Annotated in this window: 57 protein-coding genes and 1 riboswitch (1 of these 58 cut by a window edge); of the genes, 27 read left to right on the forward strand and 30 right to left on the reverse strand. The window is 72.4% G+C overall.

The genetic code is table 11. The features are described 5' to 3' along the window. Positions 1 to 284 precede the first annotated feature (284 nt). Positions 285 to 899 (reverse strand): GNAT family N-acetyltransferase, encoded by a 615-nt coding sequence (locus ACFVDM_RS36630; protein ID WP_383651010.1) that lies wholly within the window; start codon positions 897 to 899, stop codon positions 285 to 287. A gap of 149 nt (positions 900 to 1048) precedes the next feature. Between ACFVDM_RS36630 and ACFVDM_RS36635 the strand changes: the two genes are divergently transcribed. After that, the gene (locus tag ACFVDM_RS36635; RefSeq protein ID WP_383651011.1) at positions 1049 to 2194 is read left to right on the forward strand and encodes a hypothetical protein; all 1146 of its coding nucleotides are present in this window, start codon (positions 1049 to 1051) and stop codon (positions 2192 to 2194) included. Between the two features lie 36 nt (positions 2195 to 2230). Here the strand turns inward: ACFVDM_RS36635 and ACFVDM_RS36640 are convergent, their stop codons facing one another. The 4 genes from ACFVDM_RS36640 to ACFVDM_RS36655 form a co-directional block, all read right to left on the reverse strand. Continuing rightward, complete coding sequence (locus tag ACFVDM_RS36640) at positions 2231 to 3181, reverse strand: biotin-dependent carboxyltransferase family protein (protein WP_383651012.1); 951 nt, start codon at positions 3179 to 3181, stop codon at positions 2231 to 2233. After that, the gene (locus ACFVDM_RS36645; protein WP_383651060.1) at positions 3181 to 3876 is read right to left on the reverse strand and encodes an allophanate hydrolase subunit 1; all 696 of its coding nucleotides are present in this window, start codon (positions 3874 to 3876) and stop codon (positions 3181 to 3183) included. Before ACFVDM_RS36645 ends, ACFVDM_RS36640 begins: the two co-directional genes overlap by 1 nt. Positions 3877 to 3890: 14 nt before the next feature. Next, entirely contained in the window at positions 3891 to 4643 is a 753-nt protein-coding gene (locus ACFVDM_RS36650; RefSeq protein WP_383651061.1) for a LamB/YcsF family protein, read from the reverse strand. A 109-nt stretch (positions 4644 to 4752) separates the two neighbouring features. Continuing rightward, complete coding sequence (locus tag ACFVDM_RS36655; RefSeq protein WP_383651013.1) at positions 4753 to 5418, reverse strand: maleylpyruvate isomerase family mycothiol-dependent enzyme; 666 nt, start codon at positions 5416 to 5418, stop codon at positions 4753 to 4755. Between the two features lie 109 nt (positions 5419 to 5527). Between ACFVDM_RS36655 and ACFVDM_RS36660 the strand changes: the two genes are divergently transcribed. The 5 genes from ACFVDM_RS36660 to ACFVDM_RS36680 all read left to right on the forward strand — a co-directional run bounded on the left by ACFVDM_RS36660 (position 5528) and on the right by ACFVDM_RS36680 (position 9809). After that, positions 5528 to 5974: a hypothetical protein gene (locus ACFVDM_RS36660; RefSeq protein WP_383651014.1), complete on the forward strand. Its 447-nt coding sequence runs from the start codon at positions 5528 to 5530 to the stop codon at positions 5972 to 5974. After that, positions 5971 to 6747 carry a hypothetical protein gene (locus ACFVDM_RS36665; protein WP_383651015.1) on the forward strand — a complete coding sequence of 259 codons (777 nt, stop codon included), beginning with the start codon at positions 5971 to 5973 and terminating at the stop codon, positions 6745 to 6747. Before ACFVDM_RS36660 ends, ACFVDM_RS36665 begins: the two co-directional genes overlap by 4 nt. Before the next feature lie 33 nt (positions 6748 to 6780). Beyond that, on the forward strand, positions 6781 to 7686 hold the full coding sequence (locus ACFVDM_RS36670; protein ID WP_383651016.1) for a transporter substrate-binding domain-containing protein: 906 nt from the start codon (positions 6781 to 6783) through the stop codon (positions 7684 to 7686). 97 nt (positions 7687 to 7783) lie between these two features. Then, entirely contained in the window at positions 7784 to 8431 is a 648-nt protein-coding gene (locus tag ACFVDM_RS36675; protein WP_383651017.1) for a hypothetical protein, read from the forward strand. 142 nt (positions 8432 to 8573) lie between these two features. Next, positions 8574 to 9809 carry a Cmx/CmrA family chloramphenicol efflux MFS transporter gene (locus ACFVDM_RS36680; RefSeq protein WP_383651062.1) on the forward strand — a complete coding sequence of 412 codons (1236 nt, stop codon included), beginning with the start codon at positions 8574 to 8576 and terminating at the stop codon, positions 9807 to 9809. A gap of 13 nt (positions 9810 to 9822) precedes the next feature. Here ACFVDM_RS36680 and ACFVDM_RS36685 read toward each other — a convergent pair whose 3' ends face one another. Together ACFVDM_RS36685 and ACFVDM_RS36690 are read right to left on the reverse strand one after the other, a co-directional pair. Then, positions 9823 to 10155 (reverse strand): DUF4031 domain-containing protein, encoded by a 333-nt coding sequence (locus tag ACFVDM_RS36685; protein ID WP_383651018.1) that lies wholly within the window; start codon positions 10153 to 10155, stop codon positions 9823 to 9825. Further along, positions 10152 to 10520: a hypothetical protein gene (locus ACFVDM_RS36690; RefSeq protein WP_383651019.1), complete on the reverse strand. Its 369-nt coding sequence runs from the start codon at positions 10518 to 10520 to the stop codon at positions 10152 to 10154. Before ACFVDM_RS36690 ends, ACFVDM_RS36685 begins: the two co-directional genes overlap by 4 nt. Positions 10521 to 10602: 82 nt before the next feature. Here ACFVDM_RS36690 and ACFVDM_RS36695 point away from each other — a divergent pair, with 82 nt between their 5' ends. From ACFVDM_RS36695 to ACFVDM_RS36705, 3 genes are all read left to right on the forward strand, one after another. Further along, positions 10603 to 11520 (forward strand): MurR/RpiR family transcriptional regulator, encoded by a 918-nt coding sequence (locus tag ACFVDM_RS36695; protein ID WP_383651020.1) that lies wholly within the window; start codon positions 10603 to 10605, stop codon positions 11518 to 11520. A 105-nt stretch (positions 11521 to 11625) separates the two neighbouring features. Further along, positions 11626 to 12654, forward strand: coding sequence for an N-acetylmuramic acid 6-phosphate etherase (murQ, locus tag ACFVDM_RS36700; RefSeq protein WP_383651021.1), 1029 nt, complete (start codon positions 11626 to 11628; stop codon positions 12652 to 12654). A gap of 47 nt (positions 12655 to 12701) precedes the next feature. After that, on the forward strand, positions 12702 to 14240 hold the full coding sequence (locus ACFVDM_RS36705) for a PTS transporter subunit EIIC (protein WP_383651022.1): 1539 nt from the start codon (positions 12702 to 12704) through the stop codon (positions 14238 to 14240). A gap of 95 nt (positions 14241 to 14335) precedes the next feature. Here ACFVDM_RS36705 and ACFVDM_RS36710 read toward each other — a convergent pair whose 3' ends face one another. The 9 genes from ACFVDM_RS36710 to ACFVDM_RS36750 all read right to left on the reverse strand — a co-directional run bounded on the left by ACFVDM_RS36710 (position 14336) and on the right by ACFVDM_RS36750 (position 23295). Then, positions 14336 to 14935 (reverse strand): Uma2 family endonuclease, encoded by a 600-nt coding sequence (locus ACFVDM_RS36710; RefSeq protein ID WP_383651023.1) that lies wholly within the window; start codon positions 14933 to 14935, stop codon positions 14336 to 14338. A 123-nt stretch (positions 14936 to 15058) separates the two neighbouring features. Next, positions 15059 to 15946 carry a DMT family transporter gene (locus tag ACFVDM_RS36715; RefSeq protein WP_383651024.1) on the reverse strand — a complete coding sequence of 296 codons (888 nt, stop codon included), beginning with the start codon at positions 15944 to 15946 and terminating at the stop codon, positions 15059 to 15061. A 37-nt stretch (positions 15947 to 15983) separates the two neighbouring features. Continuing rightward, positions 15984 to 16859, reverse strand: coding sequence for an inositol monophosphatase family protein (locus tag ACFVDM_RS36720; protein ID WP_383651025.1), 876 nt, complete (start codon positions 16857 to 16859; stop codon positions 15984 to 15986). Between the two features lie 48 nt (positions 16860 to 16907). Further along, positions 16908 to 19298 (reverse strand): ATP-binding cassette domain-containing protein, encoded by a 2391-nt coding sequence (locus ACFVDM_RS36725; RefSeq protein ID WP_383651026.1) that lies wholly within the window; start codon positions 19296 to 19298, stop codon positions 16908 to 16910. 326 nt (positions 19299 to 19624) lie between these two features. Then, positions 19625 to 20032, reverse strand: a complete 408-nt coding sequence (locus tag ACFVDM_RS36730; RefSeq protein WP_383651027.1) for a VOC family protein — start codon at positions 20030 to 20032, stop codon at positions 19625 to 19627. 10 nt (positions 20033 to 20042) lie between these two features. Then, positions 20043 to 20486, reverse strand: coding sequence for a helix-turn-helix transcriptional regulator (locus ACFVDM_RS36735; protein ID WP_383651028.1), 444 nt, complete (start codon positions 20484 to 20486; stop codon positions 20043 to 20045). An 88-nt stretch (positions 20487 to 20574) separates the two neighbouring features. Beyond that, complete coding sequence (locus ACFVDM_RS36740) at positions 20575 to 22608, reverse strand: glycosyl hydrolase family 28-related protein (protein WP_383651029.1); 2034 nt, start codon at positions 22606 to 22608, stop codon at positions 20575 to 20577. A 203-nt stretch (positions 22609 to 22811) separates the two neighbouring features. After that, entirely contained in the window at positions 22812 to 23021 is a 210-nt protein-coding gene (locus tag ACFVDM_RS36745) for a hypothetical protein (protein ID WP_383651063.1), read from the reverse strand. Between the two features lie 28 nt (positions 23022 to 23049). Continuing rightward, positions 23050 to 23295, reverse strand: a complete 246-nt coding sequence (locus ACFVDM_RS36750) for a hypothetical protein (RefSeq protein ID WP_383651030.1) — start codon at positions 23293 to 23295, stop codon at positions 23050 to 23052. Positions 23296 to 23408: 113 nt separating this feature from the next. Here ACFVDM_RS36750 and ACFVDM_RS36755 point away from each other — a divergent pair, with 113 nt between their 5' ends. Together ACFVDM_RS36755 and ACFVDM_RS36760 are read left to right on the forward strand one after the other, a co-directional pair. Next, complete coding sequence (locus tag ACFVDM_RS36755; RefSeq protein WP_383651031.1) at positions 23409 to 24251, forward strand: helix-turn-helix domain-containing protein; 843 nt, start codon at positions 23409 to 23411, stop codon at positions 24249 to 24251. After that, on the forward strand, positions 24232 to 24498 hold the full coding sequence (locus ACFVDM_RS36760) for a DUF397 domain-containing protein (RefSeq protein WP_383651032.1): 267 nt from the start codon (positions 24232 to 24234) through the stop codon (positions 24496 to 24498). The genes ACFVDM_RS36755 and ACFVDM_RS36760 overlap by 20 nt, the downstream gene beginning before the upstream one ends. A gap of 27 nt (positions 24499 to 24525) precedes the next feature. On the opposite strand, the gene ACFVDM_RS36765 is transcribed toward ACFVDM_RS36760, so the two are convergent. From ACFVDM_RS36765 to ACFVDM_RS36775, 3 genes are all read right to left on the reverse strand, one after another. Next, positions 24526 to 24894 (reverse strand): VOC family protein, encoded by a 369-nt coding sequence (locus ACFVDM_RS36765; protein ID WP_383651033.1) that lies wholly within the window; start codon positions 24892 to 24894, stop codon positions 24526 to 24528. Between the two features lie 269 nt (positions 24895 to 25163). Next, positions 25164 to 25661 (reverse strand): hypothetical protein, encoded by a 498-nt coding sequence (locus ACFVDM_RS36770; RefSeq protein ID WP_383651034.1) that lies wholly within the window; start codon positions 25659 to 25661, stop codon positions 25164 to 25166. Positions 25662 to 25787: 126 nt separating this feature from the next. Then, positions 25788 to 27314, reverse strand: a complete 1527-nt coding sequence (locus ACFVDM_RS36775; RefSeq protein WP_383651035.1) for an MFS transporter — start codon at positions 27312 to 27314, stop codon at positions 25788 to 25790. Positions 27315 to 27557: 243 nt separating this feature from the next. Here ACFVDM_RS36775 and ACFVDM_RS36780 point away from each other — a divergent pair, with 243 nt between their 5' ends. After that, positions 27558 to 27983: a hypothetical protein gene (locus ACFVDM_RS36780; protein WP_383651036.1), complete on the forward strand. Its 426-nt coding sequence runs from the start codon at positions 27558 to 27560 to the stop codon at positions 27981 to 27983. 19 nt (positions 27984 to 28002) lie between these two features. Here the strand turns inward: ACFVDM_RS36780 and ACFVDM_RS36785 are convergent, their stop codons facing one another. Next, complete coding sequence (locus tag ACFVDM_RS36785; RefSeq protein ID WP_383651037.1) at positions 28003 to 28491, reverse strand: hypothetical protein; 489 nt, start codon at positions 28489 to 28491, stop codon at positions 28003 to 28005. 148 nt (positions 28492 to 28639) lie between these two features. Here ACFVDM_RS36785 and ACFVDM_RS36790 point away from each other — a divergent pair, with 148 nt between their 5' ends. Next, positions 28640 to 28975 carry a hypothetical protein gene (locus tag ACFVDM_RS36790; RefSeq protein ID WP_383651038.1) on the forward strand — a complete coding sequence of 112 codons (336 nt, stop codon included), beginning with the start codon at positions 28640 to 28642 and terminating at the stop codon, positions 28973 to 28975. A gap of 207 nt (positions 28976 to 29182) precedes the next feature. Here ACFVDM_RS36790 and ACFVDM_RS36795 read toward each other — a convergent pair whose 3' ends face one another. Continuing rightward, positions 29183 to 29629, reverse strand: a complete 447-nt coding sequence (locus ACFVDM_RS36795; RefSeq protein ID WP_383651039.1) for a hypothetical protein — start codon at positions 29627 to 29629, stop codon at positions 29183 to 29185. Positions 29630 to 29760: 131 nt separating this feature from the next. Here ACFVDM_RS36795 and ACFVDM_RS36800 point away from each other — a divergent pair, with 131 nt between their 5' ends. Next, positions 29761 to 30564: a helix-turn-helix domain-containing protein gene (locus ACFVDM_RS36800; RefSeq protein ID WP_383651040.1), complete on the forward strand. Its 804-nt coding sequence runs from the start codon at positions 29761 to 29763 to the stop codon at positions 30562 to 30564. A gap of 22 nt (positions 30565 to 30586) precedes the next feature. On the opposite strand, the gene ACFVDM_RS36805 is transcribed toward ACFVDM_RS36800, so the two are convergent. Continuing rightward, positions 30587 to 33484 (reverse strand): BTAD domain-containing putative transcriptional regulator, encoded by a 2898-nt coding sequence (locus tag ACFVDM_RS36805; RefSeq protein WP_383651041.1) that lies wholly within the window; start codon positions 33482 to 33484, stop codon positions 30587 to 30589. 139 nt (positions 33485 to 33623) lie between these two features. Here ACFVDM_RS36805 and ACFVDM_RS36810 point away from each other — a divergent pair, with 139 nt between their 5' ends. Then, entirely contained in the window at positions 33624 to 33929 is a 306-nt protein-coding gene (locus ACFVDM_RS36810) for a beta-Ig-H3/fasciclin (protein WP_383651042.1), read from the forward strand. Between the two features lie 443 nt (positions 33930 to 34372). Here ACFVDM_RS36810 and ACFVDM_RS36815 read toward each other — a convergent pair whose 3' ends face one another. Continuing rightward, complete coding sequence (locus ACFVDM_RS36815) at positions 34373 to 34918, reverse strand: DUF6368 family protein (RefSeq protein WP_383651043.1); 546 nt, start codon at positions 34916 to 34918, stop codon at positions 34373 to 34375. A 303-nt stretch (positions 34919 to 35221) separates the two neighbouring features. Here ACFVDM_RS36815 and ACFVDM_RS36820 point away from each other — a divergent pair, with 303 nt between their 5' ends. Beyond that, the gene (locus ACFVDM_RS36820) at positions 35222 to 36070 is read left to right on the forward strand and encodes a hypothetical protein (protein WP_383651044.1); all 849 of its coding nucleotides are present in this window, start codon (positions 35222 to 35224) and stop codon (positions 36068 to 36070) included. On the opposite strand, the gene ACFVDM_RS36825 is transcribed toward ACFVDM_RS36820, so the two are convergent. Then, a complete protein-coding gene (locus tag ACFVDM_RS36825; RefSeq protein ID WP_383651045.1) occupies positions 36029 to 36793 on the reverse strand; it encodes an SDR family oxidoreductase in 765 nt (254 codons plus the stop codon). The genes ACFVDM_RS36820 and ACFVDM_RS36825 overlap by 42 nt on opposite strands. A 262-nt stretch (positions 36794 to 37055) precedes the next feature. Here ACFVDM_RS36825 and ACFVDM_RS36830 point away from each other — a divergent pair, with 262 nt between their 5' ends. Beyond that, positions 37056 to 37868 (forward strand): helix-turn-helix transcriptional regulator, encoded by an 813-nt coding sequence (locus ACFVDM_RS36830; RefSeq protein WP_383651046.1) that lies wholly within the window; start codon positions 37056 to 37058, stop codon positions 37866 to 37868. 149 nt (positions 37869 to 38017) lie between these two features. On the opposite strand, the gene ACFVDM_RS36835 is transcribed toward ACFVDM_RS36830, so the two are convergent. Continuing rightward, the gene (locus tag ACFVDM_RS36835) at positions 38018 to 39727 is read right to left on the reverse strand and encodes a CocE/NonD family hydrolase (RefSeq protein WP_383651047.1); all 1710 of its coding nucleotides are present in this window, start codon (positions 39725 to 39727) and stop codon (positions 38018 to 38020) included. A 285-nt stretch (positions 39728 to 40012) separates the two neighbouring features. Here ACFVDM_RS36835 and ACFVDM_RS36840 point away from each other — a divergent pair, with 285 nt between their 5' ends. Continuing rightward, complete coding sequence (locus ACFVDM_RS36840; protein WP_383651064.1) at positions 40013 to 40696, forward strand: TetR/AcrR family transcriptional regulator C-terminal domain-containing protein; 684 nt, start codon at positions 40013 to 40015, stop codon at positions 40694 to 40696. Positions 40697 to 40835: 139 nt separating this feature from the next. On the opposite strand, the gene groL is transcribed toward ACFVDM_RS36840, so the two are convergent. The 4 genes from groL to thrC all read right to left on the reverse strand — a co-directional run bounded on the left by groL (position 40836) and on the right by thrC (position 45076). After that, positions 40836 to 42461 (reverse strand): chaperonin GroEL, encoded by a 1626-nt coding sequence (gene groL, locus ACFVDM_RS36845; protein WP_383651048.1) that lies wholly within the window; start codon positions 42459 to 42461, stop codon positions 40836 to 40838. 361 nt (positions 42462 to 42822) lie between these two features. Then, positions 42823 to 43029 carry a cold-shock protein gene (locus ACFVDM_RS36850; protein ID WP_003967346.1) on the reverse strand — a complete coding sequence of 69 codons (207 nt, stop codon included), beginning with the start codon at positions 43027 to 43029 and terminating at the stop codon, positions 42823 to 42825. 436 nt (positions 43030 to 43465) lie between these two features. Continuing rightward, positions 43466 to 43744, reverse strand: coding sequence for a MoaD/ThiS family protein (locus tag ACFVDM_RS36855; protein WP_383651049.1), 279 nt, complete (start codon positions 43742 to 43744; stop codon positions 43466 to 43468). Positions 43745 to 43783: 39 nt separating this feature from the next. After that, a complete protein-coding gene (gene thrC, locus ACFVDM_RS36860) occupies positions 43784 to 45076 on the reverse strand; it encodes a threonine synthase (protein WP_383651050.1) in 1293 nt (430 codons plus the stop codon). Between the two features lie 17 nt (positions 45077 to 45093). Further along, a riboswitch (SAM riboswitch) is annotated at positions 45094 to 45220 on the reverse strand. A 164-nt stretch (positions 45221 to 45384) separates the two neighbouring features. Between thrC and ACFVDM_RS36865 the strand changes: the two genes are divergently transcribed. Beyond that, positions 45385 to 46347, forward strand: a complete 963-nt coding sequence (locus ACFVDM_RS36865) for a glucosyl-3-phosphoglycerate synthase (protein WP_383651065.1) — start codon at positions 45385 to 45387, stop codon at positions 46345 to 46347. 44 nt (positions 46348 to 46391) lie between these two features. Beyond that, positions 46392 to 47783, forward strand: coding sequence for a trehalose-6-phosphate synthase (locus ACFVDM_RS36870; RefSeq protein ID WP_383651051.1), 1392 nt, complete (start codon positions 46392 to 46394; stop codon positions 47781 to 47783). Between the two features lie 9 nt (positions 47784 to 47792). Here the strand turns inward: ACFVDM_RS36870 and otsB are convergent, their stop codons facing one another. After that, a complete protein-coding gene (gene otsB / locus ACFVDM_RS36875; RefSeq protein WP_383651052.1) occupies positions 47793 to 48656 on the reverse strand; it encodes a trehalose-phosphatase in 864 nt (287 codons plus the stop codon). Between the two features lie 135 nt (positions 48657 to 48791). On the opposite strand from otsB, the gene ACFVDM_RS36880 reads away from it, so the two are divergent. The 7 genes from ACFVDM_RS36880 to ACFVDM_RS36910 form a co-directional block, all read left to right on the forward strand. After that, positions 48792 to 49442, forward strand: coding sequence for a DUF6875 domain-containing protein (locus ACFVDM_RS36880; RefSeq protein ID WP_383651053.1), 651 nt, complete (start codon positions 48792 to 48794; stop codon positions 49440 to 49442). A 35-nt stretch (positions 49443 to 49477) separates the two neighbouring features. Next, positions 49478 to 50245 (forward strand): 4'-phosphopantetheinyl transferase family protein, encoded by a 768-nt coding sequence (locus ACFVDM_RS36885; protein WP_383651054.1) that lies wholly within the window; start codon positions 49478 to 49480, stop codon positions 50243 to 50245. A gap of 140 nt (positions 50246 to 50385) precedes the next feature. Beyond that, the gene (locus ACFVDM_RS36890; protein ID WP_383651055.1) at positions 50386 to 51927 is read left to right on the forward strand and encodes a tryptophan halogenase family protein; all 1542 of its coding nucleotides are present in this window, start codon (positions 50386 to 50388) and stop codon (positions 51925 to 51927) included. 244 nt (positions 51928 to 52171) lie between these two features. Further along, entirely contained in the window at positions 52172 to 52666 is a 495-nt protein-coding gene (locus tag ACFVDM_RS36895; protein ID WP_383651056.1) for a flavin reductase family protein, read from the forward strand. Further along, complete coding sequence (locus ACFVDM_RS36900) at positions 52663 to 54153, forward strand: cation:proton antiporter (protein WP_383651057.1); 1491 nt, start codon at positions 52663 to 52665, stop codon at positions 54151 to 54153. Before ACFVDM_RS36895 ends, ACFVDM_RS36900 begins: the two co-directional genes overlap by 4 nt. Before the next feature lies 1 nt (position 54154). Then, the gene (locus ACFVDM_RS36905) at positions 54155 to 54448 is read left to right on the forward strand and encodes a chorismate mutase (RefSeq protein WP_383651058.1); all 294 of its coding nucleotides are present in this window, start codon (positions 54155 to 54157) and stop codon (positions 54446 to 54448) included. A 76-nt stretch (positions 54449 to 54524) separates the two neighbouring features. Then, a protein-coding gene (locus ACFVDM_RS36910) for a sensor domain-containing protein (protein ID WP_383651059.1) crosses the window boundary here: on the forward strand, positions 54525 to 54667 show its start. Its footprint extends 469 nt past the window's final position; the window shows 143 of its 612 coding nt (coding positions 1–143); its start codon is at positions 54525 to 54527; its stop codon lies beyond the right edge, outside the window.

The raw sequence follows: 54667 nt of genomic DNA on the forward strand, positions 1-54667 counted from the left end.
ATGGAAACACCCGCGCGCTCCGCGACGTGATAAACCGTGGGACCTTTTGCCATTTCACTTCTCCTTCTCCCATGAGTCTATGCGCTTAGCATTCCCCTGTGGAGTCAGCGACCGTTCCAGCGCGCTCTCCGATCCTGCGCCTTTTGTTGCAACGCTCCCTCCGACGCCGCGGCCTGCCAGGTCATGGACCAGGTCAGGGCGTGGCGGGAGGGCGCTCCGGGGCTTCCAGGCGCAGGAGGGTACGGGGAGGGCGGTCCGGCCGTCCGCCGGAACCGGGCCGCGTCCTACCGCGCGAGGCGCGCTTCGAGGGCGGCGCGGCGTTCCGGCCACTCCTCGGCCGTGATCGAGAAGATCGCCGAATCGCGGAGCAGCCCGTCCTCGCCGGGCGCCCAGGAGCGCGACCAGTTGCGCAGGACGCCCTCGAAGCGCCCGCCGGCCGACTCGATCGCGGCCCGGGAGCGGCTGTTGCGGGCGTCGGTCTTCAGATCGACCCGGGCCACCCGCCAGGTCTCGAACGCGTGCCGGAACAGCAGGTACTTGGCCTCGGCGTTGATGCCCGTGCCCTGGGCGGAGGCGGCGAGCCAGGTGAACCCGACCTCGATCGCGCTCAGGGTGTCCTCGTCCAGCCAGTACCGGGGCTCCCAGTACGCCGTGACACCGACCGCCCGGCCGGACGCCCGGTCGATCTGCGCGTACGGGAACAGCTTCCCGGTGGCGGTACGGACGAACTGGGCGTCGAAGTACTCCTCGACCTCGTGGGCGCGGGGCACCCACGTGAACCGGTACGAACTCCGGTCCACTTCCGCAGCGACCGCCAGATCCTCCATGTGGTGGTGCCCCAGGGGCTCCAGCCGTACCCGGTCACCTTCCAGAACCGGTCCCTCCAACACGAAAGCCATCGTCCACCTGCCCAGTCGCCGTACGGAGTGTCGTGCGCAGCCTTCCAGAGGCCGCGCGGCCCTGTCGTGCGGTTTTGTCCCCGCCACGGCCCCCTCAACGCACCCCCGGGCCTGCGGCGTTGTCAGTGGCCGCGCCTACGCTCGGGACCATGACGACCTGGCTGCACGACACGTTCCCCGGCCATGAGGTGAATCTCGCCTTCGCCCGGGGCCTGCCCGCCGAGACCTTCTTCGAGGGGCTGCGCGCGCAGGGCCGTCCGCCGCTCGCCCACGGGGAGGCGGACGGCTGGGCCTGGGCCGTGCACGACATGATCGACGAGGAGGACGACGACTACGAGTTGATCGATTACCACCGCGTCTGCCCGCAGGGCGCGGAGATCGCCGTCTTCGTGACCGAGCCGTGCAGCGCGAAGGCGCACGGCCCCCACTTCGAGTACCACCGCGACGGGCGCACGGTCCTCTTCTTCAGCTTCGAGGACTACCGGCAGCAGCGCGTGGGCGACAACCCCGACCATCTGTCGGCGGAGCTGTTCGCGGCGGGCCTGATAGGCCCGGCGGCGGAGTGCGAGGAGTGGCGGACGGACGACGGGCACGACTGCTACGAGCACACGGACGACGACGAGATACGGCTGGTGCGGACGATCGCCGACGCCTTCGGCCTGCCCTCACCGCCGCTGGACGCCCCTCCGCTCGACCCCCCGCCGCTCGACGCGCCTGCCGTGGCCGCGGAACCGGCGGGTGCGGACGGCGGCGCGGGCCCGGTCGTCGCCCCGGGGACGTACGCCCTGTACGCGCGCGGGATCGACATGGCCGAGCTGGCCGCCGTCTGTGCCGAGGCCGGTTATCCGGCCCGTACGCGGGGCGAGTCGGGCGGCTGGGCCTGGGTGGCGTGGGACGCGGCGGCCGTGCCCGGCGACGGGGTCTCCGATCTGGCGGGCTTCCTGACCGGGTTCCGTTACGACGAGCGCTTCGGCGGACCGGACCGGGTCGAGACGGTGTTCCTGTCGGGCACCCCCGCGTGCGACTGCCCGAACGGGCGGGACCGCGCCATTCAGCACTGCGCGGACCACCCGTTCCACTTCGTGAACAGCCGGGGCGGCTTCGGGCGGACGTACTTCAACGTCGGCGGGGGCCGGGAGTCGCGTCGCCACGGAGATCTGCTGGTCGGCGAGCTGCTGGCCGCCGGGATCATCGGCCGGGAGACCCCGGCGTACGACGATCCCGCCTTCAACGCCGACGGCGCCCTGACCCTGCGCATCATCGCCGACCACTTCGGACTGCCCGCGACCGTGTGACGGCGGGGCCGCCGGGCCACGGCCGCCCCCGCCGGATCAGCCGGGGGCGCGGACGAAGCGGACCGGGGTGCCCGGGACGGCCTGGGCGGCCGCCGCGAGCGCCGGCGCGGCGACCACGCCGACGACCGGATAGCCCCCGGTCGTCGGATGGTCGTTGAGGAAGACGACCGGGCGGCCGTCCGGCGGGACCTGGACGGCACCGAGCACCATGCCCTCGCTGGGCAGCTCGCCCGCCCGCCCGCGCGCGAGGGGCGGCCCCTCGGTGCGCAGGCCGATGCGGTTGCTCTGCGGTCCGACGCGGTAGAGCGCGGTGGTGAGCGTGCGCAGGGCGGCGGGGGTGAACCAGGTGTGGCGCGGCCCGAGGTGCAGCGGCAGGACGAGCACCCCGGGCGCCCCCGCCCAGGGCACCGCGTCGCCCACCGGGGCACCGCCCCGCACCGGCCGCCCGAGCGGCAGGACGTCCCCGTCGGCCAGGGGCGCCGGGCCCAGCCCGGAGAGCAGGTCGGCCGCCCTGCTGCCGAGCACCGGGGGCACCGCGACCCCGCCCGCGAACGCCACATAGCCGCGCAGTCCGTGCTCCGCGTGCCCCACGTCCAGCACCGCACCGCCCGGCACGCGCACCGGGGCGCCCCACGCAACCGGCCGCCCGTCCACCGTCACCCGGCACGGCGCCCCGCCCACGACGACGCGCACCGCGTGGTCCGGGCGCACCGCGCACCCGGTGGCGGTCGTCTCCAGGAGCGCGGCCCCGGCGGGGTTCCCGGCCAGCCGGTTGGCCAGTCGCGCGGACGGTGCGTCCAGGGCCCCGGCCCGTCCGACGCCGAGATGCGCGAAGCCCGGCCGGCCCTCGTCCTGCACGGTGGTCAGCGCACCGGCCCGGACGACGTGCAGGGACGCGTACGGCGCCGCCGCGTCCCCGCCCTCCGCCGTCCCGTCCCGGGGCCCCGGCAGCACCGCCCCGGGCGACTCTCCTTCGTACGGCGTCATCACGCGACCTCCACGAAGCGGACGCGGGTCCCCGGGGTCAGGAGGGCGGCCGGTTCGCGGTCCGGGTCCCAGAGGGGGCCCGGGTCCGGCAACTGCCCGATGAGCTGCCAGCCGCCCGGGGACGGGCGCGGGTAGACCCCGGTGTACGGGCCGGCCAGCGCCACCGCGCCCGCCGGGACCCTCGTCCGGGGCGTGGCCCGGCGCGGCACGTGAAGGGAGCCGGGCAAGCCGGTGAGGTAGCCGAAGCCGGGGGCGAACCCGCAGAAGGCGACCCGGAATTCCGTCTCCGCGTGGATCCGGGCCACGTCCTCGGCCGCCACGCCCCAGACCTCCGCCACCTCGGCCAGGTCCGGCCCGTCGTAGACCACCGGCAGTTCGACCGCCGCACCGGAACCGGAGGACGGCGGCGGAACCGTCCAGGCCCGCAGCTCCCGGGCGAGCGCGGCCACACCGTCCCCGGCCGCCCCGTCACCGGCGATCCCGTCGAGGAGCACCGTCCGTTCGCCGGGCACGATGTCCCGCACCTCCGGCAGCGCACCGGCCGCGCGACGGCGCAGCACCTCCGTGTGGAAGGCGTCCGCGTCCTCCCGGTGCGCCAGTTCCACGAGCAGGGCTCCGGGCCCGGCGGGCAGGACGGTGGGCGGTGCGGTGCGGGGGGCGGGGTGGCCGGTGTCCGTGCCGTGCCCCGTGGCCATGGCCCGTTCCGCGCTCATGCCGTGAACGCCCGTACGGTGACGCCCGCTTCCTCCAGCGCGGTGCGCACGCGCCGGGCGAGGGCCGCCGCGCCGGGGGTGTCGCCGTGGACGCAGAGGGAGCGGGCGGCGACGGGTATGCGGAGGCCGTCGGCCCCGGTCACGGAGCGCTCGACAGCGAAGGCCACGCCCCGGCGTACGACCTCGTCCGCGTCGTGCACCACCGCGCCGGGCTCCGTCCGGGGGACGAGGGTGCCCTGCGGGGTGTAGGCGCGGTCGGCGAAGGCCTCCTCGACGGCGGGCAGTCCTGCGTCGGCGGCCCGGTCGAGCAGCCGGGAGCCGGGGAGCCCGAGGACGGCGAGACGGCCCCCGGCCAGCCGTACGCCCTCGATCACGGCGGCGGCCTGCTCGTCGTCGCGGACGGTGCGGTTGTAGAGGGCGCCGTGCGGTTTGACGTACGAGACCCGGGAGCCGGCGGCCTCGGCGAACACCCGCAGCGCGCCGATCTGGTAGGCGACCTCGGCGGCCAGTTCGGCGGCCGGCACGTCCATGGCGCGGCGGCCGAAGCCCGCGAGATCGCGGTACGAGACCTGGGCGCCGATCCGTACGCCGCGCTCGGCCGCCGCCGCGCAGACCCGCCGCATCACGGAGGCGTCGCCCGCGTGGAAGCCGCAGGCGACATTGGCGCTGGTCACGCAGGTGAGCAGGGCTTCGTCGTCGGTGAGCGTCCAGCGCCCGAAGCCCTCGCCGAGGTCCGCGTTGAGGTCCATGACCGCGACGGGGCCGGGCCGCCCGTCCGCGCCCGGTCCGTCCGTGAGTTGCGTCGGATTCGTCACGGGCGCACCGTAGCGCCCGCGCCGCACCGCCGGCCCGGGTGTCTCAGCCGAAGAGGTTCAGCTCCGCCTCCCGCACGCCCTCCAGCGCGTACCGCGTCCCCACCAGCGGCCTGCCCGAGACCAGCCGGACGAGGGTGGCGCCGTCGCCCCGGTAGCGGCCGGGTTCGCGGTCCTCCCGCGCGGTGCCGACGGTCAGTTCCTCGCCGCTTCCGGTGAGTTCGGCGACGTACGGCACGGCCTTGACCTGCCGGGCGCGCGGGCCGATCAGCCGCAGGGCGTACGGGAGTCCGGGCCCCTCGTACGCGCCGGGCAGGCCCCAGGCGGCGCGGACGTCGCCCGCGTGGATCCACTCGCCGAGGGCGACCGCGTCCAGCACCCCGCCCGCGGCGGCGATCGCGGCCCCCGCCTCGGTCATCCCGTGCTCCAGCTCGTCGATCACCTGCTCCACGGTCCAGCCGGCCCGCTCCGCGATGTCCCGGTCGTTGCACTCGGGGCTGAAGACGTCCGGTCCGAACCGGCTCTCCACCACCCGGTTCAGGGCGGAGCCGCAGTGCGCGAGCAGATCGCGCACCGTCCAGCCGGGGCAGGCGGTCCGCAGCTCGAAGTCGGCGGCCGGGGCGGACCGGAGCAGCGGGACGAGGAGGTCCCGTTCGGTGCGGAGGAGGAGACCGGGCAGCTCGGGATCACGGGTGTCAGTCACGCACCCCATCCAATCACCGGGGCCCCGGGGCGCTCTTCCGTGATACCGGAAACGCGCATACTCAATTACCCTGAGTATCAAGAGTGTTGGCAGTCACCCGGAGACTCCTGGAGCCATCGTGTCCCTGTTGATCGATCTGGCCGGCCAGCTTGCCCCCCACTTCTCCTTCTTCGCCTCCCGGGTGGCGGAGGGTGCCCTTCAGCGCGCCTCCGACCGGACGGTCGACGCCGGTGAGGACTTCTTCCGCGGTCTGGTCCGCCCGGACGCGCGGGCGGACGACGCCGCGGACGCGCTTCCGGCGGAGACCGCCGACGAACTGCTCCGCATGTTCGGGGAGCTGGCCCCCGCCGACCGCGCACGGCTCGTGGAGGCGCTGCGGACCTGGCTGGACGGCTCCGCGGACGGCGCGGCCGATCTCGTCGGGCTCGTGGACGCCCCGCGGCCGGCGCCCGCCCCCGCCCCGCCGACCGTCACCATGACGTCGACCGGCGACAACAACACGCTGATCGGCCATATCGACCGGATCGAGAACTTCAACACCGCCCCGAGAGCCGACCGGCCATGAGCCAGGACCCCGGCGGCGGACAGCGGGTCAACGTCCGGTCGACCGGCGACGGGAACACGCTCATCGGCTCGATCGGTGTGCTGATGCAGGTCTTCAGCAGGCGGGCCTCGTTCGTGACGGGCTGGCTGTTCCTCGTGCTCTCCGTCGCCCTTGCCGCGTACGCCGTGTGGAACTGGCCCGGCGGTTCGCGCGGGCAGTACGCCGTCTTCTTCGTCTTCCTGCTGCTCGCCTTCCTCGCCGCCGTCGCCCACATCGGCATCCGCGCGCCCGAGCGCGCCCGGACCGGTGGGGCGCACCCGGCCCCCCGGGACGGCGCGCGGGCCCTGCTGCCGGATCTGCTGCTCGTCGCCTCGCTCGTCTTCTCGCTGATCGGCTGGTGGTCGTTCCAGAACGTGGTGCGCGGCGGCGAGGTGACGACGGCGATCCAGGTGCGCGGGAAGCAGCCGCTGACCGACGCGCCGGGCAGTGTGCTCACGCTGACGATGCCGCAGCCGGACCGGGCCGACCGGCGGGACCGGCTGCGGCTCACCCTGGAGATCGGCGAGGACGACCCGGACGCGCCGGCCTGCTCCCACAAGACGCGGGTGGTGCTCACCGCGGTCACCGAGGGCGTCACCCCGCGCCAGTCCGATCTGCCCGCCCGTTCCACCACCGACTTCGCCCTCGGGGATCTCGCCGACCGGGCCGGTGCCTCCTTCGAACTGCGGGTGCGGACCGACGAGGGCTGCACCCTGCGGCTGGTGGACCGGCAGGGCGTCATGCACAACGACTGACGGACCACTCACCCAGGGAACGAGGCAGGAGAGATGGCAGGAGCAGCCCGGCACCGCCGGGCGAGGGCCGTCGCGGCGGCCCTCGCGGCAGCCGTTCTGTACGTGTCCACGACCGGCTGCAATTCCGACCCTCCGTCGATCCTCGACAACGACACGGAGGTCGGGGCCAAGAGCGACCAGCCCGGTACGAGCTACTCGCCGCACGACGGCGAGTACAACGGCTTCGACATCGCCGTGGTCGGCACGCTGATGAACATGCTCGGCTACGAGACCCCGCGCTTCAGCGGCGTGCTGTCCAAGAACCGGGCGAAGCTGCTGCACGACGGCGATGTGCAGCTGGTGGCGGCGACCTACTCCATCACCCCGTCCCGGATGGCGCCCAAGGACAAGGGCGGCGACGACCTCGACTTCGTCGGCCCGTACGCCTCCACCCAGCAGGGCTTCCTGATCCGGGACGCCGACCGGAGCATCCGTTCGCTGGCCGATCTCAGCGGCAAGGTCGTCTGTGTCTGGAAGGGCACCACGTCCGCGAACGAGCTGAGCAAACCGGCCCACGACAAGATCGTGAAGCGGGTCGAGGAGGACGCGAACTACTGCGTGAACGCGCTGAAGAACAAGGAGGTCGACGCGGTCTCCACGGACCAGCTGATCCTGTACGGGTTCATGGACGCCAATCCGTCGCTCCGGGTCGTGGACGGCATCAAGTTCGGGGAGCCCAACGACTACGGCATCGCCATGGCCAAGGGCCATCGCAAGGACTGCGTCCGGCTGCGCGACAAGCTCACGCAGTACCTCAGCAAGGCGACCGCCTGGGAGAACGACTTCCGGAACAACCTTCCGGCCGTCCCCAAGGCGACCCGTGACGAGGCCCGGCCCACCGAGGACGAGGTCATGGCCCTGTCCTGCGTGGACCGGCCGGGCGACAGCCCACCGGACTGACACCGGGGGCCGGGATGCGACGGGCGGGCCCTGGCGGCAGCCCTCGGGCTGACACGGGGGGCACGAGAGGCTGCGGGCAGCCCATAGAGTCGCCGCCATGACCGAGAGCGCGCAGAGTCTCCGCGTCCGCTGGCAGGACACCCTCGTCGCCGTCCGGGGCGGTGGCGAGGGCCCCGATCCGCTGCCGTACGCCGACAACCTCCTGGCACGGTGGGCCGAGCCCCAGCGCCGGTACCACACCACCGACCATCTGGCGGCGGTGCTCGACCACGTCGACACGCTGGCCGCCCATGCCGAGGACGCGGACGCGGTCCGGCTGGCCGCCTGGTTCCACGACGCGGTCTACCGGCCGGACCGCTCCGAGAACGAGGAGCGCAGTGCCGTCCTCGCCGAGCGGGCCCTGGCCGAGGCGGGCGTGGACGCGGCGACGACGGCCGAGGTGGCCCGGCTGGTCCGGCTGACCGTCTCCCACGACCCGGCCCCCGGCGACCGCAACGGCGAGGTGCTGTGCGACGCGGACCTGGCGGTCCTGGCGGGCTCGCCGGAGGAGTACGCGGCGTACGCGGCCCGGGTCCGCGAGGAGTACGGCTTCGTGCCGGACGACGCGTTCCGGGAGGGCCGGGCGGCCGTGCTGCGGCAGCTCCTCGAACTGCCGAGGCTGTTCCGTACGCCGGAGGGGTCGGCGCGGTGGGAGGAGCGGGCCCGGCACAATCTGGCCACGGAGCTGGGTCTGCTGGCCGGCTGAGGGGAGCACGGACGCGGCGGGGGCGGCTGTCCCCGGGGCACGGGGGGGCTTGCGGGGCGGCTCGCTCGGGCGTTCGGGAATGCGGGGCACGGTCGCGCTGTTGCGAGGTGTCATGCCCGACTCCACCGCCAGCCGCACCCGTATGCCGCTCGCCGTATACATACTCGGCCTCTCGGTCTTCGCACTCGGCACGAGCGAGTTCATGCTCTCCGGGCTGCTGCCGCCGATCGCCGACGACATGAACGTGTCGATCCCGCGCGCCGGTCTCCTCATCTCCGCCTTCGCGATCGGCATGGTGATCGGCGCCCCGCTGCTCGCCGTGGCGACGCTCCGGCTGCCGCGCCGCACCACGCTCATCGCGCTGATCTCCGTCTTCGGCCTCGGCCAGGTCGCGGGCGCGCTGGCACCGACGTACGAGGTGCTGTTCGCCTCCCGGGTGGTCAGCGCGTTCGCGTGCGCCGGGTTCTGGGCGGTCGGGGCGGCCGTCGCCATCGCGATGGTGCCGGTGAACGCGCGGGCCCGCGCGATGGCGGTGATGATCGGCGGGCTGTCCATCGCCAATGTGCTCGGGGTTCCGCTGGGTGCCTTCCTCGGCGAGAACCTGGGCTGGCGCTCGGCGTTCTGGGCGGTCGGCGCGGCCTCGGCCGTGGCCCTCGTCGGGGTGTCGACGCTGATCCCCAGGATTCCGCTGCCCGAGGAGAAGCCGCAGCTCAAGCGGGAGATGTCGATCTACCGGGACCGCCAGGTGTGGCTGTCGATCGTGATCACGGCGCTGGCGGCGGGCGGGGTGTTCTGCGCGTTCAGCTATCTGGCGCCGCTGCTGACGGACGTGGCGGGGCTGGACTCGGGCTGGGTGCCGACGGTGCTGGCGCTGTTCGGCGTCGGGGCGCTGGTCGGTACGACGATCGGCGGCCGGGTCGCGGACGCGCACCTCTTCGGGGTGCTGCTGAGCGGGATCGCGGCCTCGACGGTGTTCCTGGCGGCGCTGGCCCTGTTCGGGGCGAACCAGGCGGCGGTGATCGTCCTCTCGTTCCTGCTCGGCGTCTCCGCGTTCTACACCGCCCCGGCGCTGAACGCCCGGATGTTCAACGTGGCGGGCGCGGCCCCCACGCTGGCCGGGGCGACGACCACGGCCGCGTTCAACCTCGGCAACACCGGCGGCCCGTGGCTCGGCGGCACGGTGATCGACCTGGACTTCGGATACGCGGCGACCGCGTGGGCGGGGGCCGCGATGACCGTGCTCGCCCTGGGCACGGTGGTGGTCTCGCTGCGGCTCCAGCGCCGGAGCCCCTCGGCGTCCCGGCTGGTGACGGGGGCTCCCGCGGCGGTGTCGAAGGACACGACGGCGGAGGTGTGCGCGCCCACGTCGGGCGGGTGAGGCGGGCAGCGGCTCAGGCCGGCGGAAGCCGGCCGGGAGTGGCTGGTCCGGGTGCGGCTGGTCCGGGAGCGGCCGGGCCGGGGGCCGGGCGGCCCTTGGGGCGGCGCAGTCCGGCCTCGGTGATGCGGCGCACCAGTTCCTTGGAGCCGATCTGCCGGGCCCCGGCCCGCACGGCGTCCTCGTACCGGGCCGCCGGCACGTCGTAGTGGTCGCGTTCGAAGGCGCGGGGCGGGCAGCCGATGGACGCGGCGAAGGCGTGCAGTTCCTCGAAGGACACGTCGCTGACCAGGTGCGACCAGAACCGGCCGTGTCCGGGCCAGTCCGGCGGGTCGATGTAGACGGTCACGGCCGCAGTATCCCCGTCAGTCCGCCGACCGGGGCGACGGCCACCGCCGCCTTCGCGCAGACCCAGTGCGGGTCGGGGCCCAGCTCGGGCTCGACGTCCAGGGCGTGCGGGTCGCCCGCGTCGCAGACCGGGCAGAGCGGCCAGCGGCCGTACCGCTCCAGCAGGGCGTCCTGCACGTCCTGGGCGATGAGCCCGGTGACGAACTCCGCTCCTTCCGGCCACTGCTCGACCCACCAGCGCCGGTGCGTCACCGCGTCCTCGACCAGCGAGACGATCTGCGCCTCCGCCACGTCTCCGGCGGCGAGATCGGCCATGACCAGTGCGCGGGCGGTGTGCAGCGCCTGCTCCAGGGGGTTCGTCTCCATGCGCCCATTGTCCACCCGGCGCCCGGACGCCCTGGCGAAAAGGGGGGTTGACGGACAGGAGGGTTGAAAATATCTTTCAAAGGTGACCCATGACCTGAAGGAAAGTTTCAGCCCGGATTCGCCGCCCGCGCCCGCCGCGCTGGCGGCCAAGGTGCGGACCCTCGCGCCGTCCATGACCCGCTCGATGCAGCGGGTCGCCGAGGCCGTCGCCGGTGACCCGGCCGGCTGCGCCGCCCTCACGGTCACCGGTCTCGCCGAGCTGACGGGCACCAGCGAGGCCACCGTGGTCCGCACGGCCCGCCTCCTCGGCTACCCCGGCTACCGGGACCTGCGCCTCGCGCTGGCCGGCCTCGCCGCCCACCAGCAGTCCGGCCGGGCCCCGGCCGTCACCGCGGACATAGCGGTGGACGACCCGATCGCCGACGTGGTCGCCAAGCTGGCCTACGACGAGCAGCAGACCCTCGCCGACACCGCCGCCGGACTCGACACGGTGCAGCTGGGTGCCGCGGTGGCCGCCGCCGCGACCGCGCGCCGGATCGACATCTACGGCGTGGGCGCCTCCTCGCTGGTCGGCCAGGACCTCGCGCAGAAGCTCGCCCGCATCGGCCTGATCGCCCACTCCCACACCGACCCGCACCTCGCGGTGACCAACGCCGTGCAGCTGCGCTCCGGCGACGTGGCCATCGCGATCACGCACTCCGGCTCGACGGGCGACGTCATAGAGCCGCTGCGGGTCGCCTTCGACCGGGGCGCGACGACGATCGCGATCACCGGCCGCCCGGACGGGCCCGTGACGCAGTACGCCGACCACGTGCTGACCACCTCGACCGCCCGCGAGAGCGAGCTGCGCCCGGCCGCCATGTCCAGCCGCACCAGCCAGCTGCTGGTGGTCGACTGCCTGTTCATAGGGGTCGCCCAGCGGACGTACGAGACGGCGGCCCCGGCGCTCGCCGCCTCGTACGAGGCGCTGGCGCACCGCCACACCCCGCGCACCCGCTGACACCCGGCCCTCCGGCACCCGCACCCGCACCCGCACCCGCACCCGCACCCGCACCCGCACCCGCGGAACCGTACGTACGAGTTCAAGAAAGCAGAGCCGCTCTCCATGACCTCCCTCACCGACACCGGCGCCACCCCCTCCGACGGATACGGCTCCGACCGGCCCGGCTCCGACGGACCGGGTTCCGGCGGACCGGGTTCCGGCGGATACGGCGAGCTGCGCGCCCAGCTCGCCACCCTCACCACCGAGGCGTTCCGCCCCGAGCTGGCCGAGATCGACCGGCTCGACACGGCGGAGATCGCCCGGATCATGAACGGCGAGGACCGTTCGGTGCCCGCCGCCGTGGGTGAGCGGCTGCCCGAGATCGCCGCCGCGATCGACGCCCTCGCCGAGCGGATGGCGCGCGGCGGCCGGCTGATCTACGCGGGCGCCGGCACGGCGGGCCGGCTCGGGGTGCTGGACGCCAGCGAGTGCCCGCCCACGTTCAACACGGACCCGGCCGAGGTGATCGGCCTGATCGCGGGCGGCCCGTCCGCGATGATCACCGCTGTCGAGGGCGCGGAGGACAGCAAGGAGCTGGCCGCCGCCGACCTCGAAGGCCTCGGTCTGACCGCCGACGACACCGTGGTCGGCATCTCCGCCTCCGGCCGCACGCCGTACGCGGTCGGCGCGGTCGAGCACGCCCGCGCGAAGGGCGCGCTGACCATCGGCCTGTCCTGCAACGCGGACTCCGCGCTGGGCGCCGCCGCCGAGCACCCGGTCGAGGTCGTCGTCGGACCGGAGCTGCTGACCGGTTCGACCCGGCTCAAGGCCGGCACGGCCCAGAAGCTCGTCCTCAACATGCTCTCGACGATCACGATGATCCGGCTCGGCAAGACGTACGGGAACCTGATGGTCGACGTCCGCGCCTCCAACGAGAAGCTGCGGGCCCGCTCGCGGCGGATCGTCTCGCTGGCCACCGGTGCCTCCGACGAGGAGATCGAGGCCGCGCTCGCCGCGACGGACGGCGAGGTGAAGAACGCCATCCTCACGATCCTGGGCCAGGTCGACGGCCCCACCGCGGCCACGCTGCTGTCCGCGTCGGACGGCCATCTGCGCGCCGCCCTCGCCGCCGCCACCCCCCGCACCACCTGACCCACGCTCCACCTCCGCACCTCCCGCACAGCAAGGCACCACGCACCATGGCTACAGAAGACAAGAACCGCGCCACCGCCGCCGCGATCCTTCCGCTCGTCGGTGGCGCCGCGAACGTCAGCTCCATCGCCCACTGCATGACCCGGCTCCGGCTCGGGCTGCGCGACCGCTCCCTCGTCCAGGACGAGGCGCTGAAGGCGGTCCCCGCCGTGATGGGCGTGGTCGAGGACGACACGTACCAGATCGTGCTCGGCCCCGGCACGGTCGCCCGGGTCACCCCGGAGTTCGAGAAGCTGGTCGAGGAGGGGAAGGCCGGGGCGCCGTCCCCGGCTCCCGCCCCGGCCGACGGCGAGCCCGCCGCTCCGCTCACGGCGGAGGAGCTGGCCGCGCAGGGCGCCGCGATGAAGGCGGCCCGCAAGGCGAAGAACGCCACCCCGTTCAAGCTGTTCCTGCGCAGGATCGCGAACATCTTCGTGCCGCTGATCCCGGCCCTGATCGGCTGCGGCATCATCGCCGGCCTCAACGGCCTGCTGGTCAACCTGGAGTGGCTGCCCTCCGTCACCCCGGCCCTCGCCGCGATGGCCTCCGGCTTCATGGCGCTCATCGCGGTCTTCGTCGGCTACAACACGGCGAAGGAGTTCGGCGGCACACCGATCCTCGGCGGAGCGGTCGCGGCCATCATCGTCTTCCCGGGCGTCGCGAACATCGAGGCGTTCGGCCAGAAGCTCTCCCCCGGCCAGGGCGGCGTCCTCGGCGCACTGGGCGCGGCGGTCCTCGCGGTCTACGTGGAGAAGTGGTGCCGGCGCTGGGTGCCGGAGGCGCTCGACGTGCTGGTCACGCCGACGCTGACGGTCCTGATCTCCGGCCTGGTGACGATCTTCGGCCTGATGTACGTGGCGGGCGAGGTCTCCACCGCGATCGGCGACTTCGCCGACTGGCTGCTGTCCAACGGCGGCGCGGGCGCGGGACTGATCCTCGGCGGCTTCTTCCTCCCGCTCGTCATGCTGGGCCTGCACCAGGCGCTGATCCCGATCCACACCACCCTGATCGAGCAGCAGGGCTACACGGTGCTCCTCCCCATCCTGGCCATGGCCGGGGCGGGCCAGGTCGGCGCGGCCCTCGCGGTCTACTTCCGCCTCCCGCGCAACGAGTCGATCCGCCGGACCATCAAGTCGGCCCTCCCCGCCGGTTTCCTCGGCGTCGGTGAGCCCCTGATCTACGGTGTCTCGCTGCCCCTGGGCCGCCCGTTCATCACCGCCTGCGTGGGCGGTGCCTTCGGCGGCGCGTTCATCGGCTTCTTCAACCAGCTCGGCGACGCGGTCGGCTCCACCGCCATCGGCCCCTCCGGCTGGGCCCTCTTCCCCCTCCTGGACGGCAACCACGGCCTCGGCGCCACGATCGCCATCTACGCGGGCGGCCTCGTCGTCGGCTATCTGGCGGGCTTCCTCGCCACGTACTTCTTCGGCTTCAGCAAGGACCTCCTGGCCGAGTTCAACGTCTCCCAGGAAACCCCGTCCGACGCCCGCCCCCACCCCGCCCCGGACACCACCGCGGCCACCCCCGCGCAGACCCCAGCCGGGGTCTGACACCCACCCGCACACCGAAACGGCGGCATCCCCGGTCAGGGGGGTGCCGCCGTTTCTCCGTTCCGCCCTGCCTCCCGGACGCGAGAAGGGCCTCCTCAGGTCGGGAACGCCTCCGTGTCGAGCGTGACGTCGAAGGGCCCCGGCAGCGCGAGCGGCTTGCCGAACGGCACCGCGTCGGAGCGCTTGTACGTGCCGTCCTCGTTGGGCTCCGTGAACACCGTGGACATCGGGCCCCGGGTGTCGAACCGGTCGATCAGCAGATACACGGGCACGCCCGCGCGGGCATAGGCGCGGTACTTCTTCGTACGGTCGTCGCGGGCGTTGCCCTGGGAGGTGATCTCGGCGACGAGGCGCGCGTCGGCGGCGTCCATCGGGTGGTTCACCTCGGGGTCCGCCGCGTCGACCAACGCGGTCGGCATGACGACGAGATGGGGAACGTACAGCCGCCCGAGGGATGCCACGTGGACGCTCAGGGTCTGGTGGGCCCCGAGCGCGTCGGGCAGATTGCCGTACAGGCTGCGCCTCACCTCACCGACGATCACGTGGTGACCCATCGGTGGCGGCGGAATCAATTGGATCCGCCCGTCGCCGATCTCCGCGCGCCATCCCTCGGGCACGTCCAGCTCCCGCCAGGTGCGCAGCAGATTGCTCCAGCTGCTCCGGGCACGATCTGTACCGGCCCCTGCAGCGGTCATCACACGTCCTTCGTCGGAGGTCTGCCGGCGGGAGGGAGCGTAGACCGGCGACCGCACGATGCCGGGCCGTATGCACCGACGTCCCACGATCGTGTGAGCCGCGCACCGAGCACCGCCCGGCGCTCACCGTTCCGACGGATCCGGTTCCGGTTCCGTCGTCCGCGCCGGGCGGAGGGTGACGAGGGCGATGCCCGCGCAGCAGACCGCCAGGAGGAGGAGTTCGGGGGCGGAGGGGGCGGGGGCGGTGCGCAGGGCCCAGTCGCCGAGGCGGACGGTGAAGGGGACGGCCAGTTGCACGGCGGCCGTGAAGACGGGGCCCCGGAGCAGGATCAGCCGGTGCTGTACGAGGTAGGCGGGGGCGTACACGACGCCGCCCAGCAGGACGATGCCGCCCACCGCCGTCCAGGTGGGCGGGTGCGCGATCAGGGCGGGCAGGGACATCGGGAGGAGCAGACAGGTGGCCGCCGCCAGGAGCACCGGCAGGACGACGAGGGGCGGCAGCCCCGGCAGACGTTGCCGGTAGAGGAAGCCGTAGACCGCGAAGGCAATCGTCGCGGCGGCGACCGGCAGCAGGCCGACGAGGTCCAGATCGTCCGCGTCCACGCCCAGTGCCGCGTAGCCGACGCCCGCCGCGCAGGCCAGGACCGCGCCCGCCGTCCCGCGCGGCCCCGCCCGTTCGCCGAAGAACAGCGCGCCGACCGCGACCGACGCACAGGGCAGGAGGGCGACGACGAGGTTGGCGAGCGAGGTGCCGACCCGGGCGATCGACAGGAGTGTGCCGGCCGCGTACCCGGCGAAGCCGAGCAGGCCCAGCAGCCAGACGCTCCCCGGTCGCGCCGCGACCCGCCGCAGATCGGCCCGGCCGGACGCCGACGAGGCGGCGACGGCCGTCAGCACCAGACAGCACACGGCGGTACGGCCCACCGCGACGGTCAGCGGATCGGTGCCGGTGACCAGGGCGCCCGAGAGCAGCCAGGTTCCGGCGAGCAGCAGCACGAGAACGACCGGCAACGCTGGGCCGCCTTCCGGGAGGGTGAACGGGCCGGGGTCAGCGGACGGACGAGGCCGGGTCCTCCGTCGGACGGGCATCCGGCGTGGCCTTCCCCGCCAGGGCCAGCAGCGCCGCGTGCGTCTCCCGGTCGGCCGCGGCGATCAGTCCGCCCGCGCCGGTGTGGACGGGGCCGCCGTCGATGCCGGTGACGACGCAGCCGGCGGCCTCGCACAGCGCGATCCCGGCGGCGAAGTGAACGCTGTCGCGCAGGCCGGTGCCCCCGTCGGTGACGTACGCGGCACGGCGCCCGGCGGCGACCCAGGCGACGGCCAGGGTGCTGGAGACGACGCGGGGACGGAAGCGTGCGGCGAAGCCGGGGGCGGCCAGGAGGTCAACGGCGCGGAACTCCGGGGCGTGCGGGAACGGCGGGTCGAGGTTGACGTCGACGAGCGCGGAGGACGGCGAGGGCGACAGCTCCTCGTCCACCCCGTCCCGGCGGACCCGGGCCCGTACCCCGTCGGTCCAGAACACCTCGTCGTTGAACGGATCGGCGGACGCGGCGGCGGTGGTCGCACCGTCCGCCCGCAGCGCCACGTTCACCGCGACCAGCATGTTCCGCACCGCGTAGTTGAGCGTCCCGCACAGCGGGTCGACCAGCCACCGCCGCCGCGCCCCCGCCGCCCCGGTGGCGCCGCCCTCCTCCCCCGTCACCGCGTCGTCCGGCCGCGCCGCCCGCAGTACGTCGAGGATCGCCCGCTCCGCCGCGAGGTCGGCGCTCGTGGCGAAGTCGCCGCCGGACTTGTCGATCCTCCGCAGCGCGGTGCCGTACATCTCCCGGACCACGACGGCACCGGCGAGGGCGGCGCGTACGGCCAGTTCGGCATCGCTCTCGGCACCGGGGCCTGTGGGCACGGCAGCACTGATGCTTGTCATGCCCACAGGCTAACGAGGGGATTCCCCGCCCTTCCCGACGCCGTCGCCTCACGCCCCCACGTACGCCGCCAGATGCTCCCCCGTGAGCGTCGCCCGGCTCTTCACCAGGTCGGCAGGGGTGCCCTCGAAGACGACCTTGCCGCCGTCGTGGCCGGCGCCGGGGCCCAGGTCGATGATCCAGTCGGCGTGGGCCATGACGGCCTGGTGGTGTTCGACGACGATGACGGACTTGCCGGAGTCGACGAGGCGGTCGAGGAGGCCCAGGAGCTGTTCGACGTCGGCGAGATGGAGGCCGGTGGTGGGCTCGTCCAGGAGGTAGATGCCACCCTTCTCACCCATGTGGGTGGCGAGCTTGAGGCGCTGGCGTTCGCCGCCGGAGAGCGTGGTGAGCGGCTGGCCGAGCTTGACGTAGCCGAGGCCGACGTCGGCGAGGCGTTCCAGGATGCGGTGCGCGGCGGGGAGCTTCGCCTCGCCGTCGCCGAAGAACTCCTCCGCCTCCGCGACCGACATCGCGAGCACCTCGCTGATGTCGCGCCCGCCGAGCTTGTACTCCAGGACGGAGGGCTCGAACCGCTTGCCCTCGCAGTCCTCGCACGGGGTGGAGACCCCGGCCATCATCGCCAGGTCCATGTAGATGACCCCGGCCCCGTTGCAGGTCGGGCAGGCGCCCTCGGAGTTGGCACTGAACAGGGCGGGCTTGACGCCGTTCTCCTTGGCGAAGGCCTTGCGGATCGGGTCCAGGAGGCCGGTGTACGTCGCCGGGTTGCTGCGCCGGGAGCCGCGGATCGGGCTCTGGTCGACCGAGACGACGCCCTCGCCCTGCGGGATCGACCCGTGGACGAGGGAGCTCTTGCCGGAACCGGCGACCCCCGTGATGACGGTGAGGACCCCGAGCGGGATGTCCACGTCGACGTCGCGCAGGTTGTTCGCCGACGCGCCGCGGATCTCCAGCGCCCCGCTCGCCTCCCGGACCGTGTCCTTGACGGTGGAGCGGTCGTCGAAGTGCCGCCCCGTGATGGTGTCCCCGGCCCGCAGCCCCTCGACGGTGCCTTCAAAGCAGACCGTGCCGCCGCCCGTACCGGCACCCGGCCCCAGGTCCACCACATGGTCCGCGATCGCGATCGTCTCCGGCTTGTGCTCGACGACGAGCACGGTGTTGCCCTTGTCGCGCAGCCGCAGCAGCAGCTTGTTCATGCGCTCGATGTCGTGCGGGTGCATGCCGATGGTCGGCTCGTCGAAGACGTACGTGACATCGGTGAGCGAGGAGCCCAGGTGGCGGATCATCTTGACGCGCTGCGCCTCGCCGCCGGAGAGCGTGCCCGCGGCCCGGTCGAGCGACAGATAGCCGAGGCCGATCTCCACGAACGAGTCGAGCGTCTGGCGCAGTGCGTCGAGCAGCGGCCCCACGGACGGTTCGTCGAGCCCGGCGACCCACTCGGCCAGGTCCCGGATCTCCATGGCGCAGGCGTCGGCGATGGAGATCCGCTTGATCTTGGAGGAGCGGGCCCCCTCGCTGAGCCGGGTGCCGTCGCACTCCGGGCAGACCGTGAAGGTGACCGCGCGCTCCACGAACGCCCGGATGTGCGGCTGCATCGCCTCCTTGTCCTTGGACAGGAAGGACTTCTGGATCTTCGGGATCAGTCCCTCGTACGTGAGGTTGACGCCGTTCACCTTGACCTTGACCGGCTCCCCGTACAGGAAGGCCTGGAGTTCCTTCTTGGTGTACTTCGCGATCGGCTTGTCCGGGTCGACGAAACCGGACTGTGCGTACACCTGCACGGTCCACTGGCTGTCGGACTTCCAGCCGGGGATCGTGAACGCGCCCTCCGAAAGCGACTTGGAGGCGTCGTACAACTGGGTGAGGTCGATGTCGGAGACCTTGCCGCGCCCCTCGCAGCGCGTACACATGCCGCCGGTCCGGTTGAACGTGGCCTTCACCGTCTTCTTGCTGCCGCGCTCGACCGTGATCGCACCGGCCGCGCGGACGGACGCGGTGTTGAAGGAGTACGCGCTGGGCGGGCCGATGTGCGGCTTGCCGAGCCTGCTGAACAGGATCCGCAGCATCGCGTGGGCGTCGGTCGCGGTCCCGACCGTGGAGCGCGGGTCGGAGCCCATGCGCTGCTGGTCGACGCTGATGGCGGTGGTGATCCCTTCGAGGACATCCACGTCCGGCCGGGCCAGGCTGGGCATGAAGCCCTGCACGAACGCCGGGTACGTCTCGTTGATCAGCCGCTGCGACTCGGCGGCGATGGTCCCGAAGACCAGGGAGCTCTTCCCGGATCCGGAGACGCCGGTGAAGACCGTCAGCCGGCGCTTGGGGATGTCGACGCTGATGTCCTTGAGGTTGTTCACCCGTGCGCCGTGCACCCGGATCAGATCGTGGCTGTCACCCGAGTGCGCGGTGGCCGCCGGGGTCTGCGTGCTCTTGGCCCTGGTCATGAGTCTCCATCCGTGGGCGGGGCCGCCCCCGCGGCCCCGTCGATGTCGCAAACGGCCGGGAGGTCCCGGTCCGGGGTCGTGCGGACGGTACGGTCCCGTCCTGACGTCGCCGTGTGGACGGGACGGTCCCGTACCGACGCTGCCGTACGGACCTTACGGATCCGTCCCGGCGCATCCGTAAGGACGATACGGTCCCGTCCTGACGTCGCCGTGCGAACGATACGGTCGCGTCCCGACGTCGCCGTGCGAACGGTACGGTCCCGTCCCGGCGCCGCCGCTAGGACGGTACGGTCCCGTCGCTGCGCCGTACGCACAGCTGTGGCGGTTCAGCGCGCCTGGACGCGGATCAGGTTGCCCGCCGGGTCGCGGAGCGCGAAATCGCGGACGCCCCAGGGCTGGTCGGCCGGTTCCTGGACGATGTCGGTGGTGCCGGACTGAGCCTTCTCGAAGGCGGCGTCCAGGTCGTCGGTGGCGAGGAGCACCCGGGCGAAGGTGCCCTTGGCCATCATCCCGGTGATGGTGGCGCGCTCCTCGTCGGAGACGGACGGGTCGGCGTACGGCGGCTCCAGGACGATCGACGTCTCGGGCCGGCCGACCGGTCCGACCGTGATCCAGCGCATGGTCCCCTGCCCGACGTCGTTGCGCACCTCGAAGCCGAGAACGTCGCGGTAGAAGGCCACCGAGGCGTCCGGGTCGTCGTGCGGAAGGAACGTGGAGTGAATGTTGATGTCCATGCCCGCCACGCTAATCCGGCTTCCGGGAGGCCGCTTCTCGATTCCTGACCGGTCGCGAGACCTGCTTCTCGACGCAGGACGGGAGACCGGCGCGACTGTCGTCGGCCTCCTTCTTGTAGACGCTGGGCGACACCCCGACCAGCTCCGTGAAGCGGGTGCTGAACGTGCCCAGCGACGCGCACCCGACCTCGAAGCACACCTCGGTGACGCTCAGGTCCCCCCGCCGCAGCAGGGCCATGGCCCGTTCGATCCGCCGCGTCATGAGATACCCGTACGGCGGCTCCCCGTACGCCCGCCGGAACTCGCGGCTCAGATGCCCGGCGGACATGTGCACGCCCCGGGCCAGTTCCTCCACGTCGAGCGGCTGCGCGTACTCCCGGTCGATCCGGTCCTTGACCCGGCGCAGCCGCGCGAGGTCGCTCAGATGCTGTGCGGGATCGGTTCTGCTGCTCACCGTGGAATCGTGCCACGGGGAGCGGACGGATGCCGGGAGTACGGCGTATCAGCAGGTACGGACGATCACCGGGCCCCGGTTCGGATGATCACCAGGCCCCCGGTGCGGGCGGCGGGACCACCTCCGGGCGGTCGTCGCAGGTGATCGTGTTGGGGAGGAGCCAGGGGGCGAGCCAGCCGCCGTCGTTGCCGCCCCGGTCGGTGAGGGCGAACTCGGAGCCGGTGGCGGGGAAGTTGAACGAGCCGCAGTTGTTGACACCGACGGCGCCGACGTGGCGGGCGTCCACGTTCTCGAAGCTCGCGCCGCCGGCGGCGCGGGCGCTGAGCACGGAGGTGCCGGTGCCGTCGACGTGGATGTCCTTGAAGCGGATGCCCTTGATGTCGTACTGGTCCTTCACGGCCCAGTCGGAGACCAGCATGATCGCGTTGTAGGTGCTGTCGAGGTAGTGGTCGCCGGTGACGCGGATGTCGGCGTCGATGGTGCGGTCGAGGGCGAAGACCCAGAGGGCGCCGAGGCCGATGTTCCAGTTCAGTTCGTACGTGCCGGCGCGGACGGCCGTGTTGTCGGTGAGGTCGAGCCGCCCGGTGAACGGTTCGGCGCCGAAGCGGGCGCCGATGTGCAGGGCGCTGCCCTCGCGGACGGGGTCGGCGACGAGGTTGTGCGAGACGGTGGTGTCGGTGCCGCCGTAGATCGCGATGCCGTTGGCGAGGACGGGCGTCTGCACGGTGTTGTGGTCGAAGGTGTTGCGGGCGTTCGCGGTCTTCTCGGACCACATGGCCAGTCCGTCGTCGCCGGAGTTCCGTACGAACGTGTTGGTCACCCGTGAATCGGTCACACCGGTGTGGAAGTTGATGGCGTCGGCGATCTGGTCGACGATCATGCTGTCGCTGATCCGCAGGTTCTTCATCGGCCCGTCGAACCACATGCCGACCTTGGTGTGGCTGATGTGCAGACCGCTGATGGTCGAATCGCTCATGGCGCCGCCGATGGCGTTGACCTGGTCGGTGTCGACGCGTTCGCGTACGTCGCCCTCGATGGCGAAACCGGAGAGGTGGACGTCGTGGCTGCCGCCCTCGGCGGCCGGCTTCCCGTAGAACCCGACCCCGGTGTGCACGGACCCGTCGGCGGCGGGTTCGTCGAGGGTGACCTCGCGGCCCTTGATCTTCGTGTACCAGTTGCCCGCCCCGGTGATCGTGACGTCGTCGACGACGATGTGGCGGTCGACGCGGTACGTGCCCGGCGGGAGGTACACCTTGAGGTGGGTGCGGCGGGCGAAGGCGATGGCCTTCTCGATCGCCCCGGCCGCGTCGCGCCGCCCGGTCGGATCGGCCCCGAAGGCCAGGACGTTGGCGGCGAGGAGTTCGACGTGCGGCGCGCCGACGCGTTCGGAGTCCAGCAGGTCCACGACGGTGGAGACGCCGCCCCGGGCCCCGGCGGGGACGGTGAGCCGTACGGTGTCGCCCGCGCGGTACGTACGGCCCAGCAGCAGCCGCTGCTCGTCGTAGAAGTGGGAGGGCCGGAAGGGCTTCGCGATCTCCGGCGCGGGGGTCGTGGCGGCGGGCACGCAGGAGCATTCGGTGATCCACCAGTCGGGGTGGAGCAGCCCGGCGCCGGGGTCGTTGGAGAACGGGTACTGGTTGTACAGCCAGGAGTACTGCGAGGTCAGCGTCATCGTGGACCGTTTGGCACCGTTCACCGCGACGTCCAGCGGTGCGGTGGTCCCGCCGCCTCCCGGCGCGTCCGGAACGCTGTAGCGCACGGTGATCGCGTTGGCAGCGGCGGGCAGCGTGAACTCCACGTGCTGCCCCGGCTCCAGCCGCACCGCCCGGCGCCCGGACGCCTCCGACGGCAGCGTGTAGGCGGTGCGGTCGGGGCCGATGACGGTCCCGGTGGTGGCCGCGTTCTCCGCCTCCTGCTCGACGAACGGCACCTTCGCGCCCCGGCCCGCGACGAGCTGCGGATCGAGCGCGGCCCGGGTGACGACAGGCACTGCCGGTGCGGTGGGCCGCGCCCCGGCCGGTGCGGCGGCGAGCACGCCCGCCCCGAGGGCTGCGGCAGTCAGGGCGGCGACGGCGGAGGCGTACAGCCCCGTACCGCGTGTCCGGCGGGGTCTTCGTGGCATGGCGGGGCCCGTCTCTCTGCGAGGGGAGGGGTGGTGACGAGCGACAGTAGGGCGCGCGCGACACCGCCCACAAGGCCCATGCGAGAAGATTCCACACAGCTGACGCGATAATGCGAATCAGCATCATCTTTTTGCGTAACAACCGCCCACACTTGCAGCACTTGCAGGCGGTTGCGTGCCCACCGACCCCCGCCCACACCCCATCAACGGGGCAGCTGCCCCTCCCGGTTGACCTCCGTCACCCGGGCTCTCAGCACCATCCCCCGCGAGGCCGGCCGCACGCAGTCGGGCGGACAGTCCCACTCCGCCCCGCCTCCGGGCGGCCGTAGCTGCACGTCCGGCCCGACATGCCCCATCACCCGCCCGATCCGCCCGTCCCGGACGTCCACCACGTACGCCCCCGGCCCAGGCACCACCGCCCCGGCCTCCGTCCCGCCCGGTTCACACGTCACGACCGGACCTCCCCAGCCCTTCCAGCGCCTCGCTCAATCGCAGCGCCGTGTCGAGGTTGCAGCGCCCCAGATCGACCAGGGGCACGGGCTCCTCGACGGCGTACGAAACCGGGTCCACCCGCAACGACGGCAGCACGACCCCGACCCCCGCGAACCCGCCCTTCAACCGCGCCACCAGCTCCTCCGCCGTCCGCACCGTGCCCACCACCGCTTTGCGCCGCTCCGTAGTCGTCATGATCCATTCCTTCCACTCTGAGTAGTTCCAACGCATACCCAGCGTGGCCATTTCCTCGATAGCCTGGAAGGACTACGGCTCCAACAACCGCACCTGTGCCACCAGGAGTTGTCATGCCAGGCCCCAGAAAGCTCGACCCCTCCTCTTCCCCACGCGCCCTCCTCGGCGCCGAACTCCGCCACCGCCGCGAGGCCGCCGGCCTCTCCCAGACCGACCTCGGCGCTCCTCTCTTCGTGAGCGGCTCCTTCATCGGCCAGTTGGAGTCCGGCGTGCGCCGGATGCAGATGGACCAGGCGGTGAAGTTCGACGAACTGTTAGGCGCGGACGGGTTCTTCGTACGGAACTGCCGGGCGCTGAAGAAGTCCAAGTACCCGGAACACTTCGCGGAGGCGGCCGAGGCGGAGGCGCGGGCGACCGAGATCAAGGAGTACGCGCCGCAGCTCATTCCGGGGTTGTTGCAGACGGAGGCGTATGCGCGGGCGGTGTTCGAGGCGGGTCGGCCCACCGCCACCGACAGCGTGATCGACGACCTGGTGGCGGCCAGGCTTGAGCGCGCGCAGATTCTCGCCGATCCAACAGTGCCGATGTTGTGGGTCGTCCTGGACGAGTCGGTGCTTAGCCGAAAGGTGGGCGGGCCGAAGGTAATGGCAGCAGCGTTGCGACACATCGCAGCGCTTGCCAGGCGGCGCAGAGTCATCGTTCAGGTTCTGCCGTTCTCGGCGGGCGCCCACGCAGCCCTGGAAGGGCCACTCAAGCTCATGACCTTCGAGGACGCTCCCCCGCTTGCGTACCTCCAAGGCCTCGGCACCGGCCAGTTGCAAGACGACCCAGCCGCCGTCCGCCAGCGCGAACTGGCCTACGATCTGCTGGCGGCCAACGCGCTGTCACCGGCAGCGTCCCTGGCCTTGATCGAATCGGTGGCGGAGGATTACGACCATGAAGCTGAACAGCTCTGACTACGGCCTCTCCACGGCCACTTGGCACAAGTCCTCGTACAGCGGCGGCGACGGCGGCAACTGCGTTGAGATGGGCACCTGGCGCAAGTCCACCTACAGCGGCGCGAGCGGCGGTGACTGCCTCGAAGTCCACGACGGCCACCCCGACATCGTCCCCGTACGCGACTCCAAGGTGACCGACGGACCGGCACTGGTCTTCCGGGCGGCGGCCTGGTCGGCGTTCGTCAGCGGCCTCAAGGGCGCGTAGCCGGGCCCGGCAGCCCCCGCCCACCCCTCATCCCACCGGCTGGGTGAGGTTCACCGCGTTCCCGTCGGGGTCCTTGATGTGGGCGACGCGCTGGCCCCAGGGCATGTCGTTCGGGGCGCCGCCGACCGTACCGCCCAGGGCCTCCACACGGCCGAGGGTCTCATCGACGTCGCCGACGGCGATGCTGAGCACGATGCGCGGTGCGGGGGCATCGGGCGCGGGGTCGTCCTTCGGGGAGACGAGCCCGAGGTTGGTGTCGCCGATGCGGAGGCCGAGGTAGAAGACGGGGCCCTTCTCCGGGACTCGGAAGATCTGCTCGGCGTCGAAGAGTTGGGTGTAGAAGGCGCGCAGGCGGTCGTGGTGGGCGGTCACGATGACGGGCTGGATGGTGGACATAGGGGCCTCCTGTCGGGAACGGTCGTGGCACTGATCAGACCGTTCGGGGGCGGAGAACTCATCGGTGGAGCCGTGACCTCCCGCGCGGGGCGAAACCCTTGGGCGCTCCGTGACACGGCGTGCCGGGGTGATTCGCCGTGGACGCACCTGAGACACCGCACCGCCGCCGTCAAGGGCCGGTTTCGGAGGCATCCGGAACCGGCCCTTGATCATGTCTGGGAACGGTCGGGTCCCGTGGGGACCGGTCTCATGCGAGCGGTGTCACCGGGTCACGGCGCGGGGGTCGGGGAGGGGGTTCCGCCGGATGAGCCCTGCTGATCCAGCGTGTCCGCGAAGGCCCGGAGCGCATCGGCCAGCTCCTTCTTCGTGGGAAGTTGGTCCACCTTCTTCTCCAGGCCGTCGATGCGTTCCGCCAGTTCCTCCAGGGTTGCGGGGTTCGTGGGGTGGGACGTGGGCACGTCCGTCGGGGACGGGGACTCGGGATCCCCTCCTCCACCCGTATCGGTGCCGACGGAACCACCGCCGTCGGTGCCGCCCGAACCGCTGACGGAGCCGCTGTCTCCGCCGCCGCTGTCCGCGCCGCCGACGTCGCCGCCGGTGGTGCTTCCCGGGTCGGAGGTCTCCGTGGGCACGGGAGTCGGGCCGGACGATCCGCCGTCCTCGTCCGCTGCCGCGATGGCCCCGCCCACGCCGAGTACGACTGCGGCTGCCGCAGCGGCCAGCGCCACTGCCATGCGTCGGGTCCGGATCTTCCTCAGATGCGTCATCTTGTGGACAGTAATCACGGATCAACGCGGAGGGTCCTCTTCCGCGGATTTGGGCCGGGGGCGGCCCGCATCACGCGCCGCCCCCGCCCGACGAGAAGGTCCGCGGGATCCCTGGCGGGTCAGCGGTCAGCGGTCAGCGGACGCGTTCGTGCCCGCCCAGCCACTCCGAGCGCTCCCGCCGGCCCCCGCGTCACCGTCCTGACCGCCGGAGCCGTCCTCGCTCCACGCGCCGTCACCCGACTCGCTCCAGTCGTCCGAGGCGCCGCGCCCCTGCGGCGTACGGATGAGGGACGCCGCAGCGATCGCACCGATGAGGAGGGCGACGGCGGCGCCGTAGTACACGGCGGAGTAGCCGTCGACACCGTGCGAGCCCGCGCTCCCGTAACCGCCGCCGATCGAGATGAACAGGGTGGTGAAGACGGCCAGGGCGATCGAACCGCCGAGCTGCATCGACGAGTTCACGGCGGCCGAGGCCGCACCGGCGTCGCTCCACGGGACGCCCGCCAGGGCCACGTTCTGGACCGCCACGACGACGCCGGCCAGGCCGATGCCGACCAGGAGCATGCCCGGGAGCACCTGCGTCGCGTAGTCGCCGTCCGGCGTCAGCTGGGCGAGATGGACCATGCCGAGCGCCGAGACGAGCAGGCCGCCCGACATGACCCATCGGCCGCCGAACCGTTCGAAGAGACGCGTGCCCAGCGGAGCGACGACCATCGTCGAGGCAGCCATGGGCAGTGAGGCGGCACCGGCCAGCAGCGGGCTGAATCCGAGCAGTGCCTGGAGGTGGTACGCCTGGAACAGGGTGGCTCCGATGTAGACGGCGCCCACGGAGGCCTGGACGACGAGCGCGCCCGCGCGGGTCCTGTCGCGCAGGATGCGCAGGGGCAGCAGCGGGTGCTTCGTACGCGCCTGGACGGCGACGAAGACGGCGATCAGCACCACGCCGAGCGCGAGGAAAAGCAGCGTGTCGGACGCTCCCCATCCGTGCTCGGACAGGGTGAGGCCGTAGACGAGGCTGCCGAAGCCGAGGGTGATGGTGACCGCGCCCAGCAGGTCGTGGCCGTGGCGGCCGCTCAGCCGGGACTCGTTCACGAACAGGATCGCGCCCAGGACGCCGAGGACCGCGAAGAAGATGTTCACGAGCAGGCACCAGCGCCAGCCGGCGTACTCGGTGAGCACACCTCCCAGCGCGAGACCGATCGTCGCACCCGTTCCGGCGACGATGCCGAACGCCGCGAAGGCCTTCGCCCGCTCCTTGCCGGACGTGAAGGCGACCGTCAGCATCGACAGCGCGGCCGGTGCCAGCAGGGCGGCGAACGCACCCTGGGCGCCCCGCGCGATGATCAACTGCCCGGCGCCGTCGGCGAGACCGCCGACCACCGAAGCGGCGCCGAAGCCGACCATTCCGGCGATGTAACTGCGCCGGCGCCCCCAGAAGTCCGCGACGCGGCCTCCGAGCAGGAGGAGGGCCCCGAAGGCGAGCACGTACGCGGTGACGACCCACTGGCGCTCGGCGTCGGACATCCCGAGCTCCACCTGCGCCTTCGGCAGCGCGACGTTGACGATCGTCGCGTCCAGCACGATGACGAGCTGCGTCATACAGATGACGGCGAGCGCCCACCAGCGTCGGGGGTCGAGAGGGACAGCAGACATGACAAAACCTCCGGTTTCATCGAATGAAGCCGGAGGTTTCAAGCCTCGGACGAGCCTCCCGGGGGAGACAAGCCATCCTCGATCGGATCGAGCGGAGCGGCCATGCTAACGCACTCGCCGCAGCGGACGCGTAGACGCGAACACGGGCCGGCCCCGCAGGCGAATGCTCGCGGGGTGAGCCTGGCGAACGAACGGACGCTCCCCGGCCTTGTCCGGCCGGCCGGTCCCGTGGTTACTGATCCCATGGTCGATACGGATCCGGCGCCTCCCCCGACGGACGCCCTGCCTGGCGCTCACGCCCCTGCGGCGGTCCGGCGGCTGCACGGGTGGCTCGGCACGGTGCTGGCGGCGGTCATCGCCACGGCCACGGCGGCGCTGCTCGGCCGCGCGTGGGACACCTGCGACGTGGGCGTGAACAACGCGGCCAACAGCGGATTCCTGCTCTGGCTGTTCATCCCGGGGATGTGGACGGTCCTGCTGCTGACGTGGGTCGCGGTCGGCGCCCTCCTCGGCCGCCACCCCGTTCCCCACGCCCTCGCCCTCGCGGTGGCCCTCCTCGCCGTCACCTGGTGCGCCCTCTCCCTGTTCTGGGAGGGCCCGGCCACCCCGGCGTGCCCTGGCGGGGTGCCGGGGTGGTGGCCGGGGTTCGTGCCGGTGCCGGGGTTCTGAGGGGGTTCGCGGCCTGCGCCTACGGGGTGCGGGTGAACCGCGCGTTCCGGCCGGGGCGGCGCCCGGCTGTCAGCCACGGGTGGTGGTGCGTGCGACCCAGGATGTCGCCGCTGTGCGCTGCGGCGACGAGGCCGGTCACCGGGGCAAGTACGAGGGCGAGAAGCATCGGCGCGTAGCCGCCATCGGTCGCCATGGCAACGATGGCGAACTCACCGACGCACAGGATGCCCGCGACACCACCGGCAAGCAGCCCCCGCAACGGAGCCCGGGAAGCGACCCGTTCGGGGGCCGCCGCGAGCGCCGCACCGGTCGCCGCGCCCAGCAGGACTCCCACCGCCAGGCTCCCGGCCGCTACGACGGCACCCCGCGCCAGACCCGTGAACGCTTCGTGCGGATCCGTCGGCAGCCACATCATCGCGCCCACGAAAAAGGCAGCGCCGAAGAGCGACCCCAGAGCGGCCCCGATCCGCACCCCCAGACGCACGCCACGCCCGACCACAGCTCCCACCACGACTCCCCCAGCACAGCTCCCGTCACAGCTCCCCGGCACCCTACTGGCCCGGCCGACCGGGCCCCTCGCTCCTCACCCCCCTTCCTCCTCACCTCGCCTCCCGCTCCCCCTCCCCCCCTCCCCTCCCCCGGTGCACACTGGCCGCATGCTCCCCGACCGGCTCGTCTGGCGTGATCCCCGGCCCATTCCTCCGCACAATCGGCAGGAGCCGGTGACCGTGATCGTGCGCGATCCGGCGTTTCATGAACCCGGGGACGGTGACGACTGCTCGGTGTTCGGGTACGCCTGCCGGACGCATGGGCGGGCCTACGGGCGCGGGGTGTGCGGGGAAGGGGCACACCTCATCGCGCTGGAGTGTCAGGAGCACGGGCTGGAGAACATGTGGCCGCAGCCACGGATGCTGCTGATTCCGGAGGGGTTCGATCCGCCGCTGGGGGAGGCGGAGTTGGCGCGTATAGGGACTGAGTGGGACGGCGGCTGATCCCGGCTGCCTTGACGGGGAGGACGTACTGCCCGCGTACGACCAGGAGTTCGCGGTAGCCGAGCGAGGCGGCCCGGACCGCGACGGCGACCTCGCCCGGTCCGAGGGTGCGCGGCCGGTGCGCACGGAGGGCCAGGCCCTCGATCCCGGCACCGGAGTCGACGTGGTAGCTGCGCACCCGAGCCGCGTGGGCCGTGTTCATCGTGGTCATCCCTCGATGAACTGGTGATCGCGGACGATACGGCCGTCGGGACCCAGCACCAGGATCTCCAGCCCGGCGCCGACGACCCCGCCGCCGTCGCGGGCCACCATCTCCCAGGTGAACTTGACGACGTCGTCAAGCCGGTCGGCGTCGCCGCACGACCGGAAAACGTACGTGCCCGGCGCGACGAACTCCTCGTGCGCCCGCGTCACCCGGAAGTCCAGGGCCCGGTGCCCGCGCGCCTCCAGGACGAGACGGTCGAAGCCCAGCGTCTCGGCGCTCCGGCGCATCTCCTCGGGCGGCTGGAGCAGATGGACCGCGTCGGCCGCCCACAGCGCGCGCACGGCGGCGCGGCGGCGCTCCGCGTCGGGTTCGTTCCATACGGCGACGTAGCGTTCGGCCAGCTCGTCGGTGTCGGTGCCGGTATCGGTGCCGGTATCGGTGTCGGTCATGGAGAGGGCTCCTCGTCGGCGCTTGCGCGGTGTCCGGTGTGTGCGGCACCGACCCTGCTTGCGCCCCTCGGCCACCGGCAATTCCCCGCAGGGAATCGCGCACGGACACCCGGCCCGGCTACACAGGAGGGGTGATCAGTGAATCGGCCGGGGCCGGGCTCGCGGGAGCGTTGCGGCAGTGGCGCGTCCGGCGGCGCGTCAGCCAGTTGGAACTGGCCGTACGGGCCGGTACGACGCAGCGGCACGTCAGCTTCATCGAGAACGGGCGCTCGGTCCCCGGGCGCTCGATGATCATCCGGCTGGCCGAGTCCCTGGAGGTGCCAATCCGCGAGCGCAACGAGCTTCTCCTCACGGCCGGATTCGCGCCGGTCTACCCGCGCACCCCGCTGGACGACCCCCGGCTCGCACCGATCCGTACCGCCCTCGAACAGATCCTGCGCGGCCATCTGCCCTACCCCGCCGTCGCGGTGGACCGGTACGGCGACCTCGTCTCGGCCAACGCCGCTTTCGACGCCCTCATCGCCGGTGTGGCCCCGCATCTGCTCGTCCCCCCGGTGAGCGTCCCCCGGTTGCTCCTGCATCCGCAGGGCCTCGCCCCCCGGATCGTCAACCTCGACACCTGGGCCTGGCACGTCGTCGACCACGTACGGGCCGAGAGCGTGCGCAACCCGGACGACCGGCTCCGGCGTCTGGCCGACGAACTCACCGGGCTGGTGCCGCCCCGGCCGCGCGAGACGCCGCACCACGTCGGCTTCGCCGTACCGCTGCGGCTGCGCGCCCCCGGTCCGGACGACAGCAGGGAGCTCACCCTCGTCACCACGCTCACGCACTTCGGGACCGCCACCGACGTCACCGTCGCCGAACTGCGGCTGGAGGCGTTCCTGCCGGCGGACGAGGCGACGGCGGCCCTGCTGGCCGAACTCCTCACGCGGTGAGCACAACGGCACGGGCCGGGAGTCAGTCGTCCCGCACCCGCGCCAGCCGTTCCCGTACCGCGTCGGCCTCCGGGTCGTGGAGGTCGTCGAAGAGGGCGGCGGCGGCCTGCCAGGCGCGTCGGGCGTCGGAGGTGCGGCCGGTGGCCTCGTGGGTCTCGCCGAGGCGGACGAGGGTTTCGGCCTCGTGGTAGCGGTCGGCGGAGGCGCGGAAGAGGGTGATGGCCTCGTCGTAGCTGGCGAGGGCGCGATCGTAGTGGGCGAGGCGGTGGTAGGCGTAGCCGAGGCTGTCGAGGGTGGCGGCCTGGCCGTTGTGGTCGCCGGTGCGGCGCTGGTGGGCGAGGGCCTGGGTGCAGCTGACAATGGCGCGGGCGTAGTCGCCCTCGGAGGCGTGGAGCCAGCCGATGGCGTTGAGGGTGCGGGCCTCGCCGTCGGCGTTGCCGGAGAGCCGGTGGAGGCGGAGGGCTTCGTTGCCGTGGCGCAGGGCCTCGGCGGACCGGCCGGCCATGAAGCAGAGTTCGACGTAGTTGTGGAGGGTCTGGGCCCGGCCGGTGGTGTCGTCGAGGGCGGTGTAGAGGTCGAGGGCCCTGCGCAGCTGCGCCTCAGCGGCTTCGGCGCCGCCGAGGCGGGAGTTGGCTCGGGCGAGGAGGCGGCAGGCCATGGCCTGGCCGGCCGGGTCGTCCGCCCGTTCGGCGGCGGCGAGCGCGGTCTCCTGCACCGTGCGCTGGTCCTGCCACAGACCGTTCGGGGCGAGGTAGGCGGTGATCGCCCAGGCGAGCTGCCAGCAGTACGTCTCGAACCCGTGCCGCGCGGCCTGGGCCGCCGCCCGCAGCAGCACCTGGAGCTCGGCGGCGAACCAGGCCAGCGCCGCATCCGCGTCGGTGTCGGCCTCGTGCGCCGGTCCCCCGTCGTCGTGTCCGAGCCTCGGTACGGGGGTGATGGCGTTCCACTGCGGCTGCACGAGGACGGCCGCGCGGTGGGCCCGGTGCAGCAGGTGGTCGTAGAGCCGTTCCCGGGCGGCGCGCCGCTCCTCCTGCGGCTCCTGAGTGGCGGCGAGTTCGGCGGCGTGCGCCCGTACGAGATCGTGGAAGACGTACCGTCCGGGCGTCTGTTCCGTCAGCAGGTGCAGCCGGGTCAGTTCCCGCAGCCCCTTCCGTACGTCCCGCTCCGGGCCCCCCGCCAGCGCGGCCGCCGCGCCCGGCGTCAGCTCCGGCCCCGGATGCAGCCCGAGCAGCCGGAACAGCCGGGCCCCGTCGTCCGTGAGGGCGCGGCACGACCACGACATCGCCCGCCGCGCGTCGGCGTCCTCCAGCGCGTCCAGCACCGCCCCGGCGGGCCGCAGTTCGGCGGCGAACGTACGCAGGGGAAACGCCGGATGGCCCGCCACGCGTCCGGCGACCACCGCGAGGGCCAGCGGCAGCCGCCCGGTCGCCGCCACGATCTGTGCCGCGGCCTCCGGTTCCGCCGCCACCCGCTCCCCGAGGTGCCGGACCAGGACCCCGATGGACTCCGCCTCCGTCAGCACGTCCAGACCGACCGGCCGGGCCCCCTCCCCCGCCACCAGCCCGCCCAGCCGTTCGCGGCTGGTGACCACGACCGTGCTGTTCCCGGCACCGGGCAGCAGCGGCCGCACGTGCGCGGAGTCCCGCGCGTTGTCCAGGACGACGAGCATCCGCCGCTCGGCCAGCAGGCTGCGGAACAGTCCCGATCTGGCCTCCTCCCCGGCCGGAATACGGGACTGCGGTACGCCCAGCGCCTCGATGAACCCCTGGAGCGCGTCGGCGGCGGTGAGGGCGCCCTCCTCGTCGTATCCGCGCAGGTTCACGTGGAGCTGCCCGTCGGGGAAGCGGTCCGCGATCCGGTGTGCCCAGTGCAGCACGAGCGTGGTCTTCCCCACCCCGGCCATGCCCGTCACGGCGACGACGGTCGCGGTGGGCGGACGGTCGGGCGGCCCGGCCGTCAGGCAGGCGTCGAGCGCGGAGAGCGCGGTGGCCCGGCCCACGAAGTCCGGGGTGACAGGTGGGAGTTGGCGCGGTACGACGACGGCAGGCGCGCCGGAGCGGGGCGGCGTGCCGGAGGGCGGTTCCTCCGGGGCCTCCGAAGCGTCCGGGGCCTCCGAGGCGTCCGGGGCCTCCGAGGCCTTCGAGGCGTCCGGGGTTCCGGAGGCCGCATCCACGGCCCTCGCGGGCTCCGCCCCGCCCCGCTGCCGGAGGATGTCCGCGTGGAGGCGGGTCAGCTCCGGACCCGGTTCGAGGCCCGTCTCACGGACCAGTTCGTCGCGCGCCCGGCGGTAGGCCTCCAGCGCACCGGACAGGTCGCCGGTGCGGTGGAGGCCGAGCATCAGACGGGCCCAGGCCCGCTGCCGCAGCGGATGCGCGTCGACGAGGTCCCGCATGCGGCGGACGACCTCCGCGCAGCGGTCCTCGCCGAGCAGGGCCGCCGCGAAGTCCTCCTCGGCGTGGCAGCGGCGCTCCTCCAGCCGGGCCGCCCAGCGCGTCAGGACGTCCGGGACCGGCAGTCCGTCGAGGACGGGGCCGCGCCACAGCTCCAGGGCCAGGTTCAGCTCCTGGCAGGCGAGTTCGGTGTCCCCCTGGGCCAGTGCCCGTCTGCCGTGCGCGGCGGCCTGGTCGAAGAGGTCGATGTCCCGGCGGCCCGGTCCGACCAGGAGCAGATAGCCGCCGGGGGCGCGCACCAGGCCCTCGCCCAGGACGCTGCGCAGACCCCTCACGTACGTACGGCGGTTGGCGGCGGCCGAGGGCGGCGGGTCCTCTCCCCACAGGGCCGCGTCGAGGACGGCTGCAGGCACGACCTCGGAGGGGCGGCTGAGCAAGGTGGCCAGAACCAGTCGCTGTTTGACGGAGCCCAGCTCCACGCCCACGTCACCGCGATAGGCCGCCAGTGAACCGAGAAGAGCGAAACGCATTCCCTATCACCCCACCCGCAGGGGCATCGGCTCACCGCGCGAGCCAACGCCTCGTTGTACGCGCGCTGTACGCAGAATATGCGCAGGTCAGCTTAGCGTTCCGCTTGTTGTCGGCAAGCACTCAGCTAGGAGTTATGCGATGCGTATGTCCCGGAGAGCCGCGCAGGCCGCTCTGACCGCAGCCGTCCTCGGCGGTTCCATGATCGTCACGGCGACCCCGGCCATGGCGGCGACGCTGGCACCGTCCTGTGTCGGCCGCATGGTCACGCAGACGACCGACGGATTCGACGTGCTGCTCTCGAACAAGTGCGGCTACACGGTCTCGGTGAAGGTCGACGTCTCGCTGGCCCCGGACAGCCCGTGTTACGTGATGTCGAAGGGCACCAGCAAGATGTTCTACTACCACGGCATCCTCGGTAACTACACGCGCACCATCACCTGCTGACGTCTGCCGTCGCCCCCGCGCACGGGTACGGGCCCCTTCCCCCTTGTGGCCCGTACCCGTCACGCGTCTTCGGTGAAGATCCGATGCAGGGTGCGTCCCGGCCATGGCCACGCGGCGCCGTCCCCCCGTACCCTCAAGCCCCTTCCGTCACAGGCTCTTCCAAGCCACGGACACCTACGCGTCCAGGGGGACCACGCCATGGGAACCGTCATTCCGACCGCCATCGTCATCATCTTCCTCGTGCTCCTGGTGGTCTGGATCGTCACCTCGTTCACGGGGGGCCGGAGGCGGTAGAGCTGTCTCCGAGGCGACGAGTGCGGTACGACGGGCCCGGAGCTCAAGCCGCGAGACGCGGGCGCTCTTTCTGAGGAATGGGTGGTGGGACCGTGCCCACCCTCCCGCCCTCCCCGGTGACCGGCGGACCCTCGCCCCGTCCGCTCCGCTCATGTGGCGAGCCGGAAGCCGGGCCTCCGTACCCACGCCCGGACGAACTCCGCCGAGCCGTACGCCTCGGGCCACGGGCTCGACGCCAGCGCGACGAGACCGGGGAGACCGGCCACCACCGACCGCTGCCCGTCCGCGAGTTCGGCGCACACGACGCCTCCGACGATGTCCATGACCGTGGCGGTCAGCAGGGCGGTGACGAGGTGGCTGACGGGGCGGGAGGCGGACGCCATGACGGTCACGGCGTGGGTGGGGGTGAAACCGATCAGGCTCTCCCGGTCGACCTCGTCGTCGTGCTCGGCGTCGAAGAGTTCCTCGTCGCCGATGCCCGGCCCCATGATCGAGACCGTAAACGGACAGGGCGGCTCCTCCTCGCCACCATCGTCCGTGGCGCCGAGACGGTCCGCGCGGACGCACAGGTCGTACGCACCAACCCGCGACTCCTCGAAGTACCAGGCCAGGCAGGCTAGATGATCGCGCAGCCGCTGCATGGTGCCGGGCGGGACGGGCCCCGCCAGCTCGATCGTCAGGACCGGTGGGCTCATGGGCGGAGCGTAGCCACCGGCACGATGAAACGGTACGGCGTAGCGGTACGGACTGGCGGTACGAAGCAGCCGCAAGGAGAGCAGGAAGGGCAACCTCCACCCAGAGGGTTGACTTTCTGCGATCAGCTTGCAACCTGCCGTAATCACGCTCTAGCGTCAGCCCCAACCAGACGGCCCCCGCCGGTGCACAAACACCTAGCAGGGGCCTGACCAGTTCCGATCGAATCGAGCGATCTCATGGCTGTCGACGAGTTTAGTGCTGCCCCTTCCTCCACGCCCGGCCCCGCGCCGGAACGTCATCCGATGGCGAACCCTGGCTACGGCAAGCACTCCGCACCCGGTCAACTCCGGTCCACCGGCCATGACTTCGCCCATCTCCGCCCCCGCGACGCGGCGGTCGCCGCCTATATCGACGGGCTCTGCGACGGGGCCGACATCTCCGTGAAAACGCTCGCCAAGGTGCTGCCCTACGGGCAGTGCGCGCTGCGGACGACGCTGAACCGGCTCCAGGAGGCCGGGCATCTGCGGCGGGGCCGCGAGTGTGTCGAGGCGGACGGGGTGCTGCTCTGGGTGACGCGGACCTTCTTCTCCCGTACGGCGCGCGACGACGCGTGGTGGGCGGCGTACGCCCAGGGCGACGTACCCCCGGACGCACCCCGACGCCGCACCCGTTCCCGCGCGTTCGTCCTGCTGGCCGCCCTCGGCCGGACGGCCCCCTCCCTCACCCTGTCCTCCGCCCACTGCACCGCGCTGGAGCCGCGCGTGACGGAATGGCTCGACCGGGGCGCCACCGAGGGCGAGATCCTGACCGCGCTCACCCAGGGCCTCCCCGTGCCCGTCCACAGCGCCTTCCACCTCGTCTCCGCCCGCCTGCGCGACAAACTGCCGCCCGCCCGCTCCGCCCCCGCCCGGCCCACCGTCCTCCTGCGGAGCCTGGAGTGCGGCGAGTGCCGGGCCCCCGGAAGCCCGGAGGCCCTGCTCGGCGGGGTGTGCGGGGCGTGCCGGGGCGGCCCGCTCGACGACACCCCGCACGGCGGCCCGGCCGGCGCGGTGCCCCCGCGGCTCGTACGGGACCGGATGAACGCCGTACGCGAGGGGCTGGTGCGCCGCTCAGTCCCGGCGGCTCGGAAGAAGCGACGCCAGCGCCTGTGAGCGCTGGGCGACGAGGTCGCCGTACGTGCCGTCGCGCTCGGCCCAGCGGTGCATGAGGACGCGCTCCACGAGGATCTCGTCCGGTGTGGGCTCCTGCGCGAGCAGCCGCATCGCCTCGGTGGCGTAGGCGTCGAGGGGCAGCGCGTGCGGGTTCACCTTCTCCTGTCCGCCCGTGGCGACGGCCGGCGGGACCAGCTCGACCACGCCGACTCCGGTACCGCCGAGCTGGGCGCGCAGCGCCTCGGAGTACGCGTGGACGGCGGCCTTCGACGCGGCGTAGCCGGGCATCGGCGGGAAGGGCAGGAAGGCGATGCCCGAGGTGACGGTGACGAACGTGCCGCTCCCCCGGCGGAGGAGGTGCGGGGTGAAGGCGTCGATCACCCGGATGGTGCCGAGCAGATTGACGTCGATCGTCGTGGCCGTCGCCGCGAAGTGCGCGGGGTCGCGGAGGTCCTCGGTGTGCATGACGCCCGCCATGGTCACGACGGTGTCCAGGCCGGGGTAGCGGGTCAGTACGGCGTCGCGGGCGGCGGTCACGGAGGCGTCGTCGCTCACGTCGACCCGGACGGTCCCGAAGCCCTCGTCGGCGAGTTCCGCGAGCGCGGCCCGGTTCCGTCCGCCCACGGCGACGGTGCTGCCCGCCTCCGCGAACCGGCGGGCCAGCTCCCGGCCGATGCCGGAGGTGCCGCCGACGACGAGGACGGTGCGGCTGGTGAGGTCCATGGTGGGTCCCCTTCTCGTGAGTGGGTGATGGTTTCGCCCGAGGCCCGGGGTGTTCTCCGGGCCCGGGGTGGGTCGCGGTTCTCCGGGCCCGGGGAGGATCGTGGCTGGTGCTTCTCCGGGCCCGGGGCGGGCCGTGGGTGGTGCTTCTCCGGGCCCGTCCTCGCAGTCTCGGCGTGCCGGGGCGGGGGCGGGAGGACCCCGTGCGTCCCTGGTCCTGGCAGGGCCCCCTTCCGCCGCCGCGTACCGGATTACCGTGGACGGCATGAAGGACGAGGAATCCGGCAACCGGCTCGGCGCGTACCTGCGCGCCCGGCGCGAACTGGTCTCCCCGGCGCAGGCGGGCATCCCGCCCGGCACGAACCGGCGCGTTCCCGGGCTGCGGCGCGAGGAGGTCGCCCTGCTCGCGGGGATCAGCCCCGACTACTACCTGCGCCTGGAGCGGGGCCGCGACACGAACCCCTCGCCCCAGGTCCTCTCCTCACTGGCCCGCGTCCTGCGCCTGGACGACATCGAGCGGGCGTATCTGCTCAGCCTCACGGCGGGCCGCCCCAGGGCCCCGCGCCGCAGACGGCCCGAGCGGGTGCCGGACCGGGTCCACCAGCTGCTGGCCCACCTGCCGGTCCCCGCGTTCGTGGAGGGCCGCGCCTTCGACGTGCTGGCCTCCAACCCGCCGGCCCTCGCCTTCTCACCGCGCCTGCGGCCCGGTCTGAACCGGCTCCGCTCCCTCTTCCTCGACCCCGAGGAACAGGCCTTCCAGCAGGACTGGGAGACCGCCGCCGTCGATTTCGTCGCCGCGCTGCGCACCACCATCGGGGACGACACCGACGACCCCCGCTTCGTCGAGCTCGTCGGCGAACTCTCCCTCTCCAGCGCCCGCTTCCGCACCCTCTGGGCCCGCCACGACGTCCGCGCCCTCGACGGCGGCACCACCACCGTCCACCACCCCGTCGTCGGAGAACTCCGCCTCCACCGCGACAAGCTCCCGGTGGACGACGTGATCCTCGTCGTCTACTACCCGGACAAGGACAGCCCCAGCGACGAGAAGCTGCGTCTCCTGACCACCCTCACCGCGTAAACGGCACACAGTCCGCCCCCACAAGACCTCCGGGTCACCCGCCCGGAACGACGACCCCGCGCAGCGCCTCCGGCACCGGACAGACCCGCTCCGCCGGGACCAACCGCCGCGCCCCGACCGGCCCGCCCCATCATCCCGCACGGGGCCGGTCAGGCCCCCGCATCCTCCGATTCCCCCGGCAGCAGCAACTCCGATTCCGCGTGCACCGTGAGCCGGATCGGGACGAACTCCGTCGCTTCGGCGCGGGGTCGGCCGGTGCCGGGGTTCTGGGCGTAGCGGGGGTGGGCGGTGGGGGCGAGTTGCCAGCGGATGCGGTGGCCGGGGGCGAAACGGTGGGCGGTGGTGCCCATGGCGACGGTGAGGTGGGCGGGTTCGCCGGGGGTGGTGCGGAGTTGGGCGATGCCGTCGCAGAGGTTGGTGGAGCGGCCCTGGGGGTCGACGTCGCAGAGGCGGGTGAAGACGTCGCCGTGGCCGGTGTCGGTGGAGGCGCTGATGCGGGCGGTGACGGGGCCGAGGACGGTGAGGGGTTCGGTCAGGGGCGGGCCGGTGAAGGTGAGGACGTCGTCGCGGGCCTCCAGGGCCGCGTTGTCGCGGGGGCCCGCGGTGCGGGAGAGGAGGGGGCCGCCGAGGGTGGGTGCGGGGTCGGCCGGGTCGTGGCGGACGGTGGCCAGGGGGGCGTCGTCCGTGGGGGGCTGAGGGGTGAGGTGGCCGTCGGGGGTCGGGTGCAGGGAGGTGGTGGCGGCGGGGGCGGGCGGCCAGGCGTCCAGGTCGCGCCAGCCGGTCTCGGTGTCGGAGCCGGAGCCGCCCACGTGGACGCGTACGGGGGTGGGGCGCAGGCCCGAGCGGTCGTCGCAGAGGTGGGCGCGGAGCCAGGCCAGGGTGTCGGCGAAGACCTCGGGCCAGCCCTGCTGGAGAGCGGAGGTGTGGGTCCAGGGGCCGAGCAGCAGCGTGCTCTCGGTGCCCGCGCGGCGCAGCCGCTCGTACTGCGCGAAGGTCTGCCCGGCGAGGACGTCGTACCGGCCGGTGATCAGGGCGGTGGGGACGCCGGAGGTGTCGGCGGCCCTGGCGGTGGACGCCCCCTGCCAGTACGGGTCGTCCGCGTCGGGGTGGGTCACCACGTCGTCCAGCCAGGGCACGTCCGTCCCGAGCGCCGCCGTGTAGGAGCCGCGCAGCGGGCGGGCCGCGGTGATCGCGCGCATCCCGCGCTGGAGGCGCAGCGTCGCCCTGATGAGGGGAAGCATGCCGCGCTGCTGGTAGGTCATGCCCGCGCCGACCGCGAGCGCGGTCTCCAGATGGAGCACCCCGTTCGTGTGGAAGAGGGCGTACGGATCGTGCAGGCCGACCTGGACCGCCATCGCCTTCAGTTCCGGCGGCGGGTCCAGGGCCAGGGCCCACTGGACGTAGCCGAGGTAGCTGGGGCCGACCGTGCCCAGGGCGCCCGTGAACCAGGGCTGTTCCCGCAGCCAGGCCACCGTCGCCAGGCCGTCCGCGGCCTCGTTGCGCCAGAGGTCGAAGGTGCCGCCCGAGCCGCCGGTGCCGCGGCAGCTCTGGAGGACGACGTGGAAGCCCTGTTCGGCGAAGAGGATCCCGTACTGCGGGGACCACGGCACACCCCGCCCGTAGGGCGAGCGGACCAGCAGGGTGGGGAAGTCGCCCTCCTCCCGGGGGAAGTAGTGGTCGGTGACCAGTGCGCTGCCGTCGGCCGCCGGCACCGTCAGACCGGACTCCCGGGCGACCTTGTGGCGGGCGGCGGGCAGCCCCTTCCAGGTGGCCCGCATCAACCGCGCGGACAGCGGCGGCTTCGCCGACGGGGGCGCCCAGGAGGACTTCGGCCGGTCGGCATGCGCGGGTGTTGTCATCGTTCGCCTCCGTCGCTCACATCATTCTCGTACTGTGTACGAGAATAACGGACGCGTCGACGCCCCGGATGATGGGGTACGGGCACGGCGGGACGGGACAGCCGCGCGAGGAACAAGGAAGGGAGCGGCGCGATCGTGAGCCGTACGGACGGGGCCGGGGAGCAGGAGGGCGGGAACGCCGCCCGGGGCGGGGGTGCCGCCCGGGGTGAGGGTGCTGCCCGGGACGGGGGCGCCGCCCGCGACGGGGGTACCACCCGGACCGGGGTTGCCGCCCGGAGCGGAGGCATCGATCCCAGACAGCTCTGGCTCGCGCACGGCGGACCCCGGCGGGGGCGCCGGCCCGCCTTCAGCCGGGCGGCGATCACCGCGGCCGCCGTGGCCCTGGCGGACGCCGAGGGGATCGACGCCGTCACCATGCGGCGGGTCGCCGCCGAGGTCGGCGCGGGCGTCATGTCGCTCTACAGCTACGCGCCCGACAAGGAGACGCTGCTGGACCTGATGATCGACCACGTCGCCGGCGAGCTGTCCGCGTCCGGCCCGCTCACCGGCGACTGGCGCGCCGATCTCAAGACCATCGGCCACCGGCAGCGCGCCCATATGCTCCGGCACCCCTGGCTGCCCGCCGCCGTGCGGGACCCCCGCACACCGGGCCCCCGCACGCTCGCCTTCCTGGAGCACGCGCTGGCCGCCCTGCGGCCCAGCGGGCTCGACGGGGCGGCGCGCCTGGAGGTCTTCGCCCAGCTCACCTCGTTCGTGGCGGCCCAGGTGGCCTTCGAGGTCGGTCAGGCCCGGGTGGCCCGGGACCCCGGCCGGGTCGCCGCCGAAGCGCTCTATCTGGCCGAGGTCGCCACCGACGGCAACCATCCGGAACTGGCCGAGGCGCTGGCGACCGCCGGCCGGCCCGCCACCCCGGACGCCGTGTTCGACCGCTTCCTCACCCGTCTCGTCGACGGCCTCGACGCGGACTGAGCCCGGACACGCAGAAACACCGGACACGCAGAAACACCGGGACGCCACAACGACACCGGACGCGCAACGACACCGGCCCCCGGGGACGAGTCCCCGGGGGCCGGTGTCTGCGTACTGCTGGGCCGCTGATCCGTCAGGATCAGAAGTCCATGTCACCGCCCGGCATGCCGCCCGGAGCGCCCGCGGCAGCGGCCTTCTCCGGCTTGTCGGCGATGACGGCCTCGGTGGTGAGGAAGAGCGCGGCGATGGACGCGGCGTTCTGCAGGGCGGAGCGCGTGACCTTCGCCGGGTCGAGAATGCCCTCGGCGATCATGTCGACGTACTCGCCGGTCGCGGCGTTCAGACCGTGGCCGACGGCCAGGTTGCGCACCTTCTCGACGACGACGCCGCCCTCAAGACCACCGTTGACGGCGATCTGCTTCAGCGGGGCCTCCAGCGCCAGCTTGACGGCGTTGGCGCCGGTCGCCTCGTCACCCGAGAGCTCCAGCTTCTCGAAGACGGCCGAGGCCTGGAGCAGAGCCACGCCACCACCGGCGACGATGCCCTCCTCGACGGCGGCCTTGGCGTTGCGCACCGCGTCCTCGATGCGGTGCTTGCGCTCCTTGAGCTCGACCTCGGTGGCGGCACCGGCCTTGATGACGGCCACGCCGCCGGCCAGCTTCGCCAGACGCTCCTGGAGCTTCTCGCGGTCGTAGTCCGAGTCGGAGTTCTCGATCTCGGCACGGATCTGGTTGACGCGGCCCTGGACCTGGTCGCTGTCACCGGCGCCGTCGACGATCGTCGTCTCGTCCTTGGTGATGACGACCTTGCGGGCGCGGCCGAGCAGGTCGAGACCGGCGTTCTCCAGCTTGAGGCCGACCTCCTCGGAGATGACGGTGCCACCGGTGAGGATGGCGATGTCGCCGAGCATGGCCTTGCGGCGGTCACCGAAGCCCGGGGCCTTGACGGCGACGGACTTGAAGGTGCCACGGATCTTGTTGACGACCAGGGTCGACAGGGCCTCGCCCTCGACGTCCTCGGCGATGATCAGCAGCGGCTTGCCGGACTGCATGACCTTCTCCAGCAGCGGAAGGAGGTCCTTCACGTTGCTGACCTTGGAGTTGACGATCAGGATGTACGGGTCGTCCAGGGACGACTCCATGCGCTCCATGTCGGTGGCGAAGTACGCCGAGATGTAGCCCTTGTCGAAGCGCATACCCTCGGTGAGCTCCAGCTCCAGACCGAAGGTCTGGGACTCCTCGACGGTGATGACGCCTTCCTTGCCGACCTTGTCCATGGCCTCGGCGATGAGCTCGCCGATCTGGGTGTCGGCGGCGGAGATGGAGGCCGTCGAAGCGATCTGCTCCTTGGTCTCCACGTCCTTGGCCTGCTCCAGGAGGGCGGCGGAGACGGCCTCGACGGCCTTCTCGATGCCCCGCTTGAGAGCCATCGGGTTCGCACCCGCGGCCACGTTGCGCAGGCCCTCGCGGACGAGCGCCTGGGCGAGAACGGTGGCGGTGGTCGTACCGTCGCCGGCGACGTCGTCCGTCTTCTTGGCGACCTCCTTGACCAGCTCCGCACCGATCTTCTCGTACGGGTCCTCCAGCTCGATCTCCTTGGCGATGGACACACCATCGTTGGTGATCGTGGGGGCGCCCCACTTCTTCTCGAGGACGACGTTGCGACCCTTGGGGCCAAGGGTGACCTTGACGGCGTCGGCGAGCTGGTTCATGCCGCGCTCGAGACCGCGCCGGGCCTCCTCGTCGAACGCGATGATCTTGGCCATGTGAAGTGGTCCTCCCGGACAGGGGTGGATTGCTCCGGACCGAGTGGCGCCCGCGACGGACGGCCTGCGTGCCGGTGGTTCCTTGCCCCACCGGACCTGCGGGCCTCACCGGCCCGGTCCAAGTTCTGTCACTCTCACCTGGAGAGTGCTAAGCCCAATGATTAGCACTCGACCCCCTTGAGTGCAAGCGCCTCCCTCCGGAGTGTGGACAACCGGAGGGGCGGCCGGGGGCGACGGGAGGGGCGGCCGGGCAGGTGGACGCACACGCGCGGAGGGCCCGTACCCGGGGATGCTTCCCCTGGGTCCGGGCCCTCCGTGCCTGAGTGGCGTCGTTGACCGACTGCGTCGTGTCCGGCCGGGCTCAGCCGACGGCGAGCTTGACCATGTCCGCCTGCGGCCCCTTCTGGCCCTGCGAGATCTCGAACTCAACTCGCTGACCCTCTTCGAGGGTGCGGTACCCGTCCATCTGGATCGCGCTGTAGTGGACGAAAACATCCGCACCACCGTCGACCGCGATGAAGCCGTACCCCTTCTCCGCGTTGAACCACTTGACGGTGCCCTGAGCCATGCCTAACTCCCCTATTACTGGCCCTTTCACAGGACCGCACTTCGCGGACCCGGGTCAGAACCCACCCTCCGTCAGGAGAGGGTGCGTGCGCCGGAACGCGTCGACCGCGGCTGAATGTATCTGCCCAACTGCCCTCTGCAACAGGTCAATCAGACGAGAATTCTGAGCAGCCCCGATCGCCCGAATATGGGGAATTCATGAGATTCCAGGGCAAGTCGGGCCAGGCAAAGGCCACTTATGGCGCAAGCTGCTCGAACACTTTGGCTGCATCTTGTCGTGGCCGGGCGCATTCTCGTATGCGGGCGGCACGGGCAGCGGAGGGGACTTCCCACACTCTACCGCGCTCAACCATGCAGAATTGCCCCCTCCGCTTCTCTCGCGGAGGGGGCAATACCGGTGACGCGGTGGAGTCGGGCCGCCCGGAGCGGCCCGGGGATCAGCAGCCGCCGGCGACGGCGGGGATGATCGAGATGCCGGCGCCGTCCGGGGTGGCCGTGTCCAGGCCGCCCTCGAAGCGGACGTCGTCGTCGTTGACGTACACGTTGACGAAGCGGCGGAGCTTGCCCTGGTCGTCCAGGACGCGGGCGGCGATGCCCGGGTGGTTCTTCTCCAGGGACTCGATCACCTCGGAGAGGACGGCACCCTCCGCGGGGACCTCGGCCTGGCCGCCGGTGTAGGTACGGAGGATGGTGGGGATGCGGACCTTGACGCTCATGGTGTGCCCTTCCTGAAGTCTCGGGTGATCGAAAGCTACTCAGTTACCGGCGAGTCCGGCCGCGCGGAACGCGTCGAGGTTCGGCCGGATCGTGGCCGTCGCCTGAGAGGTCTCGGCCACCGCGTCCAGGGTCTTGAGGCCGTCCCCGGTGTTCAGGACGACGGTGGTGAGCGCCGGGTCGAGCAGGCCGTCCTCGATGAGCTTCTTCGTCACGCCGACGGTCACGCCGCCCGCGGTCTCGGCGAAGATGCCCTCGGTGCGGGCCAGCAGCTTGATCGCGTCGACGATCTGCTCGTCGTTCACGTCCTCCACCGCGCCGCCGGTGCGGCGGGCGATGTCCAGGACGTACGGGCCGTCGGCCGGGTTGCCGATCGCGAGGGACTTGGCGATCGTGTTCGGCTTCTGCGGGCGGACCACGTCGTGGCCGGCCTTGAAGGCGGCGGAGACCGGGGAGCAGCCCTCGGCCTGGGCACCGAAGATCTTGTACGGCTTGTCCTCGACCAGCCCGAGCTTGATCAGCTCGCGCAGCCCCTTGTCGATCTTGGTCAGCTGGGAGCCGGACGCGATCGGGATGACGATCTGGTCGGGCAGCCGCCAGCCGAGCTGCTCGCAGATCTCGTACGCCAGGGTCTTGGAGCCCTCGCCGTAGTACGGGCGCAGGTTGACGTTGACGAAGCCCCAGCCCTCGCCCAGCGGGTCGCCGATGAGCTCGGAGCAGAAGCGGTTGACGTCGTCGTAGTTGCCCTCGATGCCGACCAGCTCGCCGCCGTACACCGCGGCCATGACGACCTTGCCCTGCTCCAGGTCGTGCGGGATGAAGACGCAGGAACGCAGGCCGGCGCGGGCGGCGGCGGCGCCGACGGCGCCGGCCAGGTTGCCGGTGGAGGAGCAGGACAGGGTGGTGAAGCCGAAGGCGCGGGCGGCCTCGACGGCGATCGCGACGACGCGGTCCTTGAAGGAGTGCGTCGGGTTGCCGGAGTCGTCCTTGACGTACAGGCCGCCGGTGACGCCCAGCTCGCGGGCGAGGTTGTCGGCCTTGACCAGCTTGGTGAAGCCGGGGTTGAGGTTGGGCTTCTCGGCGACGTCGGCGGGCACCGGCAGCAGCGGCGCGTAACGCCAGATGTTGTCCGGACCGGCCTCGATGCGCTTCTTCAGCTCCTCGGGAGAGCCGCTCGGGAGGTCGTACGCCACTTCGAGCGGCCCGAAACAGGACGCGCAGGCGAAGATCGGGCCGAGGGCGAATCGCTCGCCGCATTCGCGGCAGGAAAGCGCGGCGGCGGGACCCAGGTCCGGGGAGGAATCGGTGTGAACTGCGACAGTCTCAACAGCCATGATGGCGAGGCCCTTTCTCCTCATCTTCCTCATGGCGCGTTTCGCCACGAGACGGAATTGGCACCTTCCCCACCGAACCTCGCGGTCGGCAGGAGGGTTGCCGGGACTTCAACGGGCCGTTCCCTCTGTCCCTCTGGATGAGCGCTGTGGCACCGGATCATGGGCGCACCATGGATCCGGGCGTTTATCGGCGGACGGACCCCGGCATGCGATGGCCATCTGCGTTGTTCAAGACTGTAACCGAAGCACCGGAGGGTTGAGATAGTCGTCCGGTCCGCGAGATGGATCACATACAGGGAGTGCCGACCGTGCTGGAAGAGGTCGAACGCTGGCTGGCCAGGCGTTCCTGGTCGGCCGCCGACCGTCCGCTGGACCGTCTGCTGGCCGCCAGGGCCGGTCTGGGGGCCGGGGACCCGCACGGCGGGAGCGTCAGCGTGGTGCTGCCCGCGCTGAACGAGGCGGAGACCGTCGGTGACATCGTCGCGACGGTCCGGCGCGAGCTGATGGAGAAGGTCCGGCTGGTCGACGAGCTGGTGGTGATCGACTCCGGTTCGACGGACGCCACCGCCGAGGTGGCCCGCCGGGCGGGCGCCCGGGTGATCCACCGGGACGCGATCCTGCCGCGTCTGCCGGCCGTCCCCGGCAAGGGCGAGGTGCTGTGGCGGTCACTCCTGGTGACCGGCGGGGACATCGTCTGCTTCGTGGACGCGGACCTGAGGGAGTTCTCCGCGGACTTCGTCTCGGGCATCGTCGGACCGCTGCTGACCGATCCGTCGGTGCAGTTCGTCAAGGCGATGTACGACCGCCCGTTCGGGGACACCGCGGGCCAGGGCGGCCGGGTCACGGAGATGGTGGCGCGCCCGCTGCTCAACCTGCACTGGCCGCAGCTGGCCGGTTTCGTCCAGCCGCTGGGCGGCGAGTACGCGGTGCGGCGCTCCCTGCTGGAGCGGCTGCCGTTCCCGGTCGGTTACGGGGTGGAGCTGGGCCTGCTGGTCGACGCCCTGCACACCGTGGGCCTGGACGCCCTCGCGCAGGTGGACGTCGGGGTCCGCCGCCACCGCCACCAGGACGGCCAGGCGCTCGGCCGGATGGCCGCCGCGATCTACCGGACCGCGCAGCTGCGGCTCTCCCGGGGCCATCTGGTCCGCCCCCATCTGACCCAGTTCGAACGCGGCGAGCACGGCTTCGTCCCGCACACCTATCCGGTGGACACCGAGGAACGGCCGCCGATGCGCGAGATCGAGGAGTACGTTTCAGGCCGCGCGGCCTGACTTCGCACGTTTGGGCGGTTCGTGATCGGGCTAGATTCCGCAACATGGTCTCCGAGCACGCCCCGCAGCCCGCTGCCCAGGTCCTCGTCGCGTCCAACCGCGGCCCGGTCTCGTACACGCTCCGTGACGACGGCTCGCTCGACGCCAAGCGCGGCGGCGGCGGTCTCGTCTCCGGGCTGAGCGCCGTCGACGACAAGGTCTGGGTCTGCGCCGCCCTGGGCGACGGCGACCGCGAGGCGGTCCGCAGAGGGGCGGCCGAGCCGGGCGTCCGGATGCTCGACATCGACGCGGACGTGCACGCCGACGCGTACAACGGCATCGCCAACTCGGTCCTCTGGTTCATCCACCACCTGCTCTACCAGACGCCCGTCGAGCCCGTCTTCGACGCGGAGTTCCGGCGGCAGTGGGCGTCCTACGAGGCCTACAACCGGGCCTTCGCCGACGCGCTCGCCGAGGAGGCCGGGCCGGGCGCGGCGGTCCTCGTGCAGGACTACCACCTGGCCCTGGTCCCCGGCATGCTCCGGGCGCTCCGCCCCGATCTGCGGATCGGGCACTTCTCGCACACCCCGTGGGCGCCCGTCGACTACTTCCGGCTGCTGCCCGACGACATCGCCGAGCAGCTGCTGCGCGGCATCCTCGGGGCGGACCGGGCGGCGTTCCTGACCCGCCGCTGGGCCGACGCGTTCCTCGCCTGCTGCACGGACCTCCTCGGCGGCACCGGACGCACCCGCGTCGGGGTGCACGGGCTGGGCGCCGACGGCGACTTCCTGCGCCGCCGGTCGCACGAACCGGACGTGGACGAGCGGATGGCGGCCCTGCGCGAGCAGGTGGGCCCCGGCCGGAAGACGATCGTCCGCGTGGACCGTACGGAGCTGTCGAAGAACATCGTCCGCGGACTGCACGCCTACCGCGCCCTGCTCGACGCCCGGCCCGAATGGCGCGGCCGCGTCGTCCACATCGCGTTCGCCTACCCCTCCCGCCAGGACCTGGCCGTCTACCGGGAGTACACCGAGGAGGTGCGCCGCGTCGCCGACGGCGTCAACGAGGCGTACGGCACGGCGGACTGGACCCCGGTCGTCCTGCACGTCGAGGACGACTTCGCCCGCTCCCTCGCCGCGTACCGGCTGGCCGACGTCGCCCTCGTCAACCCGATCCGGGACGGCATGAACCTGGTCGCCAAGGAGGTCCCGGTCGTCTCCGACGAGGGCTGCGCGCTGGTCCTGTCCCGGGAGGCGGGGGCGTACGAGGAGCTGGGCGAGGACGCGCTCGTGGTCAACCCCTACGACGTCTCCGCCACGGCCGTCGCCCTGCACGAGGCCCTGACCATGGCCGGTGACGAACGGGCGGACCGCAGCCGCAGGCTCGCCGAGGCGGGAACGGCGCTGCCGCCGCAGCGCTGGTTCCTGGACCAACTGGAGGCGCTGCGGCGGGAGTAGGGGCGGCGGTCAGCCCTTCCGTTCCCGGATCCGGTCCGCGAGCGCCCGCAGGAAGCCGACGACCGCCTCCGGGCCGGGGAGCGACAGGTCGGCGCGCTCGGCCAGTTCGGTGACCTCGGTGCTGCCGCTGCAGACCAGCAGGCCCGGGGTGCCGCCGGCGCGGAGCTTCTCCACCGCCGCGTACGCGGCGAGGTCGCCGAGGTCGTCGCCCGCGTAGAGCACGGACTCGGCGCCCACCTCGCGGAGGTAGCGGGTGAGGGCGACGCCCTTGTCCATGCCGGGCGGGCGCAGTTCCAGGACGAGTCGGCCCGGTTCGACGATCAGGCCGTGCCGGGCGGCGAGTTCGCCGAGCGGGCCGCGCAGCGCCTCGAAGGCGCCCTGCGGGTCGGCGGCGCGGCGGGTGTGGACGGCGACGGCCTGGCCCTTCTCCTCGGTCCAGGTGCCGTGCCAGGCGTCGAACCGGTCGAGCACGCCCGGGAGTTCGGCCCGGACGGCGGCGACGCCGGGGTGCGGGGCCGGGGTGGTGACGGTGCCGGTGGCGGCGTCCCAGCGTTCGGCGCCGTAGTGGCCGAGGACGACGAGGCGGTCCAGGCCGGGCACTCCGGCGAAGCCGCCGCGCCGGACCGCGACGCCGGCCTGCCGGCCGGTGATCACGGCGACGGAGGCGACCAGCGGGGAGAGCGCGACCAGGGCCTCGACGGCGCCGGGATGGGCGCGGGCCTGTTCCGGGTCCGGGACGATGTCGGCGAGCGTGCCGTCGAAGTCGAGCGCGACGACCGCGCGGCCGGGCCGGGCCAGGAGCGCGTCCAGACCCTCCTGCCCGGCGGCGGTGTCGGGGGTCGGCAGAGGCGGGGTGTGCGGGTGGCTGCCCATGGTTCGAGCGTAGCCGTGCGACGGCCCGGGTGCCGGGGTTCGGGGTCTGTCCCCGGGCGGGGTCCGTGCCGGTCCCGGCGGGGTGAAGCCGTGGTGATGCCGAGGCGATACGGCGGCTGGCTAGCGTCCCCGCAGATGTCCACGAGGGAGGCACGCATGTCCGGCGACCGGATGTCCCAGGCCTGGGACTGGCTGAGCACGTACCCGATCCATCCGCATCCCGAACTCGGGCGCGACGGAGTCGTCTGCCCGTACATGGTCAAGGCGATCCGCCGCCGGTACGTCACCATGGAGGAGTTCGACGCGACCCAGGGCGACGAGGCGCTGATGGCGCTGGCCCGCAAGCTGCGGGCGGGGGTTCTGGAGAAGGCGGCGGAGCTGGGCTCCGACCGGCTGTACCTGGTGGGCATGGCCGTGCCGTACGGGCTGCCCGAGCCGGAACTGAAGGCGATGGTCGCCCGGGTGCACGCCGCGCTCAAGCCGGAGTTCGTGGCGCTCGGGCTGATGATCGGCGACTTCTGGCCCGAGCACGAGACGATCGGGCTCCACAACGACGACTTCCGGCCGTTCACCAGCCCCATGCCGCTGCTGGGCATGCGCCACATCACCCCGGCCGATCTTCCGTTCTTCGTGAAGCACGAACCCGACCCGGACGACCGGCTGCGCCTTCTGGCGAATTTCCGGCGGCTTTTCGAGGGCCGGCTCAACGCCTATTGGACGGACCGGCTGAACGAGTCCGTACGCGAGGCCGAGAAGGAACGGGAAAGCACACGCGTTCCCGCCTGAACCAGGGCCGACCCGAAAGGCAGGTGATACCGGTCATGCACCAGGAGGCCGAATGCCATGTCTGGCTGCAGCGGCCGCTGACCCGCCCCGCGTCCTGGTTCGGTCTGCTGGAGCCGGCGGAACTCAGCCGCTGCTCCTCCTATGTGCAGGAACTCGACCTGGCCCGCTTCGTCACCGGGCGGGTGCTCGCCAGGACCGCGCTCGGCGCGCTGCTGGGGGCACCGCCCGAGACGGTCCGGCTGCGCACCCGGTGCGCGGAGTGCGGCGGGGCCCACGGCAAGCCCGAGGCGGTCGGCGCGGCCGCCGGCTGGGAGCTGTCGATCTCGCACTCCGGCGAGGTGGTGGCCGTGGCCGTGGTCCGCGGCCGGGCCGTCGGCGTGGACGTCGAGGAGTTCCCCGGGCCGTCGGACCGGGCCCGCGGGCCCGCCCCGGGAGGGCTCGCGGGGGTGCCCGCGGAGTTCGAGCTCGTGCTGACCGACGAGGAGCGGACCGTCGTGGCCGCGCTGCCGCCCCGGGACCGGGCGCGGGCCTGCCTCACGTACTGGACCCGCAAGGAGGCGGTGCTGAAGGCGACCGGCGAGGGCCTGTACACGGCCATGACCGATCTCGGCGTCTCTCCGCCGCACGCCCCCGCCGCGCTGCTGCACCGGCACGGACCGGGGGGCGGTACGCGGTCGCTGCCCGCGCTCGCCGATCTGCCCATGGACGGGGCCTACCACGGGGCGGTGGCCGTGCTCGGTGCCCGTTCCGTCGCCGTACGCATGCACAGCGGCGCGGAAATGCTGGCCGAACGGTTCCGGTAAATCCGCTCGATAACGGAAGGAAAACCCGCCCGGTTAGCTTCGGGACATGGATCGCCACCCGGCACGCACCGCACGGGAAACGGGCTCGGTCCAGCGCTCTTCTCAGCTCATCTTTCGGTTTCGGAACAAGGAGATGCCCAGTGATCAAGTCAGTCGTCATCGTCGGTGGAGGAACCGCGGGATGGATGAGCGCCACCTACCTCAAGGCCGCCTTCGGTGACCGCATCGACGTCACCGTCGTGGAGTCCGCCCGGGTGTCGAGCATCGGCGTCGGCGAGGCCACCTTCAGTACGGTCCGCCACTTCTTCGACTACCTGGGTCTCGACGAGACCGACTGGCTGCCGCACGTGGCCGGTTCGTACAAGATGGGCATCCGCTTCGAGAACTGGCGCAAGGCCGGCGACCACTTCTACCACCCGTTCGAACGGCTCCGTTCCTCCGACGGATTCTCGCTCGCCGACTGGTGGCTGAAGGAGGGCGACCGCACCCAGCCGTTCGACCGGGGCGTCTACCTCACCCCGCACCTGTGCGAGGCACAGCGCTCCCCGCGGATGCTGGGCGGTTCGCTGTTCGCCGGCGGTCTCGACGACTCGCTGGGCCGCTCGACGCTCCAGGAGCAGCGGACCCAGTTCCCGTACGCGTACCACTTCGACGCCTCGCTGCTGGCGAAGTTCCTGACGACGTACGGCACCGACCGGGGCGTGCGGCACGTCACGGACGACGTGCTGGACGTCGCCCGCGACGAGCGCGGCTGGATCAGCCATGTCACCACGCGCGAGCACGGCGACGTGGCCGGCGATCTGTTCATCGACTGCACCGGCTTCCGCGGGCTGCTGATCAACCAGGCGCTGGAGGAGAAGTTCGTCTCCTTCGAGGACGTCCTGCCCAACAACCGGGCCGTCGCGCTGCGCATCCCCAAGCCGGACCAGGCCACCGAGGGCATGAACCCGTACACCACCGCGACCGCGATGGACGCGGGCTGGATATGGACGATCCCGCTGTTCGGCCGGCACGGCAACGGCTATGTGTACTCCGACCAGTTCTGCTCGCCGGAGGAGGCCGAGCGCACGCTGCGGCAGTTCGCCGCCCCGGGCCAGGACGACCTGGAGGCCAACCACATCCGGATGCGCATCGGCCGCAACGAGCGCTCCTGGGTCAACAACTGCGTGGCCATCGGCCTGGCGAGCGCGTTCGTCGAGCCGCTGGAGTCGACCGGCATCTTCTTCATCCAGCACGGCATCGAGCAGCTGGTGAAGAACTTCCCGGACGCCAACTGGGACCCGCAGCTGCGCAACGACTACAACAACCGGGTCGCCGAGGTCCTCGACGGCGTCAAGGAGCTGCTGGTCCTGCACTACGTGGCCGCGGCCCGCGAGGACACCCCGTACTGGAAGGAGGCCAAGACCCGCCCCCTGCCGGACGGTCTCGCCGAGCGCCTGGCCCTCGCCTCCTCGCACCTGCTGGACGACCGGAGCATCTACCAGCCCTACCACGGCTTCGAGGAGTACTCCTGGATCACCATGCTGATGGGTCTCGGCCACGAGCCCGCCGGTCCCCGGCCGGCCCTCGCGCACATCGACCCGACGGCCGCGCGCGCCGAGCTGGCCGCGGTGCAGAACGACGCGAAGCGCCTGGTCGAGGCGCTTCCCAGCTGCTACGAGTACCTCGCCTCGCTCCACTGAGCGCGAGCTGCCCCTCCCCGCCGCCGGTGCCCGCGCCCACCCCCCTCCGTGCGGGCACCGGCGGCCCCGTACACCGGCCCCATTCCGTTTACGCGCCTGGAGGCGAGTGACCATGCCAGCCCAGTCCGCCCCGCGGACCGCGGACCCGCGTCCGGGTCTGCGTTCCGTGAAACCGTGGGAGCGTCCGACGCCCCCCGCCTTTCCCGAACGGCCCCCGGTGGCCGTGGACGCGTTCCGTTCCCTGATGAGCGCCTTCCCCTCCGGGGTCGCCGTGATCACCACCTACGGTCCGGACGGGCTGCCGCGCGGGCTCACCTGCTCGTCGCTGGCGAGCGTGACGTCCGAGCCGCCGACCCTGTCGGTCTGCCTCACCAGCAGCGGCGAGACGCTGCGGGCGCTGCGCACGCACGGCTCCTTCGCGGTGAACCTGCTGCACGACGGCGGCCAGGAGGCCGCCGAGGTGTTCGCCCGGCCCGTCCCCGACCGCTTCGACCGGGTCGCGTGGTGCCCCACGCCCGGCGCGGGGCTGCCCCGGCTGGTCAATGACGCGTTCACGACGGCCGATTGCCGCGTGTCCGACTTGATCGAAGTCGGCGATCATACGATGGTGCTGGGCGAAGTGACCGGAGTTGTCCAGGAGTCGGGGACTCCGCTGCTGTACGGGTCGCGCCGTTTCGCGCAGTGGCCCGGCGGCGCCGTCCCCGGGACCCGCCCCGCTCCGGAAGGGGTGGCGTCATGACCGTCTCGACGGTCCCCCCGGTGCGTCCGGGCGCACCGCGCTCCCGGCGCCCCGCCGTGGGCATCGCCGCCGGTCTGGTGGTGCTGGTGAGCGCGGTCGTCGTCTGGGGGCCCGGTCTGGTGCGCGGCGGTGAGGGGCACGGCGGGGTCGATCCGACCGCCCGGTTCCTGCTGGCCGTCGCCGTGATCGTGCTGGTCAGCCACTTATTGGGCACGGTGCTGCGCCGGTTCGGGCAGCCCGCCGTGATCGGGGAGATCGTCGGGGGTCTGGTGCTGGGGCCGTCCGCGCTCGGCTGGGCCTGGCCGTCGGCCCAGGCGTGGCTGCTGCCCGCCGAGGTGAAGTCGACCATGGCGATGGCGGCGCAGCTCGGACTGGTCACCTTCATGTTCCTGCTCGGCTGCGAGCTGCGCATGGAGCGGGTCAGCTCGGGCCGGACCGCGCTGGCCGCGACGGTCCTGGGCGGGATGGGGCTGCCGTTCCTGGCCGGTGCCGGGATCGCCCTGGCCGCGCCGGACGTGCTGCGCGGGGCCTCCGCCCATCACACCGGCTACGCGGTCTTCTTCGGTCTGGCGCTGTCGGTCACCGCGCTGCCGGTGCTGGCCCGGGTCCTGGTCGACCTGCGGATGGACCGCTCGGAGCTGGGGACGTTCGCCCTGGCCGGCGCGGCCGTCGGGGACGGCGTGGCCTGGCTGGCGCTCACCGTCATCCTCGCGATGACCAGCGCCACCGGCAGTGTCGCCGCCACGGTCGGGCTGACGCTCGCCCTGGTCACCGTCACGGTCCTGGTCGTCCGGCCGCTGCTGGCCGCCGCCGTGCACGTCGCGGAGAAGCAGCCGGGCGGCGCCAAGGTGATGCTGCCCATGATGCTGCTGGCGGGGGCCGTCGCCTATGCGGCGATCACCCAGGTCATCGGGTTGCACCCGGTGATCGGCGCCTTCCTGTTCGGCACGGTCGTGCCGCGCGGCTCCCGGTCGGCGGAGCGGATGAACGAGCAGTTGCAGGGCTTCACCCTGGCGGTGCTGCTGCCGCTGTTCTTCGCCGGGATCGGGCTCAACGTCTCGGTCCGCGGGCTGGGCCTGGCCCCCTGGCACTGGGCCGTCCTGGTGGCCGTCGTGGCCGCCGCGACCGTGACCAAGTTCGTCGGCGCCGGGGGCGCCGCACGGGCGGCGGGCATGCCCCGCAACGAGGCGATGCGGCTCGGCGCGCTGATGAACTGCCGCGGCGTGACCGAGATCGTCGTCGCCGGAATCGGCTACGAGGCGGGGCTGATCGGGGCGAACGGGCTGACCGTCCTCGTCCTGATGGCGCTGGTGACCACGGCGCTGACCGGTCCGCTGCTCCGGGCCTTCGGGGTCCGTCCCCCGTCCCCCTCCGACGCGTCCCCGTACCCCGCCGACGAGGGCCCCTCCCCCGACGGCCCGCCGGCCGCCGCGTCCGTCCCCATCACCGCACCCGCCGAGCGGCGGGCCCGCACCCAGGAGGTCTGAGATGTCCCCCGTCGACTCGTCCCGGCTCGTGGAGCACCAGGCGCACCTCGCCGCGCTCGACCGCTCGATCATCTCCCTGATCGAGGAACGCGCCAGCACCGACGTCCAACTCCGCACCCTGCGACGCCTCGCCGGGCTGCATGAGTTCCAACTCACCCGGGAAAACGAGGTTCTGCATCAGTATCACGACGCTCTCGGACGCCAGGGCACCTCGATCGCGCTCCAATTGCTGTCGATCGCGCGCAACGAGGTCCGGCGGCCGGTGGGTGTCGAGGAGACTGCCACCGCAGCCTGATCCCTGTGCCCGGTGGGGGAACGCCCCCGCCGGGCACATTTCCGCGTCCGCACCCAGGAAAGGAACCCCCCCCCTCATGCCGCACACCGTCCGTCCCCACGCCCCGCTCGCCGCCGCGGACGAGCCCACCGGCCTGCGCGGGCTGTTCGTCCTGCCGTTCCGCCGGCAGACCTGGAGATATGTGCTGTACGCGCTGCTGCTGCCGCTCGCGCTGGCCCT

The organism is Streptomyces sp. NPDC057682 (genome assembly GCF_042799575.1).
Taxonomy (GTDB): domain Bacteria; phylum Actinomycetota; class Actinomycetes; order Streptomycetales; family Streptomycetaceae; genus Streptomyces.

Bases quoted from the DNA above. Each gene is read 5' to 3' on its own strand.
- ACFVDM_RS36630 (WP_383651010.1), bottom strand. From the start codon at position 899: ATGGCTTTCGTGTTGGAGGGACCGGTTCTGGAAGGTGACCGGGTACGG.
- ACFVDM_RS36635 (WP_383651011.1), top strand. From the start codon at position 1,049: ATGACGACCTGGCTGCACGACACGTTCCCCGGCCATGAGGTGAATCTC.
- ACFVDM_RS36640 (WP_383651012.1), bottom strand. From the start codon at position 3,181: ATGACGCCGTACGAAGGAGAGTCGCCCGGGGCGGTGCTGCCGGGGCCC.
- ACFVDM_RS36645 (WP_383651060.1), bottom strand. From the start codon at position 3,876: ATGGCCACGGGGCACGGCACGGACACCGGCCACCCCGCCCCCCGCACC.
- ACFVDM_RS36650 (WP_383651061.1), bottom strand. From the start codon at position 4,643: ATGGACCTCAACGCGGACCTCGGCGAGGGCTTCGGGCGCTGGACGCTC.
- ACFVDM_RS36655 (WP_383651013.1), bottom strand. From the start codon at position 5,418: ATGGGGTGCGTGACTGACACCCGTGATCCCGAGCTGCCCGGTCTCCTC.
- ACFVDM_RS36665 (WP_383651015.1), top strand. From the start codon at position 5,971: ATGAGCCAGGACCCCGGCGGCGGACAGCGGGTCAACGTCCGGTCGACC.
- ACFVDM_RS36670 (WP_383651016.1), top strand. From the start codon at position 6,781: ATGGCAGGAGCAGCCCGGCACCGCCGGGCGAGGGCCGTCGCGGCGGCC.
- ACFVDM_RS36675 (WP_383651017.1), top strand. From the start codon at position 7,784: ATGACCGAGAGCGCGCAGAGTCTCCGCGTCCGCTGGCAGGACACCCTC.
- ACFVDM_RS36680 (WP_383651062.1), top strand. From the start codon at position 8,574: ATGCCGCTCGCCGTATACATACTCGGCCTCTCGGTCTTCGCACTCGGC.
- ACFVDM_RS36690 (WP_383651019.1), bottom strand. From the start codon at position 10,520: ATGGAGACGAACCCCCTGGAGCAGGCGCTGCACACCGCCCGCGCACTG.
- murQ (WP_383651021.1), top strand. From the start codon at position 11,626: ATGACCTCCCTCACCGACACCGGCGCCACCCCCTCCGACGGATACGGC.
- ACFVDM_RS36705 (WP_383651022.1), top strand. From the start codon at position 12,702: ATGGCTACAGAAGACAAGAACCGCGCCACCGCCGCCGCGATCCTTCCG.
- ACFVDM_RS36710 (WP_383651023.1), bottom strand. From the start codon at position 14,935: ATGACCGCTGCAGGGGCCGGTACAGATCGTGCCCGGAGCAGCTGGAGC.
- ACFVDM_RS36720 (WP_383651025.1), bottom strand. From the start codon at position 16,859: ATGACAAGCATCAGTGCTGCCGTGCCCACAGGCCCCGGTGCCGAGAGC.
- ACFVDM_RS36725 (WP_383651026.1), bottom strand. From the start codon at position 19,298: ATGACCAGGGCCAAGAGCACGCAGACCCCGGCGGCCACCGCGCACTCG.
- ACFVDM_RS36730 (WP_383651027.1), bottom strand. From the start codon at position 20,032: ATGGACATCAACATTCACTCCACGTTCCTTCCGCACGACGACCCGGAC.
- ACFVDM_RS36740 (WP_383651029.1), bottom strand. From the start codon at position 22,608: ATGCCACGAAGACCCCGCCGGACACGCGGTACGGGGCTGTACGCCTCC.
- ACFVDM_RS36750 (WP_383651030.1), bottom strand. From the start codon at position 23,295: ATGACGACTACGGAGCGGCGCAAAGCGGTGGTGGGCACGGTGCGGACG.
- ACFVDM_RS36755 (WP_383651031.1), top strand. From the start codon at position 23,409: ATGCCAGGCCCCAGAAAGCTCGACCCCTCCTCTTCCCCACGCGCCCTC.
- ACFVDM_RS36760 (WP_383651032.1), top strand. From the start codon at position 24,232: ATGAAGCTGAACAGCTCTGACTACGGCCTCTCCACGGCCACTTGGCAC.
- ACFVDM_RS36765 (WP_383651033.1), bottom strand. From the start codon at position 24,894: ATGTCCACCATCCAGCCCGTCATCGTGACCGCCCACCACGACCGCCTG.
- ACFVDM_RS36770 (WP_383651034.1), bottom strand. From the start codon at position 25,661: ATGACGCATCTGAGGAAGATCCGGACCCGACGCATGGCAGTGGCGCTG.
- ACFVDM_RS36775 (WP_383651035.1), bottom strand. From the start codon at position 27,314: ATGTCTGCTGTCCCTCTCGACCCCCGACGCTGGTGGGCGCTCGCCGTC.
- ACFVDM_RS36780 (WP_383651036.1), top strand. From the start codon at position 27,558: ATGGTCGATACGGATCCGGCGCCTCCCCCGACGGACGCCCTGCCTGGC.
- ACFVDM_RS36790 (WP_383651038.1), top strand. From the start codon at position 28,640: ATGCTCCCCGACCGGCTCGTCTGGCGTGATCCCCGGCCCATTCCTCCG.
- ACFVDM_RS36795 (WP_383651039.1), bottom strand. From the start codon at position 29,629: ATGACCGACACCGATACCGGCACCGATACCGGCACCGACACCGACGAG.
- ACFVDM_RS36805 (WP_383651041.1), bottom strand. From the start codon at position 33,484: ATGCGTTTCGCTCTTCTCGGTTCACTGGCGGCCTATCGCGGTGACGTG.
- ACFVDM_RS36810 (WP_383651042.1), top strand. From the start codon at position 33,624: ATGCGTATGTCCCGGAGAGCCGCGCAGGCCGCTCTGACCGCAGCCGTC.
- ACFVDM_RS36815 (WP_383651043.1), bottom strand. From the start codon at position 34,918: ATGAGCCCACCGGTCCTGACGATCGAGCTGGCGGGGCCCGTCCCGCCC.
- ACFVDM_RS36820 (WP_383651044.1), top strand. From the start codon at position 35,222: ATGGCGAACCCTGGCTACGGCAAGCACTCCGCACCCGGTCAACTCCGG.
- ACFVDM_RS36825 (WP_383651045.1), bottom strand. From the start codon at position 36,793: ATGGACCTCACCAGCCGCACCGTCCTCGTCGTCGGCGGCACCTCCGGC.
- ACFVDM_RS36830 (WP_383651046.1), top strand. From the start codon at position 37,056: ATGAAGGACGAGGAATCCGGCAACCGGCTCGGCGCGTACCTGCGCGCC.
- ACFVDM_RS36835 (WP_383651047.1), bottom strand. From the start codon at position 39,727: ATGACAACACCCGCGCATGCCGACCGGCCGAAGTCCTCCTGGGCGCCC.
- groL (WP_383651048.1), bottom strand. From the start codon at position 42,461: ATGGCCAAGATCATCGCGTTCGACGAGGAGGCCCGGCGCGGTCTCGAG.
- ACFVDM_RS36850 (WP_003967346.1), bottom strand. From the start codon at position 43,029: ATGGCTCAGGGCACCGTCAAGTGGTTCAACGCGGAGAAGGGGTACGGC.
- ACFVDM_RS36855 (WP_383651049.1), bottom strand. From the start codon at position 43,744: ATGAGCGTCAAGGTCCGCATCCCCACCATCCTCCGTACCTACACCGGC.
- thrC (WP_383651050.1), bottom strand. From the start codon at position 45,076: ATGGCTGTTGAGACTGTCGCAGTTCACACCGATTCCTCCCCGGACCTG.
- ACFVDM_RS36870 (WP_383651051.1), top strand. From the start codon at position 46,392: ATGGTCTCCGAGCACGCCCCGCAGCCCGCTGCCCAGGTCCTCGTCGCG.
- otsB (WP_383651052.1), bottom strand. From the start codon at position 48,656: ATGGGCAGCCACCCGCACACCCCGCCTCTGCCGACCCCCGACACCGCC.
- ACFVDM_RS36880 (WP_383651053.1), top strand. From the start codon at position 48,792: ATGTCCACGAGGGAGGCACGCATGTCCGGCGACCGGATGTCCCAGGCC.
- ACFVDM_RS36885 (WP_383651054.1), top strand. From the start codon at position 49,478: ATGCACCAGGAGGCCGAATGCCATGTCTGGCTGCAGCGGCCGCTGACC.
- ACFVDM_RS36895 (WP_383651056.1), top strand. From the start codon at position 52,172: ATGAGCGCCTTCCCCTCCGGGGTCGCCGTGATCACCACCTACGGTCCG.
- ACFVDM_RS36900 (WP_383651057.1), top strand. From the start codon at position 52,663: ATGACCGTCTCGACGGTCCCCCCGGTGCGTCCGGGCGCACCGCGCTCC.
- ACFVDM_RS36905 (WP_383651058.1), top strand. From the start codon at position 54,155: ATGTCCCCCGTCGACTCGTCCCGGCTCGTGGAGCACCAGGCGCACCTC.